Origin of the sequence: Ochrobactrum quorumnocens, from assembly GCF_002278035.1 — a bacterium.
GTDB lineage: Bacteria > Pseudomonadota > Alphaproteobacteria > Rhizobiales > Rhizobiaceae > Brucella > Brucella quorumnocens.
The window spans coordinates 1,907,501-1,964,630 of sequence record NZ_CP022604.1 but is presented as its reverse complement, the minus strand read 5'-3'; the positions used below and the strand labels follow the sequence as shown (position 1 = coordinate 1,964,630).

Below are 57,130 nucleotides of genomic sequence, written 5' to 3'. Positions count from 1 at the left end.
TGGCGAAGTTTACGCTGGTCGCAGCAACGACGCGGCTTGGTCTTCTGACCACGCCTTTGCGTGATCGTTTCGGTATTCCGGTAAGGCTCAATTTCTATACGGTTGAAGAGCTCGAATATATTGTGCGCCGTGGTGCTCGCATTATGCAGATGGGTATTTCGCCGGATGGTGCTCTGGAAGTAGCGCGCCGCTCGCGCGGGACACCGCGTATTGCGGGCCGTCTGTTGCGACGTGTGCGCGATTTTGCGCTGGTCGCGGGTGCTGATGTCATAGATCGCAAGATTGCCGACGAAGCTCTGTCACGGCTTGAAGTGGATAATCGCGGCTTTGACCAGCTTGACCGGCGTTATCTGGATATGATCGCCCGTAATTTTGGTGGTGGCCCAGTCGGGATTGAAACCATTGCGGCCGGCTTGTCTGAGCCGCGTGATGCTATCGAAGACATTATCGAACCCTATATGATCCAGCAGGGCTTTCTGCAGCGCACGCCGCGCGGACGTGTTCTGACTGCGCTCGCGTGGCAACATATGGGGCTGGCAGCACCTGCCGAGGTGGTCCAGCAGTCGCAGTTCGGCCTTTTTATGGAAGACGAATGACGGATAAAATCGATCAAGCCGCAGCGCAATCTGTTTCGGGTGAGTTGAGGGACGGTGCCCATTATCTTTATGCGCGCATCTATTATGCTGATACGGATTTTTCCGGCTTCGTCTATCACGGTCGTTATCTCGAATTTTACGAGCGTGGCCGCACCGATTTTCTGCGCTTGCAGGATGTCAACCATATCGAGCTTGCTGAAGGCGCGCTTGGCGAAGAAATGGTCTGGGTCGTTCGTCGTATGGAAATCGACTATAAATCGCCCGCAAAAATGGATGATCTCATCCTGGTCGAAACACGGGTGAGCGAGATTCGCGGCGCGCGCGTAATCATGGCGCAGAAGATCACTTGTGGGGATCGGCTGCTGTCGGAGGCCAAGGTTGAAGCGGTCATGATTACCAAACAGGGCCATCCCCGCCGTATTCCGGATGAATGGCGCGAAGCTTTCACGAAGGCCGACTGATTTTTTGAGTTGCCCTGCAATAATTAACGGGCAAGCTCGCCTTCTCAGCAAATGCTAACGCATCTTTAACCATAATATTCCATTAATGATGATGACGGAATCGGTTGAAGGGCCGGGTTGAAGCGCAGCGCCTTCCTTTCACCAAAATTAACCGTAACAAGCGCTTTGAGGATTTAAAGTTGAAATCCGGAATGGCGGTTGTGGCGTAGAGCGTCAGCATATCCGTCAGGGTGTGCAAATAGCTCCCGCATAATTCCTTGAATGAATTCAATTCAGGGAATTATGCATAAACTTGAGTTGTTAGAGCGTCCTTTGTGCATCCCAAGGGACGCACGGCGCTCTAATGATAAAGCTGCGCAGGTTGAGACGTTCGGAAGCGGATGTTTCTTGAATAATTTGCGATGCCGCCCGGTCAAGAGGCCGGGCGTTTGGATTCGAGGACGGTAGATCGATGGAAAATGTTGCGCTCGCGGCCCCTGCCGCCGATATTACCCTCTGGGGCCTGTTCATGCAGGCGGGCTGGGTCGTTAAGCTGGTTATGCTTGGTCTCGTGGTCGCCTCGGTCTGGACTTGGGCTATCATCGTGGACAAAATTGTTGCTTACGGACGCGCGCGTCGCGCGATTGATCGCTTTGAACAGGCGTTCTGGTCCGGGCAGTCACTGGAAGAACTTTACCGCAATCTCAATGATCGCCGAACGACTGGTATGGCCTCCATCTTCATGGCTGCCATGCGCGAGTGGAAAAAGTCGTTTGAGAAGGGCGCACGTTCTCCGATTGCACTTCAGATGCGTATCGACAAGGCAATGGATGTGGCTCTGGCGCGAGAAAGCGACAAGCTGGAATCGCGACTAGGCTTTCTTGCTACAATCGGTTCTGCTGCTCCGTTTATCGGCCTGTTCGGTACGGTTGTTGGTATTATGACGTCGTTCCAGGCAATTGCTGCATCGAAGAACACCAATCTCGCGGTGGTGGCACCGGGTATCGCCGAAGCGCTGCTCGCAACAGCTATTGGTCTGCTTGCCGCTATTCCAGCAGTTATCGCCTACAACAAGCTTTCGAGCGATGCGGGTAAGGTCAATGGCCGGCTCGAAGGTTTTGCGGATGAGTTCTCTGCCATACTGTCGCGCCAAATTGATGAGAAGCTGACGCCGCGCAGCTAAAGCATGTCGCGGAAAAGTGGGAACCGGTTTTCCGCGACATGCGTGAAAGCAAAAAATAGAGCGTTCCAGCATCAAAGCTAAATCGAGCCTTCGGGAATATTGAAATGGGCATGTCAGTTGGAAATCAGGGAATGCAGTCGGGTGGTCGCCGCAGGCGTGGCCGCAAGAAGGCATTGATGAGTGAAATCAACGTTACGCCATTCGTGGACGTGATGCTGGTGCTGCTTATCATCTTCATGGTTTCTGCCCCGCTTTTGACGGTCGGTGTGCCTATTGATCTGCCAGATACGCAGGCGAAAGCCATGAATGCTGACACACAGCCGATCACCGTATCGGTGAACAGCGAAGGCCAGATTTATCTGCAGGAAACTGAAATTCCGCTTGATGAAGTTGTTGCCAAACTTCAGGCGATTGCCAAGACCGGTTACGAAGAGCGCATTTTCGTGCGCGGTGACAAGTCTGCCGATTACGGCACTGTCATGAAGGTCATGGCTCGCATTTCCGCCGCCGGTTTCAAGAATATCGGCCTTGTGACACTCCAGGAGCAGGATAGCTGACGCCATCATGAAGGCTGGCCTGACATCTTCTGTAGCGCTCCATACCGTCGTTATCGCGTTGGGGCTCTTCTCCTTCTCCTCGCCGAAGGCATTCGACGTGCAGGATTCGGAGTCGTTTCCGGTCGACATCGTGCCGATCGAATCGATTACCCAGATTCAGCAGGGCGATAAGACCGCACCGATGAAGGAAAAGTCGGCTCCTGTTCCGACGAAAAAGCCGCAGACTGTTCCTGAAGCTCAGAATTTTGGCGATCAGGAAGTCGATAGCCAAACGCCACCACGGCCTGAAAATAAGGCCAAGCCGATTGAAGCGGCTGAGGAACCAAAAGCGCAGCCGGAGCCGGTGAAGAAGCCGGAACCGAAGCCCGATCCTAAGCCAGAACCTACGCCGCAGGAAAAGCCGACGCCGGTGCCCGCGACGGAAGTTCAGACCAAACCGGAAGAAAAACAGGAAGTGAAACCTGATCCGGTTGCTGAAGCGATCGAAAAACAGGCCGAAACGCCAGATCAGACCGCGCCGAAACTGCCGGACAATGTTCCTGCACCACAGGCAAAGCCAAAACCGCCGCAGGCGCAAACGGCTAAGACACCAGACCGCAAGCCAACGGAAGATCAGAAGAAGTCCCAAACTGCTTCTCAGACATCGCAGTCGAAGAATGACGCCATTGCTGATGAGGTCGCCGCCCTGCTTAACAAGCAGAAGGCATCCGGTGGTGGTGCAAAGCGTTCGACCGATCAGGCATCGCTGGGCGGCAAGAAGAATACGGGCGGCTCGAAGCTGAGCCAGAATGAAATGGATGCCCTTCGTGGCGCGATTTCCAAGTGCTGGAACGTTCCTGCCGGTGTGGCAGATGCACCAGGACTTGTCGTGACGGTGAAGATGCGTCTCAATCAGGATGGTTCTATCCAGGGTTCCCCCGAGGTGACATCTGGTGGTGGTGGAGATGGTGTGGGTCGTGCCGCAGCTGAAAGCGCCAAGCGCGCTGTGGCTCGTTGCGCACCATACAATCTGCCTGCAGACAAATATGACAACTGGTCGGAAGTGATCGTCAACTTCGACCCGAGCGAAATGTTCTGATCAGCTTGGCTGGTCACTCCTAACGAATGCCTGAATGAGGCCCGCCACTAAGGCCCCTCAATAAGGTCTCTGCATAGTTCCCTAGGAATTGTGCAGCAAATCTAAACTGTTAGAGCGACCTTTGTGCGCCCAAGAGGGCGCACGGCACTCTAAGGACAAAAGAGGTCCCTGAAGACATGAAGATCGGCATCATGAAAACAAAGATCCGGACAGTTTTTTCGGCTTTCGCCTGTATGATTGCTGCAAGCCTTGTTGCTACCATGCCTGCTCGTGCGGTGGTGGAAATCAACATCAACAAGGGTGTGGTAGAGCCATTACCGGTAGCGATCACCGATTTCCTTTCGGGCGATCAGCTCGGAGCGAATATCACCTCGGTCATTGCGGCAGATCTTGAGCGTTCGGGCCTTTTCGCACCGATCAACAAGAATGCATTCATTGAAAAGATTTCCAACCCGGACGCAACACCGCGTTTTGAAGATTGGAAAGTCATCAATGCGCAGGCACTGGTCACGGGCCGTATTACAAAGCAGCCGGATGGCAGGCTCAAGGCTGAATTTCGTCTCTGGGATACGTTTGGTGGCCAGCAGCTGATCGGTCAGCAGTTCTTCACAACACCGGATAACTGGCGTCGTGTTGCTCACATCATCGCAGATGCGATCTATGAACGCTTGACCGGTGAAAAAGGCTATTTTGACACCCGCGTTGTTTTCGTCGATGAATCGGGTCCGGCACAGAAGCGTGTGAAGCGCTTGGCTATTATGGATCAGGACGGCGCGAATGTTCGGTACCTTTCAGATGGTCGCGCCATTTCACTGACGCCGCGTTTCTCGCCAAATCGTCAGGAAGTAACCTATATGTCGTTCGAAGGCGGTTCGCCCAAGGTGTACCTGCTGCAGCTCGAAACCGGCCAGCGTGAGCTTGTTGGCAATTTCCCAGGCATGACGATTGCGCCACGCTTCTCGCCAGACGGCCAGAAGGTTGTGATGAGCCTTCTTCAGGATGACGGCAGCGCGAACGTCTACACGATGGACTTGCGTAATCGCACCACAACGCGCCTCACCAATAGTCAGGCGATTGATACCAGTGCATCCTATTCGCCAGACGGTTCGCAGATCGTATTTTCATCTGACCGTGGTGGACGCCCACAGCTCTATGTGATGGGTGCCGATGGTTCCAACCCGCGTCGTATATCTGCCGGTGACGGTAGCTACTCCACTCCAGTATGGTCGCCACGCGGTGATTTGATCGCCTTCACAAAACAGTCGCAGGGACAGTTCTCCATTGGCGTCATGAAGACCGATGGTACGGGCGAGCGTCTGTTGACCTCAGGCTTTCACAATGAAGGCCCGACCTGGGCTCCGAATGGTCGCGTCCTGATGTTCTTCCGCAAGGCAGCAGGTGCCGGTGGCCCAAGGCTGTTTACGATTGATCTGACAGGCCGCAACGAACGCCAGATACAGACGCCGAATTTCGGTTCCGACCCGGCCTGGTCGCCGCTGCTCGACTAAAGCATGTCGCGCTCAAATGGATTCCCTTGAGCTCCCGCAAACATGCGACAGTTAAAAGAATCTAGAGCGAGCGCCATGGATGCGATTAACCGCGACACGCTCTACAGCATAATTCCTTAAACTTGAATCAGTTTAAGGTAAAATTATGCTGTAAATATAGAGTGTTAGAGCGACCTTTGTGCGCCCAAGAGGGCGCACGGCGCTCTAGTCTGTTCGATGATGTTAAGAAGTTCGAAGGCGCGGAACGCAGGTTTCGCGCCTTTTTTATGGCAATTTGCCATAATCCAGGTCGTCGAGCCGTGTTTCTGCCGCATTTAGCCATCACTGGCTAAAAACAGAATTGCTGCCGGAAAAAACCGGTTTGCATTTGGCCGAAAGAAATTGTTAACCATACTTCTTGAGCCTGCCTTAACCTAAATATGATTATTGGTCGGTTACGCAGGAACATCAAATCTTAAGGAGCTCCGGCCCATGCGCCGTTTCCAGTCGATTGCACGTAGCCCTATCGCTATTGCCCTTTTCATGACGCTTGCCGTTGCCGGTTGTGCGTCCAAGAAGAACCTTCCGAACAATGCCGGTGATCTTGGCTTGGCTGGTGGCGCTGCAACGCCCGGCTCGTCGCAGGACTTCACCGTGAATGTCGGCGACCGTATTCTGTTCGATCTCGATTCCTCGCTGATCCGCGCCGATGCACAGCAGACGCTGTCGAAGCAGGCTCAGTGGCTGCAGCGCTATCCGCAGTACTCGATCACCGTCGAAGGCCATGCTGACGAACGCGGTACACGTGAGTACAACCTTGCGCTCGGCCAGCGTCGTGCAGCTGCAACCCGCGACTTCCTCTCAGCTCGTGGTGTTCCAACCAGCCGCATGCGCACCGTTTCCTACGGTAACGAGCGTCCAATCGCTGTTTGTGATAATAATTCGTGCTGGTCTCAGAACCGCCGTGCCGTTACCGTTCTCAACGGTGCTGGCAGCTAAGTTTCAGCAAGTAGCATGAACCTAATCCGGAAAAAGCGGCCTTTGGGCCGCTTTTTTTGCTTTAGAGCCCGACTATTGGTGCTTTTGACAAATTTTGGCCGAAGTCACCAGTGTCATAGGGAAAGCATCTTTGCTTTTTATGGATTTTCTCTAAAAGCTGAGAAGAGCCGTGAGAAATTGGGTGTTCAGATAATATTCAGGCACGATGCCTGATCATCCTGTACATGGCCATGATTATTGCGGTTCAAGATTTTAGGGCACATGAGCGATAGGGGCAAAAGGGAATGAGGAAACCAATGAGAAAAGTGACACTGGCAATTGCCATGCTGCCGCTTTTGGCAAGTGCTCCGGTTCTGGCAGCATCTGTTTCTTCGCAGCAAGGGGTTATCCAGCTGGCGCAGGCGGGTGATGCCGGCGGCGGTCAGTTTTCGCAGCAGGTCTGTAATCTCGCGCATCAGAATGCGCAGTCCTATGCCCGTATCCTGCAGCTTCGCGATAAGATGCTGAAAATCCAGCGCGACAACGAAACCCGTTTTCAGGCATTGGAAAAGGGTCGGGGTGGCGCGCAGAACCATGTCAGTATCGGTTCCACTGCGATACTTGACGATGCCATGCGCGATAGCGGCGGCGCGGGCGGGCAGGGCGGATATCAGAGTCCGGGCTTGCAACAGGAGTTGATCCGCAATCTCACCGGTAAGGTGGAGGATGTCGACGCACAGATAGCGTTCACGAACGAGCAGTTGCAGAAGACGCAGGACGACAATGAATTCCGCTTCGAAGAGCTGGAAAAGAAAAAGGGTGGCGGAGCCGCAGCACAAGCAAGTGCGGGCCAGAATGCGCCTGTAACACCTCCACCCGGTAGCGATCTTTGCACGCAGGGCATGGCGAACCCAGCAGCAATTGCAGACACACTCGGTGCCCGTGCTGAAGCCATGAATTTCCAGGTCCTTGAACTGCAGGATCAGATGCAGAAAATGCAGGAAGAAAACGAACGCCGCTTCCAGGTATTGGAAAATGGTGATCGTGCGGATGCTGGTGGCACGCCAAATGACGGCAATAATACATCGCTGGCAAATGCTGCTCCTACTGGAACCCCCGATAACGGGGGGTCTGGAAGCATTGCGCAAGACGGTAATTATGGTTCTTCTTCTCAAACGGCGGCCAACAATTCAGCGGGCGCCGATTCCATGGCTATTGGTTCAGGTGCTGCCCCACAGGGTGGGCCCCAGCGTGGGGAGCCGCCGAGAGAGCTCGGCTCCATTCGCTTTGACAACAATGGCAATGTAATCGGCGAAACCATGAATGTGGAGCCACGCCCGGCAGAACAGGGTGCAGCGCTTCCTGCTGGTGAAGCTGTCGCTTCTCTTCCAACCGACGACAATCCGAATTCGCTTTATCAGGCTGCTTATCAGTATCTGATGTCAGGTGATTACAAAGCCGCGGAGACAGGATTCCGTGAGCATATCAAGCGTTATCCCGCCGATCCGACGACTGCAGAGGCACGCTATTGGCTTGGTGAATCGCTTTATGGTCAGTCACGTTTTCCAGAAGCTGCAACGGTTTTCATCGACACGCAGCGCGATTACCCTGATTCAAAGCGAGCAGCAGAAAACATGTTCAAGCTCGGTATGACGCTTGAAAAAATGGACAATCATGACGTTGCTTGTGCGACTTTCAAACAAGTTCCTGACCGTTATCCAAATGCGGCGCCCGCAATTTTGAAGCGGGTAACGGATGAGCGCACGCGTATTAAATGCTGATTGCGGAGATCATTTGTGGGGCTTTCCCCGATCGAAATTTTTAAACCTTTCGGACTTGAGAATGCCAAAGGAATTGTGGCTGCCGTTTCAGGCGGAAGCGATTCACTGGCACTTTTGTTCCTTTTGAAAGAGTATCTTACGACGCTGGATAATCCTCCGTCGCTGACTGCAGTTACCATTGATCATCGTTTGCGCGACGAATCGGCCAAAGAGGCCGAAGATGTGGGACGTCTTTGCAAGGCGCATGGCGTTATTCATCGAGTGCTGGCTTGGGAAGACGTGAAGCCAAAAAGCGGTGTTGCTGCTGCTGCCCGTTCTGCACGCTACCGACTTCTGGTGCAGGCCGCTCAAGAGGCAGGTGCAGATTATATTGCTACCGGACACACACGCGACGACCAGATCGAAACATTCCTGATGCGGAAAGAACGCAGTTCTCATTCGGAAGCGCGTGGGCTTGCAGCGATGGCTTCGCGGTCCTGGCTGGAAAGTTCTGTCGAGTTGATCAGGCCACTGCTCGGCAAGTCGCGTAGCGAGTTGCGCCAGGAACTGACCAAAAGAAATGTCGTCTGGATCGATGACCCAAGCAATGTGAACACCAATTACGAACGCCCGCGTGTGCGACTGACCTCCGCAGCTGAGGCTGATCCAGATATGATTCTCGCGCAGATTGCGCTCGCGAGTGCTGCGCGCAAACGTGATAACGCGATTCTGATTGCGGCTCTGGCTAATCCTGATTGCGTAAATATGAGCCCGCTTGGCGCGATTACGGTCAACGCCAATATCTATGCGGCGTTACCGGAAAATGTGCGGCGCCTGTTTTCCGGCCTGTTGGCCTCGATTGCAGGCGGTCGGCGCTTTCTGCCCGGTGATGCCGAGCGGTCTCGCATCGAGAGAGTTTTATCGGGGCAAGAAAAAAGCGGGCGCATGACGGTTTTCGGGGCGCTCATCGAACTAGGCAAGAAGGGACAGCCACATCGCTTCCGACGTGAACGGCGCAATCTTCCCGTTATGCGACTTGAACCCGGCCAGCGGATCATTTGGGACGGGCGTTATCGGTTCACCAATGAGGGTGTTCTTTCATTTGATATCTGCGCTCCTGAACGGCAGGAGCTGATTGATTTTATAAAAAACACCGGGTTGGAGGTTGATTCGACGCAACGGGAAGCGCTGATGATGCTCCCCGCCGTATATGAAGACGGCAAACTTTCGCAGCTTCCGGCCATGGTTGGACAAAAATTGCCTACAGGAATCAGTATCGAAAGACACTTCGCAATCTTCGATCATGTGCTGCCGGGCTATGATTTTGAGCTGGCAAATGCCGTTGAAAAGCGGTTTGGCCGTGAATGTCCTAATTTTTATAAACCAGATTGACAAGAATCGAAGACGAGGCGGCTCTCGCGCCTTGGCAAGGCCTTCCTTCGATCCTATGTTAAGTCGAAACATCGTCCCGTTCTCGCGGGATGGCCGTGGTATCGATTGGACCCGTTATGAATCCGAACTATCGCAACTTCGCCCTTTGGGCGATCATTGCTCTGCTCTTGATCGCGCTGTTCAACCTGTTCCAGAGTCCTGGCCAGCGCACCAATTCCCGTGAAGTTTCCTATTCCCAGTTTATCGACGACGTTTCCAACGGGCGCGTGAAGTCGGTAACGATCACTGGTGAGCGGATTAGCGGTACGTTTGCCGATAACGGCTCGACCTTCCAAACCTATTCGCCGGGTGATACCGGACTGGTTTCCCGTCTTGAAGAAAAGGGTGTGGCTATCACAGCCCGTCCTGAAAGCGACGGTTCCAGCTCGCTTTTGGGTATTCTCCTTTCCTGGCTTCCAATGATCCTTATTCTGGGTGTGTGGATTTTCTTCATGCGCCAGATGCAGGGTGGCTCGCGCGGCGCGATGGGCTTTGGCAAGTCTAAGGCCAAACTTCTGACCGAAGCGCACGGACGCGTGACTTTTCAGGATGTTGCAGGCGTTGAAGAAGCCAAGCAGGATCTGGAGGAAATCGTTGAATTCCTGCGTGATCCGCAGAAATTCCAGCGTCTGGGGGGTAAAATTCCACGCGGCGTTCTGCTCGTAGGCCCTCCCGGAACCGGTAAGACGCTTCTTGCGCGCTCCGTTGCTGGCGAAGCCAATGTGCCGTTCTTCACGATTTCCGGTTCTGACTTTGTTGAAATGTTCGTTGGTGTTGGTGCAAGCCGCGTCCGTGACATGTTCGAACAGGCCAAGAAGAATGCACCTTGCATCATCTTCATCGACGAAATCGATGCCGTCGGTCGTCATCGTGGCGCCGGTCTTGGTGGCGGCAACGACGAACGCGAACAGACGCTGAACCAGCTTCTGGTTGAAATGGATGGTTTTGAAGCAAACGAATCAATCATTCTGATTGCTGCAACAAACCGTCCCGACGTTCTTGATCCAGCGCTTCTTCGTCCAGGTCGTTTCGACCGTCAGGTCGTGGTTCCGAACCCGGATATCGTTGGTCGCGAACAGATCCTGAAAGTGCATGTGCGCAATGTTCCGCTTGCACCGAATGTCGATCTCAAGATCATTGCACGCGGCACACCGGGCTTCTCTGGTGCAGACCTTGCCAACCTCGTGAACGAATCTGCTTTGATGGCAGCGCGTCGTAACAAGCGCCTTGTGACCATGCAGGAGTTTGAGGACGCTAAGGACAAGATCATGATGGGTGCGGAACGCCGCTCTGCCATGACGCCGGAAGAAAAGGCCAACACGGCTTATCACGAAGCCGGACATGCCATCGTAGCGATGAATGTGCCGAGTTCTGACCCAGTCCATAAGGCAACCATCATTCCGCGTGGTCGTGCGCTGGGTATGGTGATGCAGTTGCCAGAGGGTGATCGTTATTCGGCGACCTATACGTGGATGATTTCGCGTCTGGCGATCATGATGGGTGGCCGCGTGGCTGAAGAGCTGAAGTTCGGCAAGGAAAACATCACTTCTGGTGCTTCCTCTGATATTCAGCAGGCCACCAAGCTCGCTCGTTCGATGGTGACTCAGTGGGGTTATTCCGACAAGCTCGGTCGCGTGGCTTATGGCGATAATCAGGAAGAAGTCTTCCTTGGCCATTCGGTTTCGCGCACGCAGAATGTTTCGGAAGAAACCGCGCAGATCATTGATGCCGAAGTGCGTCGCCTGATCGACGAAGCCTATGCCGATGCAACCCGCATTCTGACTGAAAAGCGTGAGGATTGGATTGCTCTGGCTGAAGGTCTGCTTGAATATGAAACGCTGAGCGGCGATGAAATCAAGCAACTGATCGCTGGCAATAAGCCATCGCGCGATCAGGGTAGCGATACGCCGTCGCGTGGTTCGGGTGTGCCGAAAGCTGGCAGTGCGCGCAAGCGCAAGGGTGAAGAACCAGGCAGCGAGCCTGGCATCGAACCAAATCCGCAGCCGCAGTAACCGTTGTTAAACCTAGGAAAAGCCGGGCAGTCAGCCCGGCTTTTCTGCTTTGGCAGCTGATTTATCAGAAAGGCTCGGTTAAGGATTTCGGCGCATCATAAGCACAATGGTGAGGCACGCGGCTTTGATGCGATTTATTTCCCCGAAAGGTGAAATTGCAATGACTGGTGGTTTTGCGCTAATAACGCAGACAATCTATTGTCGGCTATTGCCGGGCTAATAAAATCCGGATGCCATTGCCGTCTCACTGGTTTAACAGCGACTGATATTTGATTGCTTCGAGATAGCTCTATGGCGCAACGCAAGGCTAAAAATATGACACGTAAGTATTTTGGAACCGACGGCATTCGCGGCAAGGCCAACAGCTTTCCGATGACGCCTGATATTGCCATGAAAGTTGGTATGGCAGTTGGGCACATCTTCCGCCGTAGGGGCCAAGCCTCGCGCGTTGTGATCGGCAAGGATACACGTCGTTCCGGCTATATGCTGGAAAATGCTCTTGTGGCCGGTTTCACCGCAGCTGGCATGGATGTGTTTCTGCTTGGACCAATTCCGACACCGGCTGTTGCCATGTTGTGCCGTTCATTGCGTGCCGATATCGGCGTGATGATTTCTGCCTCGCACAATCCGTTCTTTGACAATGGCATCAAGCTTTTTGGTCCCGACGGCTTCAAGCTTTCTGACGAGATCGAATTGCAGATTGAAAGCCTGATCGATAGTGATCTCTCGGCTCATCTTGCGACCCATGGCGAAGTGGGTAAGGCAAAGCGCGTCGATGGCGATATTTATCGCTATATCGAGTTTGCGAAGCGCACGTTGCCTCGCAATATATCGCTCAACGGTCTGCGCGTCGTTGTCGATTGCGCCAATGGTGCCGGCTATAAGGTAGCGCCTGCTGCCCTTTGGGAGCTTGGTGCAGAAGTCATCACGATCAATGATGAGCCGAACGGTATCAACATCAATGAGGATTGTGGTTCAACCCATCCGATTGGTTTGATGAAGAAGGTGCATGAAGTGCGTGCCGATGTCGGCATAGCACTTGATGGCGATGCGGATCGCGTTCTGCTCGTCGATGAGAATGGAACCGTGATTGATGGCGACCAGCTTCTAGCGGTGATTGCCGAATCGTGGGCTCGGTCTGACCGTCTGCAAGGCGGCGGTATTGTCGCGACCATCATGTCCAACCTAGGCCTCGAACGCTTCCTCCATGACCACAATATGACGCTTGCCCGCACCAAAGTCGGTGACCGTTACGTCGTTGAACATATGCGTGAGCATGGGTTCAATGTGGGCGGCGAGCAGTCAGGGCATATCGTCCTGTCGGATTTCGCGACAACCGGCGATGGCCTGGTCTCGGCTCTGCAGATTCTTGCGGTCGCGCAGGAAGAAAACAAGCCGCTGAGCGAGTTATGCCGCAAGTTCGAACCGGTGCCACAGCTTCTCAAAAACGTCCGCACCACTGGCGGCAAGCCGCTTGAGAACAAGAAGGTCAAGAGCGCGATTGACGAAGCCACTGAGCGTCTTGGCGCTCAGGGTCGTCTTGTCATTCGTCCATCGGGAACCGAACCGCTTATCCGCGTGATGGCCGAAGGAGATGATCGCGTTCTCGTCGAAAAGGTTGTTAATGATATTATCAGCGTCATTTCTTCGGAAAGTGCCGCTGCCTGATTAGCACGATTGCATGAGAACAAAAAAGCGCGGCAATTCCGCGCTTTTTTGTTGCGGATACGCCCTGCCGCATACTTTAGGGAAGCTTAATAAACGTAGTTAAAAAACAAGGTTAAGTTGTATTTAACTTTTCCTGAATAGTCTGCCCCTGAATACTCGGTTCCGACGCGGTTGCGGCGTGACAAATCGATGGGGCAGATAAATGAACAATCTTATTAGAAATTTGTGTGCTGGTTTGGCCGCATCGGCAGCTTTGTTGGCTTCAGGTTCTCTCGGTGTAGCAGCCGACTACATTGAACCCGTACCAGAAGTGGTTGTCGCTCCCCCAGCTGTTGGTGGCTGGTATCTGCGTGGCGATGTGGGCTACTCGGCTGCAAAGTTCCGTGGTGCGAGTTATACGCTGCCGGGTGGAGGCGGGTGCAATACCTGCGGTGAAGGCGATCCACAGATCCATGGCGGCAAGCTGAAAGGCTCATTCCTGCTTGGCGGTGGCGTTGGCTATCAGGTGACCGACTACTTCCGTACGGATTTGACGCTCGACTACATGACGCGTGCGAAGTTCACCAGCGACCGCGACGAAAGCCAAATGTCTGCTTTGTCACTCCTGGCCAACGCATATGTTGATCTCGGCAATTTCGGTGGCGTGACGCCTTATGTCGGTGCTGGTATTGGTGGCACCCGCGTGAAGTGGAACGACCTTGTTGATACCACGAATGACGGCGTATTGCCCGGCGATGCAAACTGGCGTTTCACCTATGCTCTCATGGCCGGTGCATCGGTTGATCTGACCCAGAACCTCAAGCTCGATGCTGGTTATCGTTATCGCCATATCAATGGTGGCAAGATGTTTAATGGTGCATACGGTGTGGGCGATGGATACGACAAAGGCATGAATGTCCACGATGTACGTGTCGGCCTTCGCTATATGTTCGGCGGCTAATCGTAACGCGTTGATTGAAATAAAGGCTCGGGCAACCGGGCCTTTTTCTTTTTGTTTCCGAAAATCCTGTCCAAACGGCACATAAGTTAGTTTTGTTACGATTTTCCGTTTTAAAATTTCGGTTTGCGCATACAAGGCCGCATGAAATTAAAGCATGTCGCAGTTAAATGGGTTCGTTTAACGTTCGCGAACATGCGGCAATTAAAAGAATCTAGAGCGAGCACCATGGGTGCGATCAAACGCGACACGCTCTAGTGTCGCCTCAAAAATAAAAGTTAGACTGCGCGCAGTCTGAAGGGAGAGAAATGAAAGCCCTCGTCGCGTTGTCCGATTTTGTCGGACGTTCCTTTGCCGTCTGGATTATCGTCTTTGCCGTACTTGGTTTCCTGCTACCATCGACGTTCAGCGTGTTTGCGCCGTGGATCGTCGTGTTGCTCGGCATCATCATGTTTGGCATGGGCCTTACGATTTCGACCAAGGATTTCGCGGAAGTTGCCAAACGGCCGTTTGACGTGCTTATCGGTGTTATTGCCCAGTTCCTGATTATGCCGCTCCTTGCCGTTTTGCTGACGCGCATTATCCCGATGTCACCGGAAGTTGCTGCAGGCGTAATTCTTGTTGGCTGTTGTCCGGGTGGCACTGCAAGCAATGTGATGACCTATCTCAGCAAAGGCGATGTTGCGCTCAGTGTTGCTTGCACCAGCGTCACAACCTTGCTTGCACCGATTGTCACGCCGTTTCTCGTCTGGTTTTTTGCCAGCCAGTACCTTCCCGTCGATGCGATGAGCATGTTTGTCAGCATCCTCAAGGTTATCCTCGTGCCGCTTGCGCTTGGCTTCATTCTGCAAAAGCTGATGCCAGGTCTTGTGAAGGCAGCAGTTCCGATGCTGCCGCTGGTGTCTGTCATCGGCATTGTTTTGATTGTCGCTGCTGTGGTTGCGGTCAACAAGGTCGCGATTGCCCAGTCCGGTGCATTGATCTTCGCGGTTGTCGTGCTGCATAACGGATTTGGTTTGGTGTTGGGCTATTTCGCGGCACGAGCTGCTGGTCTTTCGCTTGCTAAACGCAAGGCGATCAGCATCGAGGTCGGCATGCAGAACAGTGGTTTGGGTGCGGCACTCGCGAACGCGCATTTTTCGCCTCTGGCGGCTGTTCCGAGTGCCGTTTTCAGTGTGTGGCACAATGTTTCTGGTGCGCTCATCGCAAGCTATTATGCGCGCATGCAAGATGAGCCATCCAAGAAGTAATCCCAGAGCATGTCTCCCAAAATTGGGAACAGGTTTTCGGAATCTAAATGACTACTAGAGCGTGTCGCGTTTGATCGCACCCATGGCGCTCGCTCTAGATTCTTTCAATTGTCGCATGTTCGCGGGAGCTCAAATGAATCCATTTGAGCTCGACATGCTTTTTAGGCATCCAAACTCGCCGGGACCAATCTCGGCAGGTTCTGCAAAAATAACTTTCACGCCATATTGTGAAAATTTTGCTTTCCGGTATTTTCATCAGCGGGCCACGCCTCCCCAACGAGGCGCGTGCTATCTGTGAGGATAGGAAACAAAATGACGACGATTGCGAAGCCGGCAGTTCGCCCGGCTAACCCTAATTTTTCATCTGGTCCCTGTGCAAAACGCCCTGGTTGGTCGCTTCAAGCGCTTGCCGATGCGCCGCTTGGCCGTTCGCACCGCGCGAAAATCGGCAAGAACAAGCTGAAAGAAGCCATCGACCTTACCCGTGAAATTCTCGGCGTTCCCGCTGATTACCGCATCGGCATTGTGCCTGCATCCGATACGGGTGCTGTTGAAATGGCGCTGTGGTCGCTGCTCGGTGAGCGCGGCGTGGATATGGTTGCATGGGAGAGCTTCGGTTCGGGCTGGGTCACCGATGTGATCAAGCAGCTCAAGCTCGAAGACACGCGCACCTTTGTTGCGCCTTATGGCGCGCTGGTCGATTTCGCTGAAGTCGATTTCGACCGCGATGTGGTTTTCACTTGGAATGGCACGACTTCTGGCGTTCGCGTACCAAATGCTGATTTCATTCCAGCAAATCGTAAGGGTCTGACCATTTGCGATGCAACATCGGCTGCTTTCGCGCAGCGTCTTGATTTTGCAAAGCTCGATGTCGTCACTTTCTCATGGCAGAAAGTGCTGGGCGGCGAGGGCGCACACGGCATTCTCATTCTTTCCCCACGCGCTGTTGCACGTCTGGAAAGCTATAAGCCAGCATGGCCGCTGCCAAAGATATTCCGCCTCACTTCAGGCGGCAAGCTGATCGATGGCATTTTTGTTGGCGAAACGATCAACACGCCTTCCATGCTTTGCGTTGAAGATTATCTCGACGCACTGAGCTGGGCGCGCTCTGTTGGCGGTCTTGACGGTCTGGTTGGGCGCGCCGATGCGAACTTCGCAGTTCTCGATGCTTTTGTTGAAAAGACGCCATGGATTGCGAATCTGGCGCAAAAGCCTGAAACGCGATCCAATACCTCTGTCTGCCTGACGATCGTTGACCCGGAAGTGACTGCACTTTCGGCGGATCAGCAGGCGGCTTTTGCTAAGGGCATTGTTTCGGCGTTGGAAAAAGAGGGCGTTGCCTTCGATATCGGTGCCTATCGCGATGCACCGTCGGGCTTGCGCATCTGGACCGGTGCTACGGTTGAAACTTCCGATCTCAAAGCACTGACAGCATGGCTTGATTGGGCTTTCGGCTTACAGAAAGCCGCGCTGAAAGCTGCTGCTTAATCCGGGGAAGTGCATGAATTCGTGGTCGCGTTGGGGCGATCACGATCAGCATTCCATTCGTTTCGACGCATGGTCCAAACCCAAGCCGGTTCATAGCTTTTGCTGGACATGCTCGATTAAAGATTACTTGAAGGAGGCCTTCCATGGCACCTCGCGTTCTCGTATCCGATAAATTGTCGCCGACCGCCGTCCAGATTTTCAAAGATCGCGGCGTTGAAGTTGATTATCTGCCCGATCTTGGCAAGGACAAGGAAAAGCTCCTTGAAGTCATTGGCCAATATGATGGTCTGGCGATTCGTTCGGCCACCAAAGTCACCGAAAAGCTGATTGCAGCCGCCACCAACCTCAAGGTTGTCGGACGTGCTGGTATCGGCGTCGACAATGTTGATATTCCGGCCGCGTCGCGTCGCGGTATCATTGTGATGAACACGCCTTTCGGCAATTCGATCACCACTGCAGAACATGCAATTGCACTGATGTTTGCTGTTGCTCGTCAGCTTCCTGAAGCTGACGTTTCAACCCGCGCCGGCAAGTGGGAAAAGAACCGCTTCATGGGCGTCGAAATCACTGGCAAAACGCTTGGTGTTATCGGCTGCGGCAATATCGGCGCGGTTGTTGCCACACGCGGCATCGGTCTCAAGATGCATGTCGTGGCGTTTGATCCATTTCTCTCCGAATCGCGCGCACAGGAACTCGGCGTGGAAAAGGTGGAGCTGGATGAACTTCTGGCACGCGCCGATTTCATCACGCTGCATACACCACTGACCGACAAGACACGTGGCATCATCAATGCAGACGCACTTGCAAAGACTAAGTCAGGGGTTCGTATCGTCAATTGCGCACGCGGCGGCCTGATCGTGGAAAAAGATCTGGTCGAAGCGCTTAAATCGGGGCATGTGGCAGGCGCTGGTATCGACGTTTTTGAAACCGAACCTGCAACTGAAAACGAGCTGTTCAATCTGCCAAACGTCGTTTGCACCCCGCATCTTGGCGCTTCGACTTCAGAAGCACAGGAAAATGTGGCTTTGCAGGTAGCCGAGCAGATGTCGGATTACCTCGTCAAGGGGGCGGTATCAAATGCCATCAACATGCCCTCGATCACGGCAGAAGAAGCACCGCGTCTCAAGCCGTTCGTCAAGCTTGCAGAAGTTCTGGGCGCTTTCGTTGGTCAGGTAACAGACGAGCCTATTCAGGAAGTCGAAGTGCTTTTTGACGGCTCGACCGCTGGCATGAATACCCGCGCTCTGGTGAGTGCGGCTCTCGCAGGTCTGATCCGACCGCAGGTGGCTGATGTGAATATGGTTTCGGCACCGATCATGGTGAAGGAACGTGGAATCATCGTTTCCGAGATCAAACGCGACAAGTCAGGTATCTTCGACGGCTATATCAAGCTGACCGTGAAGACGACCGAACGTGAACGCTCGATTGCCGGAACCTGCTTCTCTGATGGCAAGGCGCGCTTCATTCAGATCAAGGGAATCAACCTTGATGCCGAAGTCGGTCCACACATGCTTTATGTGACAAATGTCGACATTCCGGGCATGATTGGTCTGCTTGGTACGATCTGCGGCAAGCACAATATCAACATCGCAAACTTCGCTCTCGGACGTAATCATCCGGGCGGCGATGCGATCGCGATGCTCTATGTCGATGACAGGATTCCACAGGCAGCACTTGACGAACTCATTGCACAAGAGGCAATCAAGGCGGCAAGACCTTTGGAATTCAACATCGAGGAAGCTTGAGCAACATGACGGACGGGATTGAACAGGCAGAATGGCGACGCATGCAAGCGCCAGATATGGCGCGTGTGACGGCTGTGGCCAATGTCGTTCATCCCGACTTCTTCGAGGATGAGGCGGTCTTCCGGGACCGCTTCAGCATTTATCCGGCTGGTTGCTTTGTACTGGCACGCGGCACTGAAATTCTCGGTTATGGTATCAGCCATCCGTGGAAACTTGATTCGGTCCCCGCCCTTAATTCGGTGCTGGGTGAACTGCCCAATGACATCAGCACGTATTACATTCACGATATTGCACTTCTGCCTGAAGTCCGTTCTGGCGGGCAGGCATCGCGTGTTGTCGAGCTGATGGCAGCGCAGGCCGAACGTGATGGTTTCGTTACCATGGCACTTGTTGCCGTTAATGGGTCTCAGGGCTTCTGGGAGAAAAAGGGCTTTGTCATTCGTGATGTGCCTGCACTCGAGGAAAAGCTGCAAGGCTATTCTGATGAGGCGCTCTACATGGTTCGCGCTGGCTAGAAGAGCGTTTTACCACAGAATAGCCATATTCTCGACACCGGCTCGCCATGTTTTTCCCCGTTTTGAAAGCTGTTTTTCCAAGTTGTCGTGAAAATATTCGCATTTCCTGCATGAAAGAGTCGCGTAAGCAGGATTCAGTCGGTATAGAGACGAGGGATCAGCACCTCGCGTTTCATTGACGGGGCTTGCTTGCGATCCTTGGGCTATACATTACGGCTGAAATGCCGGACCGAGGAGTTTTCTCAATGGCGAATGTAGTTGTCGTCGGGTCGCAATGGGGCGATGAGGGCAAGGGAAAGATCGTGGACTGGTTGTCCGAGCGCGCCGATGTGATTGTGCGCTATCAGGGCGGTCATAACGCGGGTCATACGCTTGTCATCGATGGCGTCAGCTACAAGCTTTCGCTTCTGCCATCCGGCCTTGTGCGCGGCAAGCTGAGCGTGATCGGCAATGGTGTTGTGGTTGATCCGCATCATTTTGTCATGGAAGTTGAGAAACTGCGCGGTCAGGGCATCGAAATCACGCCGGACGTGCTGCGCATTGCGGAAAACGCTCCGCTGATTCTCTCCATTCATCGCGAACTTGACGCTATGCGCGAAGGCGCTACTGAAGGCCTCAAGATCGGCACGACCAAGCGAGGTATTGGCCCTGCTTACGAAGACAAGGTTGGCCGTCGTGCAATCCGCGTTATCGACCTGACTGAGCCGGAAACACTGGAGCCAAAGGTTGAGCGTCTGCTCACCCATCACAACCTGCTGCGTCGCGGCATGGGTCTTGAAGAAATCTCGGTTAAGACCATTCTTGAAGAGCTGACTTCGGTTGCCGACAAGATCCTGCCTTACATTGATCAGGTCTGGCGCGTTCTCGATGAACGCCGTAAGGCTGGCGCTCGCATTCTTTTCGAAGGTGCGCAGGGTGCATTGCTCGATAACGACCACGGCACCTATCCGTTCGTCACCTCGTCCAATACGGTTGCCGGTCAGGCAGCTGCCGGTTCGGGTCTTGGTCCGACAGCAATCGGTTATGTTCTCGGCATTACCAAGGCGTACACCACCCGTGTTGGCGAAGGTCCGTTCCCGACCGAACTCAACGATGAAATCGGCGAATTCCTTGGCACCAAGGGCCATGAATTTGGTGTGGTGACGGGTCGTAAGCGTCGTTGCGGCTGGTTCGATGCGGTTATCGTTCGCCAGACGGTTCGCACGTCCGGCATTACCGGCATTGCACTGACCAAGCTCGACGTTCTCGACGGTCTTGAAGAAATCAAGATTTGCGTGGCCTATGAGCTTGATGGCAAGCGCATCGACTATCTCCCATCCTCAATGGGTGCGCAGGCTCGCGTGAAGCCGATCTATGAAACGCTGCCGGGCTGGTCGGAAACGACAGCTGGTGCGCGTTCGTGGAATGATCTTCCGGCACAGGCTGTCAAATATGTTCGCCACATCGAAGAGCTGATCGGTGCTCCGGTTGCAATGCTTTCGACGAGCCCTGAACGTGAAGACACGATCCTCGTAACCGATCCATTCCAGGATTGATTGATCTGAACTTCGGTTCTGCAAAAATAATACACCCGGTTTGCCATCATGGCGGACCGGGTATTTTTTTAAGGTTTTTTCGCGATCATTTTGAAAGCGTTCACTTAATCGTTGCCGCAACCTTTGCTTTCCATCGATTATTGTGATTATTGAGACATTTACTGCATTTCGAACTCGCGGAAACTGGGTAAAACGGCATGGCGGATTTTGTAGCGGTTCTGAAAAAGACAATCGATGCGCAGGCAGACAAATCGCCTGAACTGCGCCAGCGTGTCTATGCAAAGGCGCGTGCGACGATTGAACAGAAGCTTGTGACTGCGAATGCCTCGCAAGTTGTGGCTGTCCGCCAGCGCAAGATTCTCGAAGACGCTATTGAAGAAGTTGAAGCTTTTTACGCCCCGCCGGCATCGACGCCTGTGGTTGAAGAACCGCAGACGGATCCGCTGGAAGACTTTCTGCACGAATCAACCCGTTCGACACGAATGTCGTCCTATGATGATGAAGCTCCGGTTTCGACCGAGCGTCGTTATTCCGACGGCGATGTCGATAGTGATGCTGCTGCCGCGCCGGTTCATTCTCGTAGCAATGATGACTGGGCCGTTGAGCGCGATAGGGACGGTTCTGATGACAAGGCGTATGCCCGCCGCGGGGAATATGCAGATCAGGACGTTCGGAAAGAAAAGCGCTCGTTCAAGGGTTTGATCATCGGCCTTATTGCCGTCCTCGCTCTTGGTGGCGTGGGTTATGGCGTTTGGGCAAACAAGGACAAGCTGCAGGAACTGGCATCAAGCCTTGGCCGCAGCGATGCGCCTGCCAGCGGTGATACGGGTACAACGCAACCACCTGCAGAAGAGACGCCGCCAGCCGGACAGACCGCCGGTAATGAGCAGCCGCCGAGCGAACAGACGCCAGCAACACCTGAAGAACAGAAGATGACGCAGCGTCTCATGCCAGATGGCAGTGAGACCGATGAAGGCCCGGCGGGTGGTCAGGCTGGCGTTGGCGAAGGCAAATCAACAGCCGCTTCGACACCAACGCCTGAGCAGACCAACACCCAGAATCAGCCGCAGTCTCAGCAGGCCGTAGCCGTTGGCCAGCAGGCGCTTCTCTATGAAGAGCGCGGCGGTACGGAAACCGGATCGGTTGAGCGTGGCAACGTCGTCTGGTCCGAGATTGAAGAAAGCCCAAGCGAGGGCGAACCGGCAGCGCCAGCTATTCGTGCAAGCGTGACGATGCCTGACAGCAAGGTTGAGCTGAAGATGACGATCCGCAAGAATACGGATCAATCGATTCCTGCCAGCCATCTGATTGAAATGGTCTTCACCGTGCCTGATAATTTCGTTGGCGGTGTCGTCGATAATGTTCAGCGTATTACGTTCAAGGATACCGAGCAGGCAGCGGGCAACCCGTTGATCGCTGTACCATCCAAGATCGCGGATAATTTCTTCATCATCTGGCTTAATGATGCAAAGACCGCGCAAGATACCAATCTTTCGCTGATGCGTCGTCTGCAGTGGATCGATATTCCGGTTTCCTACCGCAATGGTCGCCGTGCGCTGATCAGTCTTGAAAAAGGAGTTCCCGGCGAGAAGGTCTTTAATGACGTTCTCGGCGTGAACTAAAACGCAGAACAGAGAATCATAAAAGGCCGCTGTAAAGCGGCCTTTTTTATTGAAACCAATACGATTATTTCTTTTCTGCGAAAGCCTTGATTGCCTTGGCTACTTCGTTTGCTGCAGTTTCAGCACTGTCAAAGCCACCCAGTTCTACAACCTTACGGCCTTCTGGAAGCTGCTTGTAAACGCGGAAGAATGCTTCAAGGCGCTGTTGCTCAATCTTTGGCAGATCCGAGAGCTCCTTGATGTTGTCGTAGGTTGGATCGATTTTGGAGGTTGGAACAGCCACGATCTTATCGTCGGTTTCGCCACCGTCGATCATCTTCAGAACGCCGATTGGGCGGACCTTGATAATTGCGCCTGGAACGATAGGTTCACGGGTGTAGACGAGGGCATCAAGCGGATCACCATCGCCAGCGAGCGTGCTGGTGATCGAACCGTAATTGGCCGGATAAATCACAGGCATCGACTGATAACGATCAACAACGATGTGACCGGTCTTGTCGTCAATTTCATATTTGGTGAAGCTGCCCTGAGGAATTTCGATGGCAGTGAAGAACTCTTTCCCGTCCTGTTCTTTCTGAGGATAGTCGAGATAAGAGACATATTCAGACGCAGATACGGCGGTCGCAGCGGTGAGAGCGAGAGCTGCAGCGAGCAGGAGCTTTTTCATGGGATGACCTTTAGGCTTCGGTGAAATACACCTGTTGCCTAAAGCCATTGCGTCACAGTTATTTGACGGATTTTTATCGGTTGCGTGACAGTGCGTCACCACTCGACGAGTAGCGAACAGCGCATTTCGATTTTACCCGAAAATCCGCTTGTCAATTTGGTCAAGCATTTCAAAAACAAACTGCCGCAAAATGGAGGGATCCATTTGCGGCAGACATTGGTTTCAAAGACAGAAGAATTTTAGGCGTGAGCTTCCTCGACATGGTTCAACGCCTTCTGCTGTTTGAAAGCTGCGGCCTTGACGGCGGCCTGTACTTTTTCAAAGGCGCGCACTTCAATCTGACGCACGCGTTCGCGGCTGATGCCAAACTCACCGGAAAGGTCTTCCAGGGTCATTGGGTCTTCTGAAAGGCGACGAGCCTGAAAAATGCGACGTTCGCGATCATTAAGCGTGTCCATGGCCTGTTCGAGCAGTGAACGGCGGCTTTCCAGCTCGTCCTGTTCAATCAGAACCTGTTCCTGGCTGCTGCTGTCATCGACCAGCCAATCCTGCCATTCGCCCGATTCCCCTTCACTCGCGCGCAGAGGCGCATTGAGCGAAGCATCGCCGGACAGACGACGGTTCATGGAAACGACTTCTTCTTCGCTGACTTGCAACTTGGTTGCAATCTGCTTGACCTGATCCGGGTTGAGATCGCCGTCATCAAGCGCCTGAATTTTGCTCTTCATCTTGCGCAGATTGAAGAACAGACGCTTTTGATTGGCAGTCGTGCCCATCTTCACAAGGCTCCACGAGCGCAGGATATATTCCTGGATCGACGCCTTGATCCACCACATTGCATAAGTAGCAAGACGGAAGCCGCGTTCTGGTTCAAAGCGCTTGACTGCCTGCATCAGGCCGACATTGCCTTCGGAGATAACTTCACCGATCGGCAGGCCATAGCCGCGATAGCCCATTGCAATCTTCGCAACCAGGCGAAGATGGCTGGTCACCAGCTTATGAGCTGCTTTCGCATCAGTATGTTCATGATAACGCTTAGCCAGCATGTATTCTTCCTGCGGCTGAAGCATTGGGAAACGACGAATTTCTTCAAGATAGCGGGTAAGACCACCGTCACCGGATGTAATGCTGGGGAGATTAACCTGGGCCATAGAGCACCCTCCTTTATAGTTTCAGGCTCCCATTTGGCGAACCTGTCGCGGGGGCTGCCTCCTGCACTTCCCACACGCGAGCCTCCATATATAGGCACGATTTTGGCGAAAACACGATCTTTAAACTCATGAAACAATCTGTCACTAGAATGTGAACAGCAAGGGAGCACATGCTCATCCATGATGCTGCGATAAGCACCCTTGCTATTTGTGTTCACGCACATCCCATCCGAAAACCGTTTCACACTTTTCGGGATGAGCTTAAACATAGTCATGAGTGGCCCAAAAACGAGCCCGATATTCTTTACAGGCTTTATATAGAGTGGCTGCGGAAACTTTCCAAAAGGTGTTTCATATCTTCCGGCATCGCTGCTTCAAAGCGCATTAGCTCTTCTGTTGCGGGATGCGTGAAAGCGAGAAGCCATGCATGCAGCGCTTGGCGGTGGAAGCCGTGTACGGCATTCTTGAGCGGTTCTGGCAGCTTGTTGGCTTTGGTTTTATAGGCACTGCCATAGTCCATGTCGCCGACAAGCGGATGGCCGATATGGGCCATGTGAACACGGATCTGATGCGTGCGACCCGTTTCGAGACGGCACTCGACCAACGAAGCAAGCGAGGTTGCATCTTCCTGTGGTGCAAACTTCTCAATCGTCGAATAATGGGTGACCGCGTGGCGCGCATCTTCGCGCTCTTCTTTCACGACGGCCTGTTTGGTGCGATCGCGATGCGAGCGGCCAAGATGGGCATCAATCACACCTTGCGGGCGCTCAGTCATGCCCCAGACGAGTGCAAGATAAGCGCGTTCCAGATCGCCGGTGCGACCGTGATCGGCAAACTGTTCGCTCAAATGGCGATGGGAACGGTCATTCTTGGCAACAACCATAACGCCACTTGTATCCTTGTCCAGACGATGAACGATGCCGGGACGGCGGATTCCACCGATACCGGACAAGCTATCGCCACAATGATATATGAGGGCATTAACAAGCGTTCCCGTCCAATTGCCGTTCCCCGGATGGACAACAAGGCCTGCGGGCTTGTTGATGACGATGAGATCATCGTCTTCATAGAGAATATCCAGCGGGATGTTCTCGCCTTGCGGATCGGCAGGTTCAGGCTCAGGCAGCACGATGGCAATCTTCATGCCTTCGCGCAGCTTTTGCTTGGCACCGCTGGCGGGAATACCATCGAGGGTCACATGACCCTCAGCAATCAGGGACTGGACGCGACTGCGGGAGAGTTCCGGCCCCAATGCTGCGGCCAGCCACTGGTCTAATCTTTTGCCTGCAGCATCTAGGTCGGCAATTAGTTCTTTCAATTGTCTCTTCCCTTCGTTATCACGCGCCCACGCGGGTGCATGAACCGGAGTCATTTAATGCAGGATCCACACTATCCCAGATATCAGAATCAGCAGGATTCAGGATATCAGGACTATCAGCAGGGCTATTATCCGGAACAACAACAGCCGGAACCCCCGCTTGATCCAGCGATGGAGAAAGTCCGTCGCAAGATGATCCGTCTGCTTGCAGTTTCCATCGGTGTTATGTTGATAGGTCTTATGGCTGTGCTTGTCGCAGTTGTCTACAAGATCAATCGCGCGCCGGACGCAAGCGAAACAGAAGCTGCGCGCACAGACATTCCGGGACAGGCTGCAATTGCACCCTCGCTGCCTGAGCCAATCAAGCTGATTGAATCGCAGATTGAACTTGCGCCGGGTACGCGCCTGCTGTCGCAAAGCCTGTCTGGCCAGCAGCTTTCGCTGGAAACTTTGCTGCCAGACGGCGGCACTGAGATTATCGTTTACGATTATCGCGAGTCCCGTATCATTGGCCGCATCAAGCTCGGTAATGTCGAGTAATTCATGAGTTACAGGGCGGCAGTTTTGTCGCCCTTTTCAATATCAGCTGGCATTGCGCTTTGGGCTTGTCAGGTCTATATCAGCGGAAGCTACTTGGCTCTGCGCCCATCGTCTAGCGGTTAGGACGGCGCCCTCTCACGGCGCAAACAGGGGTTCGATTCCCCTTGGGCGTACCAAGATTTCAACACCTTCAATTAAAATGGCTCTTGCTCGCGAATTGACGTCTGTTCAATTTGGAGAGACGTTCGCGCGCTGACTGGTTGAAGCGGTAGCCTCTAGCATTGGACGCAAACGTTGCTTAAAGAGTTTGATGCACGGCATAAAGCCATTACAAGTCTACTCCTGATCACAGATATATCGACGACAGTTGAAGAGCTAAATACTGAGGGTGAAAATGCGTCATACGAAATACTCCGCTGTCTTCTGCGCCGCTTTAGGAATGTACGCATTCCCCCTTGTTCCAGCATTGGCCCAAGCAGGGTTTGACTGCGGAAAAGCTTCGACTGCAACGGAAAAGGCGATTTGTTCTAAGGAAGAGATTGCCGAGGCAGACCGTGCTATGTCGATTGCGTATTCTGCACTGATTGAAAGAGCCGATCCTGCATTGAAGGAAGCACTTCGTGTGGATCAGGGCGACTTCATTCGGTTGCGCACTCAGGCGTTTGAAAGCAATTTATCTAATCAAGAAAGCAAACTGCAAGGTTTGCTGGACCGGACAGAAATGCGCGCAGAGTTCCTCAACTGGATATCGGTCACCAGCAACTCATCCTTTGAAGGCAACTGGCGCAACGAATGGGGCCTCGTAGAGCTGGAAAAAAATACATCAGGCCAGCTGTCGGTGAAAATCAACGTTGCCGATCAGGCGAATGGGAGCTGGGTGTGCAACTTCGAGGGTGTGCTTGAGCAGAAAACACCGGGTGAGGCAGAGTTTAAGGGCGGGTCCGGACCCCTTGTGCTTCAGTTGGAAGGAGCAACCTTGAAAATTCCTACACAATTTTGCGATGAGTCTACTTCCGGTGGCTTTGGCACTGCGGCCGGCACCTATTTTCGCGTTGGTGCACCATAATCGGTGCACACCGCGCTGGTAATGGGGCCGACATCCTTGGTTGTATCAGAACCTTCGGCCAAGGTGCCTATTCTGCTCAGGGACTAATCGGAGAATCGGCTCTGTATGAACCAAGCGAAATCTATCAGGAAGCAGAACTGGTGCTTCTCGGCGATTATATCCCTGATCTTTGGCGCAATAACCGCATTCATTTTCTACTATCTTGTTTTCTTCGGCGTGGGTAACGACGGATATCTGGTGATATTCTGTGTCTACACGGCACCCGTGGGGATCATATCCGGTCTCTGGGGCCTATTTTACTGGCGCAGCTTTGTTGCCTTTATAGGCTTCATTCTGAGCCTCTCACCGCTTGCCTATTTGTGATCGCACGATGAAGAGCCCTCATTAGCAAGGGTGATCAGAAAATGGTCTGGGGAGATGTTTGCCATTCCAGTTGCAAAAATTTGCAACTGGAGCATTGCCGGTGCATAATCTCAGCATGAGTGAATCGTATAAGAAACCCGATTATGAGCAGGAGTTGAGGCAGGCTGGTGTCCGCATTACGCGGCCGCGCCGCATCATCCTGAACATATTGACTGAGACGGAAGATCACCCGGACGCGCTGGAGATTTTCCGGCGTGCGGTCGAGATCGACAATAGCATTTCGCTATCCACCGTTTACCGGACTATGAAACTGCTCGAAGAGCTAGGTGCGATCCACCGCCACGCCTTTGCTGGTGGACCGTCCCGGTTCGAACAGGCGAGTGGCGCACATCATGACCATATTATTGATATGGATAGTGGCGATGTGGTCGAATTCCGCTCTGACAAAATCGAAAAATTGCAGGAAGAGATTGCGCGTTCGCTCGGATATGAGATCGTTCATCACCGTCTCGAACTTTATTGCAAAAAAATAAAATCCTGAGGGAACCAAATCCCTCAACTGGCGTTTTTGCTATGAGGACTGCAACCCGCCCCGCAAGCAGTCTTCATCGTTCACTTCAATCTCCCCGTATGAAGTGGACAGCGAGAATGCCGCGCAGACGCCCCCGTTTATGCAGCTGGCGTTCCGCATATTCAGAGTAAAGCCGTTGTGGTGAGGACCATAACGGCTTTTCTTTTGTCGTGTGACTTGGATTGATGGGCCAATTGAGCGTGTCGCGCTATAGCGGTTCCAGTTAAGACTGAAACGTTAGAACCGCTGTAACTGTTTGTTTTTACGCATTATCCAACGCAAAATCACTTCGCACTTTTTGCTGGAAATGCTTTAATCGCACCCGTGGCACGTGCTCTAGGTTCATTTAATTGTTGCATGTTCGCGGGAGCTCAAATGAATCCATTTGAGCGCGGCATTCTTCAGAGCCCATGCAGCCTTTCGGCGGCCCAAAGCAGGTTCTAACTTACTGGCTCTACGCATCGTGCTTTCCCAAAATCGATTCCGATTTTAGGGCCGATGCGCTGGTCTTTCTAAGAATCGAATTGTTCTGCCGGAACCGTAAGAGAATAGACAGCGCCTGCGCCATCCACGCGGTATTCAGCATGTCCACCCACAGCTGAGGGAACAATGCGTTGTAGAACGGCGCTGCCAAAGCGCGGATCGTGTTGATAGACTTCGGGCATAGACGGGTTGGTTTCTTCCCAATGAAAAACCAGCTCCTCGTCACCTTTTTCCGTACGGTGGATTTTTGCGGAGATGATAACGCGTCCATAAGGGATCGAAAGCCCGCCAAAAGATGTCGCGTTGATAATCAGCTCATGCAGAGCAAGGCCGACATGCAATGCAGCACCTGGGAAAAGATAAGGATTGTCGCTTTCGATGATCAGGCGCTCATCGTTAATGTCGATATATTTTTCAATCTGTGAGCGGACGAGATCGAGAAACAATGCGCCGTGCCAATTGGAATCGGTCACCAGATCCTGAGAATAGGAGAGGGACTGGATACGACCGCGAAATTTTAGAAGAAAGTCATCGACAGAATCAGTGAAGCGAGCCGTTTGGCTGGCAATGCTCTGAACAATGGCGAGCAAATTCTTTGAGCGGTGGCTGACCTCGCGCAACAATGTTTTCAACACTTGTTCGCGGCGTTTCAGCTCGCTGATTTCAAGAGCCGTGGTGACCAGCCCCAATACGGTTCCATCGGAATCGCGATCGCAATCAATGTGAAACTCTATCCAGCGAAGTTTATCGCCGTCGTTGATAGCCAACTCGACATTCTGTGCCGTGCCAGTTTCGAGTGCTGTCTGTTTTGCATGATCAAGCCGCGACATGGATGTGGAGAAGATAAAATCGCAATCCTTGCCGCCCGCTTTCCATTTTTCCTGCCAGTAAGTGGGGATGTTTTCGCCCCATGAGTAAAGGAGGTCGGGTGTTTGATAGAGAACGCAAACATTGCTGTTCCGCACGGCTCGCAACAATGCGCGCAAACGTGAAGCATCCGGCTCTGTTTCTTTGAGAGTTGGGTTTGATGCTGTCATGAATGCCTCAACTGCCGTCCGTTGTAGAATGAAAATAGCTTGGTGATCGATAAAATTGTGTTTTGAAATAGAGAGTTTAAGAACGTCTGATTGTTTCGAAGACGAATGATCGCGCCGTTGGCTGGAGCCTTATCACGACGCGATCTATTTGTGGGCTGGGGGAGGGCTGAAATATGCCCTCTACCAGCAATATTCCTTCTATCGTTTAAGCCTTGCGGATAGCAGAAGCGATCAGCGATACGACGAGCAGCGCCAGGAATACGAAGAACAGAATCTGTGCGATACCGGCTGATGCGCCAGCGATACCACCAAAGCCCAAAGCACCTGCGACCAGAGCTACCACGAGAAAAACGAGAGCGTAATAAAGCATTTTGGTTCTCCTTTTCATTGATTGAAAGGGAAACGTTCTGTCTATGCTTTTGGTTCCTTGGAATAGACAATTTGCAGGTCCAGACCCAAAAAAATCACGCGTTTTCAAGCGGATGATTGTTTGCTGAAAGCTAATGCCCCTGAAAAGATTTTCTTTACAGGGGGCACTAACTTATGGGCTCTATCGTGTGTTTTTAGGCTGCGACTTGAGCGGCTTCCTCAAAAAACAGGGCTTGGCTGATAAGCGCCTTGACCATGTCGGGATTAAACGGCTTGGTCACAAGGAAGGTCGGCTCAGGCCGTTCGCCTGTGAGGAGGCGTTCCGGGAAAGCCGTGATGAAGATCACAGGAACAGTATCATCCTGCAGAATTTCATTGACCGCATCGATACCCGAGCTTCCATCCGCAAGCTGAATATCCGCAAGCACCATGCGTGGCTTTTCGCGCTTATACAGCGCAAGCGCTTCATCCTTAGTGCGCGCAATACCAACCACTTCATGACCCAGACTTTCGACCATCTGTTCGATGTCCATGGCAATCAGCGGTTCGTCTTCGATGATCATGATGCGGGTCGCGACCTGCTTCGAGATTTCGGTGGAAGCGGCTGCCAGAATCCGACCAAATTCACTTTCTTCCAGTTCGAGAATTTCGGCTGCCTCACGATCATTGAAGCCCTCGACTGCAACGAGCAAAAATGCCTGTCGCGGCAAGGGAGCGATATGAGACAGGTTCCTTGCTGCCTGCTTTTCCCATGCAAATTCAGACGCAGGTTCCGGTATCTGGACGGACGCCGTCTTGTAGAGACTGCAGAACAGTCGATAAAGAGCAATTCGATCAGCAGATGAAGGCGGGAAGATACTGATATCTGCGATCAAAGCTTCCAATGTTGCTGCAACATAGGCATCACCCGATGCCTGCGAGCCTGTCAGGGCGCGCGAAAAACGACGAAGATAAGGAAGGTGCGGCGCAATACGCGTCGATAACGTCATGGTTCATAGACTCCTCAGTGCCGCTATTCTTGTTTTTTAACACTCACGGTCAGGCCTGAAAGCCTTTGGAGAATGTTATAGAGCGCGGCATTATGATACGAAAACGTCACGGCTTGAAAATAGTTCCACGAGAAAGTGACAATTCCGGGAACTTTTTGAGAGTGGGTGCATTTAGCCTGTGAATGCTGGGGCTTGGTAATATCGAAACAGGGCTTAATGCCTAGAATGAACAAGAGATGACGAACAAGAAAAACTTTCATGCGAACGGGGTCGGGGTACGGCTAAACGGGCGCGTCCGGAAGGACATTTTGGGGCCAAACTGCGAAGTAGGCCTCAAACTAAAAGCGCTTTATACTTCGATACAGGATGAGACAATTCCGGATCGTTTTCTCGATCTTTTGGAAAAACTCGATCAGGCTGAACAGGAGAGTACGCGTGAGCAGAGCACTGGTTCCGTCGGCTGAGGAGATGGCGCAATTCAAGCGTGAACTCCTGGCATCGTTGCCGAGTCTGCGTGCGTTTGCCATATCGTTGATCGGTCAGCATGACCGCGCTGACGATCTCGTTCAGGACACAATAATGAAAGCCTGGGCCAAGCAGGAATCCTTTGAGTTGGGTACCAACATGAAGGCTTGGCTCTTTACGATCCTTCGTAATGAATTTTACACGCAAATGCGCAAGCGCGGTCGTGAAGTGCAGGACACTGATGGCGTGTTCAGCGAGCAGCTTGCAGTGCATCCTTCGCAGTATGGAATGCTGGATTTGCAGGACTTCAAAGCAGCTCTCGACCAATTGCCTGATGATCAGCGTGAAGCAATCATTCTGATCGGTGCATCAGGCTTTGCCTATGAGGAAGCTGCCGAAATCTGTGGGTGTGCTGTGGGCACGATCAAAAGTCGTGTCAGCCGGGCTCGTACGCGTCTGCAGGAGATATTGCAGATTGAAGGCGATGCAGACTATGGACCTGATGCGAACTCCTCCCGCGTGACTTTGAGAAGCTTTGCCTAGAACACGACCCGAAAAACGGGAACCGGTGTTCTGACCAAGATATGCGTAAAAACAAAAAGATAGAGCGTCGTGCGCCCTCTCGGGCGCTATACAACGATGCTCTAAACTTTCGTATCAACGCAGTGTGCCTTCCAAAAATCGATACCGATTTCTGGGCCGATGCCGTTGTGGTTTTTAAGCATTAGCTACTTGAAGATTTCGCTCTACTAATATTTGCTTGCGAAACCAGCGCCGGTGACCCGTAATGGTCATCGGCGCTGGTTGCGGCTTCAAAACGTTGCAGCGCCGTCTATTTCAGGCGCTTTCGCGCGTGAGGCTTAAGCTTAATAATTCTATCGTGGATTGACCTTTGGTATCAGCCTTTTCAACTCGTCTTTTAAAACCTTCCGTTCGGCCGATAGCATTCATCGTGTCGCTTAGCTTAGTTCTGTTGTCGGCGCTGATAACACTGTTCCTTTCCTATGGTGTTAACAGCCAGGTCGTTGATATCTCCAAGAATTTCGAACTGCGTGAGCAGGTCGGCCGGGTCACGCGCATTGCCTATAATATCGAGATGAGCCGTCGCGGCTATCTTCTGACTTTGGATGACGCCTATCTCGAGCTTTACCAGCGCTCAATCGTCAATATCGATCAGACGCTCTCCGATCTTGCTTTGTTGACGGAAGGCAATCCGCAACAGGATGCCCGGGTCAAAAAGATCAAGGCGCTGGTCGAGCGTGCACATGATGATGTGCGAACCACAGTCAATCTCGCCAAGGCGGGCAAGGTTCAGGAAGCCATTGAAAAAGTGCGCGGTGATGAGGGCAGGCTCCTGATGGATCAGCTCTCCGAAACTGTCTCTCAGTTTATTGCCACCGAAGAACAGGAACTTGCCGAGCGTAACGCCCATATTCATCAGATGCGTTACTGGCTGACAGCGACTTCGATTGTTGCGCTTGCCTCCGCTTTCGTGCTGGGCTTTTTGCTCTTCTCGCGTGTTCAACGCGCGGCACGCGTTCTTTTTGAAGGTCAGTCGGCCTTGCTGTCGGAAAAAGAGCTTCTTGAAAAGCGTGTGGGTGAACGGACAGCTGAATTGGAGAAAGAACGCGCCATCGCTGAACGGGAGCGTCAGCGCGTCGAGATTCTTTTGCAGGATTCCAACCATCGTATCGGTAATTCTCTTGCGACTGTTTCGTCGTTGCTTGGGCTGCAGCTGCGACAGACGCGCAGTGAAGAAGCGCGCGCCGCCCTTTCTGCCGCCCGCGATCGTGTGCAGACCGTTTCCACTGCCCACCGCAGGCTTCGCCTGGGTGAAGATATGGAATCGACGCGTATCGACGAGTTTCTGGAAACCGTTATCGAGGATATTCGCAACGCTATCGGCGAAGACCGCAAGATCAGCTTTCAGACCGATTTTGCGCCGCTTGATCTCAAAGCACGCGATGTCACCACCGTCGGGATCATTTTGGGCGAACTCATCACCAACGCCGTCAAGCACGCCTTTAAGGGGCGGCAAGAGGGGCAGATCGCAGTGAGTTTCAAATTTGATGATGAAACCGGAATACCTGCTCTGATCGTTGAAGATAACGGTGTTGGTTGGCAGAGGGACGAGACTGAGAACGCCAAGGAACAGACCGGGCTTGGAACGCTGGTCGTCGAGCAGCTTTGTATGCAGTTCGGTGAAAAGCCCGTCTACGAAACGGCTGAGAGCGGTTCCGGCACACGTGTCATTGTGCGTCTTTCATCCCTTGCGAGCACAAAAGAAGATCCGGAAACTGAAGCCGCCGGATAAAAGGCACTGATAACAAAAGGCATCTCCCCGTGATCAGAGCCATTTCCAACTTTTTCTGGAAATGCGCGGATCACGGGGAGATGCTTTTTTGACTACAGCATAATTCCTTAAAGTTGAATCAGTTTAAGGAATTATGCTGTAAATATAAAGTATTAGAGCGACCTTTGTGCGCCCAAGAGGGCGCACGGCGCTCTAGGCTCCAAACCCAATTAAACATTTGATCAAATTACTTCTTCATGATTCACTCTCCTGATAACGGGAGTTTTGGAGCATGGCAGGAGAATTCTGGCTTGATGATCGGCAATGGGCAGTGATCGCTCCTTTGCTTCCAACGAACCAACCCGGCGCGCATCGAACTGACGACCGCCGGGTGATTAGCGGCATCATCCATGTGCTGCGCACTGGCTGTCGGTGGCAGGATTGCCCCGCTGTCTACGGTCCCTCGACAACCATCTACAATCGTTTCCATCGTTGGTCTGCCAAAGGCATATGGCGGCAACTATTCGAAGCACTGGTGCAGACGACCAATCGCGACATTCACATGATCGACAGCACCACCGCAAAGGCGCACCGATCTGCTGCTGGCGGAAAAGGGGGGCGGAAGCTCAAGCCATCGGTCGATCGCGAGGCGGCAGATCGACAAAAATACATGCTGTTGTCGATGGTTGTGGCCGCCCAGTCGCACTGAGAATAACCCCTGGGCAGCGCGGTGACGCTCCCATTGCCATCCCACTGCTTGAGCCACTGCCGCCAAGCAACCTGTGCGCTGCCGATACGGCTTACGATAGCAACGCGTTACGCGATTTTCTCAAAGCTCGCGGCACTGAACCGGTCATTCCAAATAATCCGACCCGTAAGCGGATCAAACCTTTCAACCCAATTGCCTACCGCCGCCGAAACATCATCGAACGCACCTTTTGCCGCCTCAAGGACTGGAGGAGGGTCGCGACACGATATGACAAGCTCATGCTGAACTTTACAGCCACATGCTATATCGCTGCCATCGTCACATGGTGGCTCAATTGAGTCTGGACCCTAGCGCTTCTTCTTGTCTGAAAGCATGCTGACAAGTGCAATGCCGACCAGCGGCAACGCGACGGCCAGTATCGGACGTTTCAGTATAGATGGCACCGTGGCAATTGCAGCCGTGGCCATCAGGGCCGATTTGTCCGCCTCAATGCGCTGCTTGCGTTTTTTCTCTTCTGCAGCCGCCTGAATTTTCAGAACAGCGAGAATCAGCAGAGCGAGGATCAGCGACAGACCCGCAAGAATCAGCGCTGCAATCGGTCCGCCGTAGTTTTCCGCTAGAGCCAAAAAGGCCGCGACGCAAAGAAACACAACAGCGATAAGGCCGAAGACAGCAATTGCCGCCCCAAAAATGGCGGCACGCTTGGCTCGTCCAGTGAGGAGCTTCAGCTCTTCACCGGCAAGGGATGCCACGACTGGCGCCAAAAGTTTCAGCATGGCGCGGATCAGCGACGCGAGAGGAGGGCGAGCAGATAACCGACGCCGACAGCTGTCGCGAGCGACGCAATCGGCCGGGCGCGGATCGTCTCGGTCAGCTGAGCTTCGACGTCTTGCGCCTTGTTCTTGAGGTCGCCAACCACGTCTTCGCTTTGCACATAGGCACTTTTATAGGTTTCTTTGGCAGTGCGCTTCGCATCGCGGACGGTCTGCAAGCCGAGATTAGCCAAGGTAGCAGCAATGGCTGCAATATCTTCCTTGAGTTGTTCGACCTGTGACTGAAGGTCTTCGGTTGTCGAATCCGTCAGTGCTTCTTCGAGCTTTTCCTCGATTTTCCGCGTATTTGTTGTTCCGCGCGCCATGTCAGGCCTCCTGTTCGATCTCTGGTCTGCAACACATGTTGTTCAGCCAAGATAACGCTATTCAGGCCCAATGGTTGCATGCAAAGCCGCAGGTCAGCAACTCAATGCATGACCTACTGCAAGTCATGGTAAACATCGGCGGGAGCCGCAGATGGGCTGTTGTTCTTCTCGCCTCAGGCGAAAAGCAAATATGCGGCACCAAGCAGGGTTATGAAAGCCAGACCGTAATGGGATGGCTTCAACAGCGGCTGCTGCACAGGCAATGGGTCTTCATTGCCGGCCATGGCCGTGCGTGCCGCATTTTCGAGGGTCTGAATGTCCTTGAACATCATTGGCATGTCCTCCACAGGCCTCAACCAGGTCCGTGCACTTATGAGAAATGTCGGTCCTGACTGTCTTGTCTATATCACGTCTGATTTGAAGTTTTTATGCAATAGGTATTTCTTCCGCGGTTCAGTTCATTTTGCGGACCTCTAACGTGGGAAAATATAACTAAATTCAAAACATGACTTGCATCATCAGGTTAATGGGAGTTAAGAAAAGGCCGACAAGCGGCGCGACGGTCTGCATGAACGATCAGTCATAAGCGCTCGGACCTGAACAATCAAAAGGCGATCAAGATGACTGGTTTCTGGCGAAAAGGCTTCACGGCTGCGGCGATGGGCGTGGGGCTGCTGGCATTTGCGGGTTCTGCACTTGCGCAAGGCGCGTCCGAGCCTGCCACCAATAATCCGGCCGCAACAAGTCCAGCGCCGACAACGCCAGCGCCAAGCACACCTGCTGCAAGCGAGCCGACAGCTCCGGCACCTGCAAGCCCAGCACCTGCAAACTCGGCGCCAACTGCTGAACAGCCAGCGACCGCACCTTCAGCGACGCCATCAAACGAGCCTGCTGCAACCCAACAGACCGCGCCTGAAGTATCACAGCCTGTGACAACCGCAGAGGCGGCACCCACATTCGTATTACCACATGATCTTTCGCCTTGGGGCATGTTCATGGCCGCCGACTGGGTGGTCAAGTCGGTCATGATCGGCCTTGCCCTGGCATCGCTTGCAACCTGGACCGTTTGGGTTGCCAAATCCCTTGAACTTGCTGGTGCACGCAGCCGCGCCAAGCGTGCCATGAAGGTGATCGGCCATTCGGCGACGCTTTCTGAGGCTGTACGGTCTCTGGACGGTGCGAAAGGCCCTGCTGCAATTCTGGTACGTGCTGCCGAAGATGAAGTTCGCCTCTCTGGTCCGGCACTGGCCCGTGCAGGCGGTGAAGGTCTTAAAGAACGCGTTTCTTCGCGCCTGTCGCGTATCGAAGCGAAGGCTGGTCGTCGTCTTTCCAAAGGTACGGGCATTCTCGCAACCATTGGTTCAGTTGCACCTTTTGTGGGTCTGTTCGGTACTGTCTGGGGCATCATGAACTCGTTCATCGGCATCAGTCAGGCACAGACGACCAACCTCGCTGTCGTCGCCCCCGGTATTGCAGAAGCATTGCTTGCAACGGCTATCGGCCTTGTGGCGGCTATCCCGGCGGTTGTGATCTACAACGTCTTTGCTCGTGCGATCACAGGTTATCGTCAGCTTCTGGCAGATGCGTCTGCCGGTGTTGAGCGTCTGGTGAGCCGCGATCTCGACTTCAAGACTGCAGGTGTGCCTGAGGGCAAGCTGCACGCTGCGGAGTAACGTTTATGGCTGGCAAAATTCGCGAAAGCGACGGCGACGATCTGGAGCTGAACCACGAGATTAACGTGACGCCGTTCATCGACGTTATGCTTGTTCTTCTGATCATCTTCATGGTTGCGGCGCCGTTGGCAACGGTCGACATCAATGTCGACCTTCCCGCATCAAGCGCAACACCTGCGCCACGCCCGGACAAGCCGATTTATGTGACACTGAAGGAAGATCTGACGGTCAGCGTTGGCAATGACACGGTGGTTCGTGAAGGTCTCGGGCCCAAGCTCGACATCGTGTCGGAAAAGAACAAGGAAGCCCGTGTCTTCCTGCGTGCTGACAAGAATGTTGGCTATGGCGAGCTGATGCGTGTGATGAACCTGCTGCGTGAAGCAGGCTATCTCAAGATTGCACTCGTTGGACTTGAGACCATTGGTGCTGCTACGCCTGATGGCTCTGCAGCAGCAGCCCCAGATCAAGCTCCGACCCAAGCTCCAGCTATTCAGGGAGCTCAGTAAATGGACAGACTCCCGCCCGAACATCCCCCTATAAAGAATGTGGCGTCGACCGATAGCCATCATCATTCCTTCTGGCATGATGCAGGGCGCTGGATCGGTGCGGGTATTATCGTTCTTAGTGTTCATGCCGCCGGTGCTTATGCTGTGCATCTGACGAAAGAGGAAGATCAACCGGATGGCGCGCAGGTCGCAGCCATGGTGATCGAACTTGCGCCTGAACCTGAAGCTCCGATGGAAGAGGTGGCCTCTGAGGCTCCACAGCAGGAAACAGCTGCAGAGCCTGAAGAACAGGTTGAGCCTGAACCGGTGCCGGAAGAAATCAAGGAACCAGAGCCAGAGCCTGAACCGGAACCTGTAAAGGAACCGGAAGAAGTGATTCCGGATGTGGTTGAAGCGCCGAAGCCGGAAGTGGCTGTGCCGCTGCCGATTGAAAAGCCTGAGCCAAAGCCGGAAAAGAAGGTTGAAAAGCCGAAGCCTGAGAAGCCGAAACCGGTGCAGAAGGTCGAAAAGCCAAAGCCCAAGAAGGCGGAGCCTGCCAAGGAAACACGTCAGGCCAGTGCACCGCGCATGGATGTTGATGCAGGTGCAAAAGCTGTAGCCAATCGCCGGGGCGACAACAATGCTTCTGCCGGTGTCAGTTCCAACAAGTGGCAGGCCAAGCTCTATTCGCATTTGTTGCGCCGTACACGTTCTTTGCAACGTAAGGCCGGAAGCGGCGTAAAGGGTACGGCCCAGGTCGCTTTCGTTGTTGATCCATCCGGAAATATTCTTTCCGTAAGGTTGGTTGGATCATCAGGCAATCCAACTGTCGATCAGCTGGCAGTTGAAGCAACGCGTAATTCGTCGCCTGTGCCTGCTCCTCCAGCGGCAATTGCTAAGCCGAGAATGCCGATTACGGTGCCAATTCAGTTCAAATAAGCTTTTGGAATTTCTTCATTAGAGCGCGTTTCGATCTGATTGACTCGGATCGGCGCTCTAACTCATTTTACTTTAAGCATAGTCTTATCGATCCTCGTTTCACTCCGATAGGACTATGCTCTAAACAAAAAGCCCGGCTTTCATGCCGGGCTTTTTGCTTCTGTTCTGGCAGTTGCGTAACTTATTCCGATGAGAGCGCTACCGCTGGCAAAAGCCGCGAGGCTTTACGTGCGGGCAGAAAGCCAAACACAAGACCTGTTGCAAAGGCGCAGGCAAAGGCGAGAAGCACAGGACCTGCGCTGAAACCAACAGGCACACCTGCCCAGGATAGGGCCGCTGCCGTGCCGACGCCGAGAATAACACCAACAGCACCACCAATTGCCGAGACTGTCAGCGCTTCGGTGATGAACTGAAGAAGAATGTCGCGTCGTCGTGCGCCTGTTGCCATGCGAACACCGATTTCACGCGTTCGCTCAGTGACGCTGACCAACATAATGTTCATGACGCCGATGCCGCCGACCAGAAGCGAGATTGCGGCAACAGATCCCAGAAACAGCGTCAGGGTCGATCCCATCGCTGCCGCGTCATCGCGAATCGAGGACATGTTTGTGATCATGGTGTCACGCTGCTTGTGGCGGTGGTCCAGCAATTCCTGAATTTGATCCTGTGTCGTATCGATCAGATCCGAGTCTTTCACCTGAACCGTAATTGTGCGGACAAATTTCTGGCCAAACAGTCGGAGATTTCCGGTCGAAAGCGGTACGATCACCACGTCGTCCTGATCCGACCCACCAAAGCCAGCTCCTTTGGGTTCCAAAGTACCTATCACCTGAAAAGGTATTTTCTGGATCAGGATGTATTGACCAATGGGATTTGAGCCATCCGGGAAAAGTGTTTTGACCACCGTAGCGCCCAGCACTGCAACGGGCGCATAGGTTTCCATATCATGATCGGCGATGAAATCGCCTGTTGCGACCTTCCAGGATTTCGCTTCCGTGAATGCCGCAACGGTGCCGTTAGCCTGCGATTGATAATCGACATTGCCGCGCCGGAGCGTAACGCTGCCAGTCACTTCTGGAACAGCCGTTTTTATGTTGGGCAGCTGCAGGATAGCGTCGGCATCTTCCGGCACCAGCGTTGCCACTGAGCCAGAGCCACGAAAACCCGGCATGGATGGTCGAATGAGCACCAGATCGGTGCCCATTGCGTTGATACGGTCAAGAATAGAATTCTGCGCGCCTGTGCCGATGGCAAGCATGGTGACGACCGAACTCACACCGATGACGATGCCGAGCAAGGTGAGGATTGTGCGGAAAATATTGGCGCGCAGCGCACGCATTGCCATTTTCACCGCTTCCGAAATATCGGCAATATGTGCGGCGCCACTTGCTGTCATTTGCTGCAAGGTTTGTGGTGCATCGCTAATCGGCATTTCACGATTGGTTGTGTCGGACAGGATCTGTCCATCGCGGATTTCGATCAGCCGGTCTGCCCGTTCCGCAACTTCACGGGCGTGGGTGATCACGATAATCGTATGACCCTGTTCATGCATGGAGCGAAGCAGCGCCATGACATCTTCGCCACTCTGACTGTCGAGCGCGCCTGTCGGTTCATCCGCAAGAATAATGCGTCCGCCATTCATAAGCGCACGCGCGATGGAAACGCGCTGCTGCTGACCACCGGAAAGCTGATTGGGGCGATGGTCCAAGCGGTCGCCGAGTTTCAGTGAGTTGAGAAGTTCGGCCGCGCGTTCATGGCGTTCGGTGGCCGGCATGCCTGCATAGATCGCCGGAACCTCGACGTTTTCTTGCGCGGTCGATGTTGCAATGAGGTTGTAGCTCTGGAACACAAAGCCGAAGGTGCGGCGGCGCAATGCGGCCAATTCGTCTGCATCAAGGGTTGATACATCTTCGCCATCGAGCAGATATTCACCGCCGCTGGGACTGTCGAGACAGCCCAGAATATTCATAAGCGTCGATTTACCCGAGCCTGATGCGCCCATGATAGCCACGAACTCACCGGCGCGTATATCAAGCTTAATGCCATGCAGAACCTCAACGGCGAGATCGCCATTGTGATAGGTCTTGCTGATATTGTTCAGTCTGATGAGGGGCGCGTCGTTCATGGATGCTCCCATCAGAAGAACATGCCGCCGGGCCTGCGACCGCGCTGGGTTGAGCCTGCCGTTGCCGAGGCGGAGGTGACAACCACCTTGTCGCCTTCTTCAAGCCCGCTCTTGATTTCCGCCTGTACGCGGTTACGAACGCCCACCTCTACGGTGCGCTCCGTGGTGGAGCCGCTTTTATCGACGACCTGAACCGTTGCTTGTGGTTTGCCTTGGCCTTCGCGCTTGGAATTGAGCGCTGCGGTCGGAACGATCAGCACATTGTCGGCGTGATCGAGAACGAAATAGACCTGTGCGCTCATATTGATCATGAGTTCGCCAGTTGGGTTGGGAACGTCGAACAATGCATAATAGAGAACGACATTGTTGTCGGTCTGTGGCGTTGGCTTGATCTGACGCAGTGTGCCGGTAAACCGTTTGTCAGGCTGGCCGAGCAAGGTGAAATAAACCGGCATATTGGGCTTAAGTTTGCTGATATCGGCTTCAGAGACCTGTGCCTCGACCGTCATCACCTTGAGATCCGCAACCGTGACGACCGTCGGCGCACTTTGCACGGCGTTCAGTGTTTCGCCTTCCTTGGCGGCTTGGTCGACGACGGTGCCAGCCATCGGGCTGTAAATCTTGGTGTAGCCGAGATCGACCTTATCGCTGGCAAGCTGCGCTTCCTGCTGGCGGATTTGCGCGCTTAAAGCTTTCACGTCAGCGTCAGCCATGGCGAGATCAGCATCAGCCTGATCGATAGTCGACTGGGAAGCATTGCGGCTTGCGAGCAAGGAGCGCTGACGGGCAGCATTCGACTTTTTCAGCGTTAGTTGCGCTTGCTTGCTTAAAAGCTGGGCTTTGAGATTGTCGAGCTGCGCACTGGCGATTTCAACTTTTTTCTCAAACGGCGAGGGGTCAATCTCGGCAATCAGGTCCCCCTGTTTGACCTCGTTGCCAACTTCGACCTTGACGCTTTTAAGCTGTCCGGAAACCTGAGCGCCGACATTGATACTGCGCAGGGCGCTGAGCGTGCCGACGGCGGTGATCGAATTTTCGATATTTCCGCGTTCCACTGTTTCGGCCAGATAGGTGCTTTTCTGGCTACCGCTTTCGCGTGCGCTCAGGAAATACCAACCCGCGCCCAAAGCGATAGCGGCGATTGGTAACCAGACCCACAAACGGCGTCGATTACGCGGTGCACGCTTGGCTGATGCGGTCTTTTTCTGACCTGCCGGAAGTGAATCGGTGGATCTAAGCACCCTGTACCCTCTGAGAATTCAATATAAAGTAGCTGTATTAATCAGATATCTATGCTCACCCACTCAAGAATTCATCTTAATTATTTGTCATGCGCGGAATGGTCCTAGAGCTTAGATTCGCGAAAAATCTGCTGAGAAAAGTGATCTAAAGAGTGCAAATAAAAAAGCCGGAACGAGGTTCCGGCTTTTCATAATGCTTGCTTGGTAATTTATTCAGGCCGTTCCGGTCGAACCAAAACCGCCCGCACCACGGGCGGTTTCGCTGATTTCGGAACGTTCTTCGATCTTTGGCTGAACGACAGGTGAGAAGACAGCTTGAGCAATGCGCATGCCGCGTTCGATGCGGAAGTCGTCGTCGCTCAGATTGATCAGAAGGACCTTCACTTCGCCCCGATAGTCCGAATCGATTGTGCCCGGTGTGTTGAGGCAGGTGATGCCGTTCTTGAATGCGAGGCCCGAGCGAGGGCGGATCTGAACTTCGTAGCCTTCCGGGATTTCAAAGATGAGGCCAGTTGGCACCAAGGTCCGGCGGCCCGGCAGAAGTACGATCTGGCGGTCTTCGGCAACAGCCGCACGGAGATCCATGCCAGCAGAGCCGGAAGTTTCGTAAGCGGGGAGTTCAAGGCCGTCCGCATGTTCGAGGCGGATGATGCCGAGCGTTGGTGCTAGAGCGGATGCTGCGGTCATGAGGGAGCCTTTCCTGCGAAAATTCAAATTGGCGACGCTCATACGTGAAATTGCACCAAAGGTGTACAGTCTATTTGACGTTTTGCAATGATACTGCGGCACAGGATCATGCTTTTACACCATGAGCTGCGATGTCTGAGCCAATTCAATCCCGTTCCAGCGGTACGGACGTGGTTTCCTTGATCTCTTCCATCACGAAAGAGGCTGACACATCTGACAGGGGGACGCTGGCAATCAGGCGCTGATAGAGCCGGTCGTAGGCTTTGACGTCGGAAACACGCGCTTTCAGCACATAGTCGAGATCGCCCGTCATGCGATAGACGCCAACGATTTCAGGAAAGCGCGCCATGGCCGAGCGAAACTTGCCCAGCCAATCAGGATCGTGGCTCGATGTGCGAACCAGAATGAAGACCGAAAGGCCGCAACCAGCCATCTCGGCATCGACAAGAGCGACACGCGCCTTGATGAAGCCTTCATCTTCCATGCGCTTGACGCGCCGCCAGCAGGCATTGCGCGAAAGATGCACACGCTCTGAGAGAGAATCAACGGACAAGGTTCCGTCAATTTGCAGTTCACCCAATATTTTGCGATCAATTTCATCCAATGAAGGTTTCATATTGGGATATTTGTCTCAAAGAATCGTATTTATCAAGGACAAATTGAGATTTCATCTCGTTTGCTTTTGCTAAAATGATTTTCTAGACAAGGTGCAATCTGTGCCGCGTAACGGGAACAAATTACTCATTGACGGGAGTATTTCCAATGACAACACGTATTACCCGCCTCTTTACCGAGCATCCGGAATCTGTTGACGAAACCTATTTTCAGCATATGGCCTTTGCCGGTCGTTTTTCATTCAAGCTTTTTTGCGCAGCGTTCGCAGCGCTTATCCATGCAATTTTGCCATTTTTATTCGAGAAGACGGCAAGCACGATCGTCCGCCAACTTTATGAGCGGACACACAACCGGGGCCGGTAATTTCCGGATCAAACATGTGCCGTTGGGCCGCCTATCTCGGACCTGAGACTTATCTGGAAGACATTATTTCGTCTCCCTGCCATTCGCTCGTGGCCCAAAGCCACGATGCGCATGAAGCCAAAACACGTACAAATGGCGACGGTTTCGGGGTTGCCTGGTACGGAAATCGCGATGAACCGGGGCTTTATCGGGATATTCTGCCCGCTTGGTCTGATCAAAACTTGCGGAGCCTGGCGCGGCAAATTCAGTCGCGCCTTTTTCTTGCGCATGTCCGAGCATCAACGGGCGGACTAACCAGCCGCTCCAATTGCCATCCATTTGTGTCGGGCCGCTGGAGCTTCATGCATAACGGCCAGATTGGCGACTTCGACCGGTTGCGGCGCAGGCTTGAAGGCCACTTGAGCGACGACGTCTATCGTCAGAAACACGGTGCAACTGATTCAGAGCTGATCTTTCTGCTGATGCTGGAGTTTGGGCTTGATGGCGATCCTGCACTGGCCATGAAACGTATGGTCGCAACGATTGTTGAAGAGGCTGTGCGCGCCGGAGTTCCACCTTTTTTGCGGCTGACTGCGGCTTTTTCCGATGGGAACCAGCTTTATGCGATCCGCTATGCCACCGATGCTTTTGCGCCAACACTTTATACGGCGACACTGGGCAGTGCGTCTGGTATTTGCGTGGTTTCTGAGCCGCTTGATGGCGATAAGGCAAACTGGATGGCGGTGCCGGCAAACAGCTTTGTCACTGTTTCCCGGCAGGGGCGTATTGCGATTGATGTCTTTGAAGGACCGATCTCTCAGCCCCGCGACGCAGTTAAGGCTTAGGCGCTGCCGATCAAAATGCCTGCGGCCAGAACCAAAGCGCCGCCGAACACCACTTGCAACGCCGCGCGGAAGAACGGCGTTTCCATATAGCGGTTCTGGATAAAGGCGATTGCCCAGAGCTCGAAGAACACCAGAATCGCTGCAATCGTTGTTGCGGTCCAGAAATCGCTGATCAGGTACGGCAGAGTATGGCCAAGGCCACCCAGTGTCGTCATGATACCGCAGGAGAGCCCGCGTTTGATGGGTGAGCCTCGACCAGACAACTTGCCATCATCATGTACGGCTTCGGTGAAGCCCATGGAAATCCCCGCACCGACCGATGCCGAAAGGCCAATCAGAAATGTCTGCCATGTATCCTGCGTAGCAAAGGCTGCAGCGAAAATCGGCGCAAGGGTCGAGACTGATCCATCCATGAGACCCGCCAGACCCGGCTGCACATAGGTCAGGATGAACCGTTTGCGCTCGAGCGCGCGCTCCTCATCTTGCACCGTATGTGGTGTCAGTTCGTGCTCCAGCGCCTCGGCTGTCACCTCATGCTTTTTTTCCTGCTGGGCCAGATCCCCAAGAAGCTTACGCGTGCCAGCATCAGTTACACGCTTCGCGGCCTCGATATAAAAGCGGTAAGCTTGTTCTTCCATCTGAGTTGCGGCGTCGCGCACCTTGTCGATGCCAAGTGGGCGCACCAGCCAGTCGGGCTTGCGCTCAAAATAGCCGCTGACATGTTCGCGACGGATCAACGGGATGCGTTCACCGAAGCGCGCGCGATGCCGTTCAATCAGCGCATCACGGTGCTCATGTTCTTCTGCCGCCATTTGTTCGAATATTTTTGCCGACTGCGGAAACTCGTCACGCAGACCATCGGCATAAGAGAGGTAAATACGTGCATCATCCTCTTCAGAGGATATGGCCAGCGCCAATATTTCCTGTTCGGAGAGCGAATCAAAAGGTCGGCGACCATTGCGAAAGAATCGGCTGAGCATTTCAAAATTCCACAGTTTAGAATAATTCTAAAATATGTTTTATCGTGTAGAAGTCAAGCTTTGCAGCGCCCGCAACTGGAGCATTAGAGCGCCGATCTGATAAAATCATATCAGCGCATCTCAAAGTTTGCTTTCACGTACATCTTGTCCGAAAACCGTTTCACACTTTTCGGGATGCGCGTTAAAACCCACTCCAAAATACAACGACCAGAAAAGAATTGGATCGATGGCACCGACAAACTCTCATGCAAGCAACAATCCCCGACCATTAAACCGGCAGGATTTTCGTACCCTAGGCCTCTCGGCTCTTGGCGGCGCGCTGGAGTTTTATGATTTCATCATCTTCGTCTTTTTTGCGAGCGTGGTCGGCCATTTGTTTTTCCCGCCCGACATGCCCGATTGGCTGGTGCTGATCCAGACTTTTGGTATTTTCGCGGCAGGTTACCTGGTGCGCCCGATTGGTGGCATCGTGCTGGCGCATTTTGGCGACAAGTTCGGCCGTAAGCGCGTATTTGCTTTCTCGGTTTTCCTGATGTCGATTTCGACATTGGCCATGGCCTGTTTGCCAACCTATGCAACGCTGGGTGTTGGTGCGCCAATCCTGTTGATTATCTTCCGCATGTTGCAGGGTGCTGCCATTGGCGGTGAAGTGCCTGGCGCATGGACCTTCGTGGCCGAGCATGTACCGGCCAATCGTGTTGGCATGGCGTGTGGTTTCCTTTGCTCGGGTCTGACGCTTGGCATTATGATCGGCTCGCTGATTGCAACCGCCATCAATTGGATTTTCACCCCGGAAGAGCTTGCTGCCTATGCTTGGCGCATTCCGTTCTTCATCGGTGGTATTTTCGGTCTGTTTGCCGTTTATCTGCGCCGCTGGCTGGCTGAAACGCCGATCTTCACCGAGATGAAGAACAGCCATTTGCTCAAGGACAAGCTGCCGCTTGGCACGGTTCTGCGCAACCACATGCATGGTGTTGTCATTTCCGTGTTGCTGACATGGATTCTGTCGGCAGGCATTGTCGTCACGACGCTGATGACCGCCACATTCCTGCAGAAGCTTTACGGCTATACGCCGCTGGAATCGCTGGCTGCGACGAGCTTTGGTACGCTGTTTCTGATGTTTGGGACCGTGACTGCTGGCGCGATTGTCGATCGTATCGGCAGCGGAAGATTCTTCGCGGTCGCTGGTGTCTTTTTCGGTGTTGCAACCTTCGCGTTCTACACCTATGCGGCGGTTTCCCTGCCTGTTCTGTTCGCGCTGTATGCGGTGATGGGACTTTCTGTCGGTATGGTTGGCGCTGTTCCTTATGTGATGGTGCGCGCTTTCCCAGCGCCTGTCCGCTTCTCTGGCCTGTCGTTTTCCTACAATATTTCCTATGCGATTTTTGGTGGTCTGACGCCAGTTGTTGTAACATCGTTGCTCGCGGTCAATCCGATGGCACATGCGTGGTATCTGGTGTTCATCGCCGTTCTGACTTCCGTGCTCGGCCTTTACCTGATGGCGCGCAGCGATCAGGTTGAAGGCGAGATTGGTCTTGACGAGCTGCCAGTTGGGGACGTTGTTACACAGACGAACTAAACAAAAAGGCCGCGAAAGCGGCCTTTTTGTTGCTGATCAGAGAATCTTTTGCATGAAAGTCAGATCGAGCCAGCGTCCGAATTTCTGGCCGACTTGTTTCAGCGTTCCGCAATCTTCAAAGCCTTGCGATTTATGGAGCGCAATGGAGGCTGCATTTCCTGATTCAATGCCCGCCACGAGTACATGGACCTTGCGTTCACGGGCTTCTTCGACAAGCTCGGCGAGAAGGGTGCGCCCAATACCGCCGCCGCGGGCGTCGCTTGCAACATAGACAGAGAGTTCGGATGAGTGGCGGAAACCCTCGAAAGGGCGGAAAGGGCCATAACTCGCATAGCCGACAACTTGCCCTTCACGTTCGGCAACAAGCACCGGAAAGCCGTCGCGATTGCGGGCTTTGAGCCATTCACGGCGGTTTTCCAGATCGACAAGTGTGTCGTTCCAGATGGCGAGGGTGTTCTCCACCGCGTCATTGTAGATTGCGAGCAGGGCAGGGAGGTCAGCTTCGTTGGCAAAGCGGATAGTCAGGGTCATTTCAGAGGCCTTTATAGAAAAGTGTGGTCGCACAGGGGCTTCCGTCAGGATAAAGCGCATAGTTCGGGATCACGCCGACCCGTTCCCAGCCAAGATGGGTATAGATTGCTTCCGCATGACTGCCGGTCGCGGTGTCAAGGCAGATGAGTGTCTTGCGATGGTTGCGAGCACTTTCTTCGGCTGCTTCCATCAGTTTGCGCGCAATGCCAAGGCCGCGCGCTTTTGTATGGATGAGCAGCTTTTTGAGGTCGGCGCGATGCGGCTGATTTGGCATTTGCGACAGGCCAAGCTGTACCGTGCCGACGATCTCGCCCTGATGTTCGGCAATCAGAAGCGCGGTCTCGCCAGCATCGACTTCATTGGCGACACGGTTCCAGTAGGGGATGAAATCATGCGTTTCGCATGGTGCCATGAAGCCGACCGATGCGCCGCCATTCACGCAATCCGTAATGATTTCGGCAAGTGCCGGGATGGCGGCTCTGGCTTCTTCGAAATTGAGAACGCGAATCATGCTTATTGCTTTCAAAGACTGCTGCGGCGTTCAAGTACGATTGTATAGCGTGCGGTCGACATGCCGGGATTATGAAAGGTGATGCCCTCGACGAGTGGCATGTAAAGACAGTCGCCGGCTTGGAGCCGATATGCGGTTTCACCAACCGTGATTTCCATTTCGCCCTTCAGGAGCCACAAATGCTGTGTGATGCCTGCATTGGCTGTTTGTGGAGCGAAGGCGACCTTTGCCCCTGCGGGAAACTCGACCTCGATCATGTCGATGCTCGATCCCGTTCCTGGTGGCGAAACAGACCGCCGGATATAGCCTGTATCCGGATCACGCCAGACTGGCTGGCGATCATGCGTGAGCAAGGGAGAAGCAGGGGCTTCCGCATCAGCAAAGAAGGCTGAGAGCGATGTGCCGAGAGCTGCACAAATGCGCGCCAGAAGCTGTGCGGTCGGGCTGGTTTCGCCACGCTCGATCCGCGAGATCATGGCGCGGCTGACACCTGACGCATCCCCAAGCGCATCCAGCGTCATGCCTTGCGCAAGGCGCAGGCGGCGCAGATTGTCGCCGATGGCGTTATCGAGCCGATCTATTACGTTTTCCATTATGATAGAATTAATATCTATTATAATGGAGTCAAGCGTTATTCAGGATAGCAGACAAAAGAATGCGGCGGGATTTCTCCCGCCGCAGCCAAACTATTTCTACAATATTGGTATCAGCCCTGCGCCTTCAGTTCCAAACGGCGGCGATGCAGAACAGGCTCAGTATAGCCATTCGGCTGTTCGCGGCCCTTGAAAACCAGATCGCAGGCAGCCTGGAAGGCAATTGACTTGTCGAAGTTTGCGGCCATCGGGCGATAAAGCGCGTCGCCTTCATTCTGCTTGTCAACGACCGCGGCCATCCGCTTCATGGTTTCCATGACCTGCGCTTCTGAAACCACACCGTGATAGAGCCAGTTTGCGATGTGCTGAGCGGAAATGCGCAGCGTTGCGCGGTCTTCCATCAGGCCGACATTGTTGATGTCCGGCACTTTCGAGCAGCCGACGCCCTGATCAACCCAGCGCACGACATAGCCGAGAATGCCCTGCGCGTTGTTGTCGATTTCCTTCTGAATATCTTCCGGCGTCCAGTTTGGACGGCTGGCAACAGGCACTAACAGGATATCATCGAGCTTGGCGCGTGGGCGGCTCTTGAGTTTGTCCTGAACGGCAGCCACATCAACCTGATGATAGTGTGTTGCGTGCAATGTTGCAGCGGTTGGCGATGGCACCCAGGCGGTGTTCGCACCAGCCTTCGGATGAGCGATTTTCTGTTCCAGCATCGCAGCCATCAGGTCCGGCATGGCCCACATGCCCTTGCCGATCTGCGCATGGCCGGACAGGCCACACTCAAGACCGATATCGACATTCCACTGCTCATAAGCGCCAATCCATGCGGCCTGCTTCATGTCGCCCTTGCGGATCATCGGGCCAGCTTCCATCGACGTATGGATTTCGTCGCCGGTGCGGTCGAGGAAGCCAGTATTGATGAAGACCACACGTTCTTTTGCTGCGCGGATTGCTTCCTTGAGGTTGACCGTGGTGCGGCGCTCCTCATCCATGATGCCGATCTTCAGCGTATTCGGCTTCATGCCGAGTAACTCTTCGGTGCGGGTGAAGATTTCATTGGCGAATGCCACTTCTTCCGGGCCGTGCATCTTCGGCTTGACGATATAGACCGAGCCTTCCCGTGAATTCAGGTGGCGACCATTCGGGCCGATGTCGTGCAGTGCAATCAGGCTGGTGAAGGCCGCATCCATAATGCCTTCCGGCACTTCATGGCCTTCTGCATCGATGATCGCCGGGTTGGTCATCAGGTGACCAACGTTACGAACCAGCATCAGCGAACGACCCTTGAGGGTAAGTTCGGAACCATCGGCAGCCTTATAGCTACGGTCGCCATTGAGGCGACGCGTCATCTGCTTGCCGTTCTTCTCGAAGGTGTCTTCGAGCTTGCCGCTCATGAGACCGAGCCAGTTACGATAAACGGCAACCTTGTCTTCGGCGTCAACAGCAGCGATCGAATCTTCGCAATCCTGAATCGTACTGATGGCCGATTCCAGAACCATGTCTGCGATATGTGCCGGGTCGGTCTTGCCGATCGGGCTGTCCGCATTGATTACGATATCAACATGCATGTCGTTTTTGGCCAGCAGCACATTGGTCGGTGCCGCTGCATCGCCATTATATCCCTTGAACTGGCTGCCGTCCTTCAAGGCGGTGCTCGAACCGTCGGCAAGCGATACAGCGAGTTTGCCGTCCGTGACGGAAAGGCCTGAGACGTCGGCCCACTTGCCCGCATTGAGCGGTGCGCTTTCGTCGAGGAAATTCTTGGCCCATGCGATGACTTTTTCACCGCGCTTCGGGTTGTAGCCTTTGCCCTTTTCTGCGCCATCATCTTCAGAGATAGCATCGGTGCCGTAAAGCGCGTCATAGAGCGATCCCCAGCGTGCATTGGCAGCGTTGAGCGCGTAGCGTGCATTCATGACCGGAACGACAAGCTGCGGACCGGCGATATGCATGATTTCCGGATCGACATTGGCGGTTGAAACCTTGAACTCTCCGCCTTCCGGCAGGAGATAGCCGATGTCCTTCAAGAACTGCTGATAATCAGCTTGCGAATAATCCTTGTCGCGATTTTCTTTGTACCAGGCATCGATCTTGGCTTGCAGATCGTCGCGTTTTTTGAGGAGTGCGCGGTTCTTCGGCGCGAGGTCGCGGATGATGGCTGCGAAGCCCTTCCAGAATGTTTCTGGTTCCACGCCCGTTCCCGGTGCGGCTTCCTTGGCCAGAAATTCCACCAGTTCGGGGGCAACACGCAAGCCTTCAATCTCAACGTAATTATTTGTTGTTACGTTACCCATGGCTCCGCCTCCTTCAATATAAAACAATACCGCCAGTGTCTTTCAACGCCAGCTTCATGCATCCTTGAACCGCTTTAGCGCGCTTACGTCAATCGGCCCGCGGGCACATCATCTGTGACGCTGCGGCGAAAATGGTCTTTAAAGTGATAGTCTTGCGCGTATATCGTCAGGCGTAAAGCCCTGTTCGCGCAAAGATGCAAGTGCGGTGTCCTTGCGGCTTTTGGAGAGTTTCAACCCATCATCGCCCAGCACCAGATCGTGATGATGATAATGCGGTTCCGGCAGACTGAGTAGGGTCTGCAACAGCCGGTGTACGGATGTTGCATGAAAAAGATCGCGTCCGCGGACAATATGAGTGATGCCTTGAAGGGCATCGTCCACCACGACTGACAGATGATAGCTGGTGGGTGTATCTTTGCGCGCAATCACCACGTCGCCCCATTGTGTGGGGTCCGCGGGTAGGCGACCAGTCTCGCCATCTGGGCCTTTGCCGCTTTCGTTCCAGAAGAGTGTTTTGCCTGTGGTTGCAAGCGCCTTTTCCATATTGAGCCGCCATGCATAGGGTGCACCAGAAACAATGCGCTCCATTTGTTCTTTTTCACTGAGGTTACGTTCGCCCTGGGGATAGAGCGGCGTACCGTCGGGATCGGACGGCCATTCTTTGCCTTTGGCGTGCGCTTCGCCGATTTGTTCGCGCACTTCTGTGCGACTCAAAAAGGCGGGATAGACGAGACCTTTGTCGGCAAGCTTGGTCAATGCGTTGCGATATTCGCCAAAATGCTCCGACTGGCGACGCACCGGCTGTTCCCATTTTAGCCCAAGCCAATGGAGATCATCATAGATGCCCTGTTCGAGTTGAGGCGTGCAACGGGCGGTGTCGATGTCTTCCATACGCAGAAGAAAACGACCATCGCAGTCGTTCGCCATGCTTGCGTTGAGAAGGGCGGAATAGGCATGGCCAAGGTGCAGTTGGCCATTGGGGCTAGGGGCAAAGCGGAAAACAGATTTTGTCATGATCATGTCAGTTGATTGTCATTTGACGGTATTGGTACTTTGCAAGTTAATGAAATGAAAGGCCATCTTATGCTGCGGATCGATACATTGAGCGATATTGAGGCCGGGCTTGAGGCACTGGTGCTGGTCGATGCCCGACTGGTCGATATACGCAGCCGTTCTCATCAAGTGCCGCTTCGCCGATCCGAGCCGGGGTTTGAAAGCCTTGCTTCAATTATTGTCGCACAACAGGTCTCAACCGCGAGTGCGGCTGCGATCTGGGCACGGTTCAAGCAGGTGGTCGATCCTATGACGCCGGAGGGATACATTGCGGGCGGCGAAGAAGCGTGGCGATTTGCCGGGCTTTCGCGTCCGAAGCAAAGAACGCTTTTTGCGCTGAGTGCAGCTTTGGCAGAAGGTGCGATTGACCTGCATGGACTTTGCGAACTGCCTGCGGAGGAAGCGATCAAGACATTGACAGCGATCAAGGGTATCGGCCCCTGGACCGCTGAGGTTTACCTGCTTTTTGCAGCCGGTCATCCAGATGTATTTCCGGCAGGCGACGTCGCCTTGCAAACTGCGGTCGGTCACGCTTTTGCGCATGAAACACGGCCGGATGCCGCAGCTCTTCGTCTGCTTGCGGAAGATTGGGCGCCATGGCGTGGCGTGGCAGCGCGTTTGTTTTGGGCATATTACGCTGCAATCAAAGGCCGCGAGGCGGCGCCGCTTCTGTAAATCTTGCGTGTTTCCGGGGACATAAATGCGTTTCCGCTTCACAATCCTGTCACGTCGGGATTACATTATTCGCATCAGGTGATGACGGCATTTCGATTCGCAGAAGCTTGATATCCTGCCTATCGCACTTGCCGCTTTCACAAGATCGGAGCGTCGTAGGTTGCGCCCAGAATGGACGCGCGGCGCTTCGATGAAGAACGCAATTCCGCATGGAAAGCCATTCGCACTTTTCCTTTCGGAGTTGCTCTGAAGGAGGTGCGCCCTTGAATGTAGCCGTCTCTCCCCGGACCGTGTCGAGCAGTGGATTACCCGCGCTGGTCCTCAATGCGGATTATCGTCCGCTCAGCTATTACCCTTTGTCGCTCTGGTCCTGGCAAGACGCGATCAAAGCGGTGTTTCTCGAGCGCGTGCATATTGTGGCGGAATACGACCAGATCGTATCATCCCCCTCATTCTCTATGCGCGTTCCCAGCGTGATTTGCTTGAAGGATTATGTGAAGCCACCGCGCTATCCGGCGTTTACGCGCTTCAATTTGTTTCTACGTGATCGTTTCGAATGCCAGTATTGCGGCTCTCTGCACGATCTGACTTTCGACCACGTCACCCCGCGTTGCCATGGCGGCGAGACGACGTGGGAAAATGTGGTCGCCGCATGTTCTCCGTGCAATTTGCGCAAAGGCGGCTTGATGCCGGCTCAGGCGCATATGTGGCCGCGCCAGAAGCCGGTCACGCCCACTGTGCAGGATCTGCACAATAATGGGCGCCTTTTCCCACCCAACCATCTCCACGACAGCTGGCTCGACTTTCTGTATTGGGATGTTGAACTAGAGCCTTAGTGTCTGTTCCAAAAGTCGCCAAGCCGGTCTGCAAATTGCAATTTGTCTGCGTTCCGATGCTCATGTACCCAAAAGTACACTCCGCTTCGGTACTCGAAAATCACCATTTTCGCCACGGCCTGCCGCTTTTTGATTTAGACACTATTCTGAGACATGCTGTAGAAAGAACAATTCCCTCAGAAATCGCTCTTACTTCCCAGCTTTTGCAAAAGCGCCGTAGTAGCCGATCGCTGCAAAGAGCAGGCTTGCGACGACGTTCCATCCGGCAAAAGACAGGCCAAGGAAAAAGCCTGGTGCACTGTCACATGCTGGTGGGCGGGTCGCGTTGAGATCGCCGAGCAGATTGCCTGCATCTAGCGTCACTTTCATGGTCGCTGCACTGCAATCAGCCGGACCCGGCCAATATTTTAGCTCGACGCCTGTGTGATAGATGGCGAGCGCCAGACCAAAGGTCATCAGCAGCGCGCCGATCAGGATCAGGCCGCGCGTCAGGATTGGAGGCCATTTCAAGCGATAGGAAACCAAGGCCGCAACAAGAACGGGAACGCCGATATAATATGGCGTACGCTCTTCAAGGCAGAGCTTGCAGGGCATGAACCCAGCCAGATGCTCGAAGCCGAGAGCGGTTCCAACGGTTGCGGCCAATCCGACTGTCATGATGCCAGCGGACCAAGCCTGAATTTTGCCGACCGGTTTGTTGAGTGCAAATGCCATATGAAATTCCCTGAAGCGGCTCTCAGTATTTATCCTCACGCAAAAAGCTCACGCACTTTTGCTGGAAATGCTCTTTGGTCCAGATAAGCTAAATTGCTGCTTTGTCTCCAATCAGTTTATTTTGACCGACTTGAGGCAAAATCAGGCGTGGAGATATTTAACCGCCAGGAACATCGCGATCAGCACCACGGCAACCAGCCCAGCCAGAAGGCCGAGGCGCTTTTCGATAAAACCACGGATCGGTTCACCGTAGCGCTTCAACAGCCATGCAAGGAAGAAGAAGCGTGCGCCGCGAGCCACGATTGCCGATGCAATAAACAGCCAGATGTTGATGCCAGCGGCTCCCGATAGGATCGTCACCACCTTGATAGGCGGCAAATGGGCCAGTCCTGATGTGATGAGCATCAGAAGTATCATGTCAGCGCTGGTCGTGCCGCGCATTTGCTCAAATGTGTCGAGCTTGCCATACATTTCTAATACGGGTTTAGCGACCTGCTCATAGGCATGGTAGCCGAGATACCAGCCTGCGATGCCGCCAAGAACGGAAAATATGGTTGCAACCAAAGCATAGCGATAGGCCCGCTCGGGGCGGGCGAGCGCCATCGGCAGATACAGCACATCAGCTGGGACGAGAAAAACTGAGCTTTCTACAAAAGCAATGAAAGCGAGCCAATATTCGGCAGACTTTCGGGCAGCAAGCGAGATCGTCCAGTCATAAAGTCGGCGCAGCATGAAGTTTTCCGGATTTTTGCGGGCAAACACCCAAGGATTGTTTGCGTCGTCTATAAATAAAAAAAGTGGCGCGAACAATGCGCGCCACTTTTTTGAATCTGCTTTCTACGGAAGCGAGAGCAGTTCTGGTTTAAAAATAAATGTCAGAACGGCTCTCGTTTTTGTCTTTACGCACTATCCCGCGCAAAGCCGCTTCGCACTTTTGCTGGAAGTGCTCCATCGAAAGAGAGCGATTTTTAACGCTTGTAAGCGCTGCAGATGTATTTGGTTTCGAGATATTCCTCGATGCCGTATTTCGAACCTTCGCGCCCAAGACCCGACTGCTTCACGCCGCCGAAAGGTGCGACTTCATTCGAGATCAGTCCAGTGTTGTGGCCCACCATGCCATATTCCAGACCTTCGCTGACCCGGATCGCGCGGCTGAAGTTCTCTGTATAGAAGTAGGCAGCCAGACCGAAGATCGTATCATTGGCCATGGCAATGACTTCTTCTTCCGTGTCGAAGGCGAAGAGCGGTGCAAGCGGGCCGAAGGTTTCTTCCTTGGCGACAATCATGTCGGAAGTCACGCCGGTCAGAATGCCCGGTTCAAAAAACAGACCGCCCAGTTCCTTGCCGCCTGTGATGAGCTTCGCACCCTTGGAAACAGCGTCTTCGATGTGCGCTTTGACCTTGGTGATGGCTTTTTCTTCAATCATCGGTCCGATGACGACACCCGGTTCGGTGCCATTGCCGACCTTCAGCTCTTTCACTTTGGCTGCCAGCTTTTCAGCAAACTTGTCGTAGATGCCGCGTTGAACATAGATGCGGTTGGCGCAAACGCAGGTCTGGCCAGCGTTGCGGTATTTCGAAATCATTGCGCCATCAACAGCAGCATCGATATCCGCATCATCGAACACGATGAAGGGTGCGTTGCCGCCAAGCTCCAGTGAAATACGCTTGATGGTCGGTGCGCACTGCGCCATCAAAAGACGGCCGACTTCGGTCGAGCCCGTGAAGGACAGTTTGCGCACAATCTCGTTGCTGGTGAGTTCAGCACCAATTTCGCGTGCTTTGCCAGTCACGATCTGCAGAACGCCTGCTGGAATTCCGGCCTTTTCCGCCAATACACCAAGGGCGAGAGCCGTCAGCGGAGTGAGATCGGCGGGACGGACAATCATTGTGCAGCCAGCGGCTAGGGCAGGTGCTGCCTTACGAGTAATCATTGCCGCTGGAAAATTCCATGGGGTGATTGCAGCGGTCACGCCGACTGGCTGGCGGATAACAGTGAGACGTTGCCCATTTTGCGGGGCAGGGATCGTGTCACCATAGACGCGTTTGGCTTCCTCGGCGAACCACTCGATGAAGGAAGCGGCATAAATAACTTCACCGCGCGCTTCGGCGAGTGGCTTGCCCTGTTCCGATGTCATTATAAGAGCAATATCATCGGCGTTGGCGACGATCAGATCGAACCATTTGCGCAAGATACCTGCGCGTTCCTTAGCGGTCTTGCCGGCCCATGAAGGAAGCGCCTTGTTCGAAGCGTTGATTGCTTCTTTAATAGTATCGACCGACAGGGAGGGAACAGTGCCAACAAGGGAGCCGTCCGCAGGGTTGGTCACATCAATGGTTTTGCCATCGGCGGCGTCAATCCAGCGGCCGTCCACAAGGCATTGCGATTTGAGCAGCGATTTATCTTTCAAGGCAATCATATCTGATGTTCCATCCCGGTGTTGCGTCAAAGAGCGGTTCAATATATTGAACGCTATACGATATACTGAATAAATCAGCCGACAGAGCTAAAGTCAATTCATCTGTCGGTTGGCTGAAGAGGGCAAATGGACAAAACTGTACTCGATGATGAAAGTTCCTTGAAGCTGGTTCCAGCAGTGGTGAGGGCGACGCAGATTCTCGATTGTGTTGCCGGGAGCCGTGATGGGCTCAAACTTTCGGATATCGTTCGTCAAACCAAATTACCCAAAAGCAGCGTTCATGGGCTTTGCCAGACACTGACCCATCTGAAGCTGTTGAAGCTCAACAGTGATGGAAGCTATACAATGGGGCCGCAATCGGTGCGTTGGGCCAATGTCTTTCTGGCCGACAGCGATATTGTCGATGCTTTTCATGATGTGGTGGCAGAAGCCGAAGGGCTTGGCGCTTATACATTGACGCTCTCGCATCTGGAGGGTCCGGAAGTCATCTATCTGTCCTGCCGCAACTCGACGGCGCCTCTCGGCATCACATTCCGCATCGGGAT

Annotated in this window: 56 protein-coding genes, 1 tRNA gene and 1 pseudogene (2 of these 58 cut by a window edge); 36 read left to right on the top strand and 22 right to left on the bottom strand. The window is 53.6% G+C overall.

The window, feature by feature from the left end:
- The 18 genes from ruvB to CES85_RS18960 form a co-directional block, all read left to right on the top strand.
- Positions 1–596: the 3' portion of a Holliday junction branch migration DNA helicase RuvB gene (gene ruvB, locus CES85_RS19045; protein WP_095447326.1), read on the top strand. 448 nt of this gene lie to the left of the window's left edge; 596 of the gene's 1,044 nt are visible here — the last part of the coding sequence; its start codon lies off the left edge, out of view; it ends in the stop codon at positions 594–596.
- Positions 593–1,057 carry a YbgC/FadM family acyl-CoA thioesterase gene (locus CES85_RS19040; protein WP_095447325.1) on the top strand — a complete coding sequence of 155 codons (465 nt, stop codon included), beginning with the start codon at positions 593–595 and terminating at the stop codon, positions 1,055–1,057. Before ruvB ends, CES85_RS19040 begins: the two co-directional genes overlap by 4 nt.
- Positions 1,058–1,508: 451 nt before the next feature.
- A complete protein-coding gene (gene tolQ, locus CES85_RS19035; RefSeq protein WP_024895714.1) occupies positions 1,509–2,219 on the top strand; it encodes a protein TolQ in 711 nt (236 codons plus the stop codon).
- 104 nt (positions 2,220–2,323) lie between these two features.
- Entirely contained in the window at positions 2,324–2,776 is a 453-nt protein-coding gene (tolR, locus tag CES85_RS19030) for a protein TolR (RefSeq protein WP_024895713.1), read from the top strand.
- Between the two features lie 7 nt (positions 2,777–2,783).
- Positions 2,784–3,854 carry a cell envelope integrity TolA family protein gene (locus tag CES85_RS19025; protein ID WP_095447324.1) on the top strand — a complete coding sequence of 357 codons (1,071 nt, stop codon included), beginning with the start codon at positions 2,784–2,786 and terminating at the stop codon, positions 3,852–3,854.
- Positions 3,855–4,030: 176 nt separating this feature from the next.
- A complete protein-coding gene (tolB, locus tag CES85_RS19020; protein ID WP_095447323.1) occupies positions 4,031–5,362 on the top strand; it encodes a Tol-Pal system beta propeller repeat protein TolB in 1,332 nt (443 codons plus the stop codon).
- Between the two features lie 471 nt (positions 5,363–5,833).
- Positions 5,834–6,340 (top strand): peptidoglycan-associated lipoprotein Pal, encoded by a 507-nt coding sequence (gene pal, locus CES85_RS19015; RefSeq protein WP_094578174.1) that lies wholly within the window; start codon positions 5,834–5,836, stop codon positions 6,338–6,340.
- 284 nt (positions 6,341–6,624) lie between these two features.
- Positions 6,625–8,100 (top strand): tol-pal system protein YbgF, encoded by a 1,476-nt coding sequence (gene ybgF, locus CES85_RS19010; protein ID WP_095447322.1) that lies wholly within the window; start codon positions 6,625–6,627, stop codon positions 8,098–8,100.
- Positions 8,101–8,115: 15 nt separating this feature from the next.
- Complete coding sequence (gene tilS, locus CES85_RS19005; RefSeq protein WP_095447321.1) at positions 8,116–9,471, top strand: tRNA lysidine(34) synthetase TilS; 1,356 nt, start codon at positions 8,116–8,118, stop codon at positions 9,469–9,471.
- A gap of 116 nt (positions 9,472–9,587) precedes the next feature.
- Positions 9,588–11,522: an ATP-dependent zinc metalloprotease FtsH gene (gene ftsH / locus CES85_RS19000; RefSeq protein ID WP_095447320.1), complete on the top strand. Its 1,935-nt coding sequence runs from the start codon at positions 9,588–9,590 to the stop codon at positions 11,520–11,522.
- Between the two features lie 315 nt (positions 11,523–11,837).
- Positions 11,838–13,190 carry a phosphoglucosamine mutase gene (glmM, locus tag CES85_RS18995; RefSeq protein WP_191793448.1) on the top strand — a complete coding sequence of 451 codons (1,353 nt, stop codon included), beginning with the start codon at positions 11,838–11,840 and terminating at the stop codon, positions 13,188–13,190.
- Between the two features lie 202 nt (positions 13,191–13,392).
- Complete coding sequence (locus tag CES85_RS18990; protein WP_095447318.1) at positions 13,393–14,130, top strand: outer membrane protein; 738 nt, start codon at positions 13,393–13,395, stop codon at positions 14,128–14,130.
- A gap of 305 nt (positions 14,131–14,435) precedes the next feature.
- Positions 14,436–15,377 carry a bile acid:sodium symporter family protein gene (locus CES85_RS18985; RefSeq protein WP_095447317.1) on the top strand — a complete coding sequence of 314 codons (942 nt, stop codon included), beginning with the start codon at positions 14,436–14,438 and terminating at the stop codon, positions 15,375–15,377.
- Positions 15,378–15,689: 312 nt separating this feature from the next.
- A complete protein-coding gene (locus tag CES85_RS18980; protein WP_095447316.1) occupies positions 15,690–16,865 on the top strand; it encodes a phosphoserine transaminase in 1,176 nt (391 codons plus the stop codon).
- A 143-nt stretch (positions 16,866–17,008) separates the two neighbouring features.
- A complete protein-coding gene (gene serA / locus CES85_RS18975; protein WP_095447315.1) occupies positions 17,009–18,610 on the top strand; it encodes a phosphoglycerate dehydrogenase in 1,602 nt (533 codons plus the stop codon).
- Between the two features lie 5 nt (positions 18,611–18,615).
- The gene (locus CES85_RS18970; RefSeq protein ID WP_095447314.1) at positions 18,616–19,125 is read left to right on the top strand and encodes a GNAT family N-acetyltransferase; all 510 of its coding nucleotides are present in this window, start codon (positions 18,616–18,618) and stop codon (positions 19,123–19,125) included.
- 245 nt (positions 19,126–19,370) lie between these two features.
- A complete protein-coding gene (locus tag CES85_RS18965) occupies positions 19,371–20,660 on the top strand; it encodes an adenylosuccinate synthase (protein ID WP_095447313.1) in 1,290 nt (429 codons plus the stop codon).
- Positions 20,661–20,857: 197 nt separating this feature from the next.
- Positions 20,858–22,282 (top strand): transcriptional regulator, encoded by a 1,425-nt coding sequence (locus CES85_RS18960; RefSeq protein WP_095447312.1) that lies wholly within the window; start codon positions 20,858–20,860, stop codon positions 22,280–22,282.
- Positions 22,283–22,346: 64 nt separating this feature from the next.
- Here the strand turns inward: CES85_RS18960 and CES85_RS18955 are convergent, their stop codons facing one another.
- The 3 genes from CES85_RS18955 to CES85_RS18945 form a co-directional block, all read right to left on the bottom strand.
- The gene (locus CES85_RS18955) at positions 22,347–22,949 is read right to left on the bottom strand and encodes an inorganic diphosphatase (protein ID WP_095447311.1); all 603 of its coding nucleotides are present in this window, start codon (positions 22,947–22,949) and stop codon (positions 22,347–22,349) included.
- Positions 22,950–23,188: 239 nt separating this feature from the next.
- On the bottom strand, positions 23,189–24,100 hold the full coding sequence (rpoH, locus tag CES85_RS18950; protein WP_095447310.1) for an RNA polymerase sigma factor RpoH: 912 nt from the start codon (positions 24,098–24,100) through the stop codon (positions 23,189–23,191).
- A gap of 313 nt (positions 24,101–24,413) precedes the next feature.
- Positions 24,414–25,472: an RluA family pseudouridine synthase gene (locus CES85_RS18945; protein ID WP_191793450.1), complete on the bottom strand. Its 1,059-nt coding sequence runs from the start codon at positions 25,470–25,472 to the stop codon at positions 24,414–24,416.
- A gap of 3 nt (positions 25,473–25,475) precedes the next feature.
- Between CES85_RS18945 and CES85_RS18940 the strand changes: the two genes are divergently transcribed.
- The 5 genes from CES85_RS18940 to CES85_RS18920 all read left to right on the top strand — a co-directional run bounded on the left by CES85_RS18940 (position 25,476) and on the right by CES85_RS18920 (position 27,928).
- Positions 25,476–25,958 (top strand): hypothetical protein, encoded by a 483-nt coding sequence (locus CES85_RS18940; RefSeq protein WP_095447308.1) that lies wholly within the window; start codon positions 25,476–25,478, stop codon positions 25,956–25,958.
- Positions 25,959–26,059: 101 nt separating this feature from the next.
- Positions 26,060–26,134: transfer RNA gene (locus tag CES85_RS18935), tRNA-Glu, on the top strand.
- 218 nt (positions 26,135–26,352) lie between these two features.
- Positions 26,353–27,024: a lysozyme inhibitor LprI family protein gene (locus CES85_RS18930; RefSeq protein ID WP_095447307.1), complete on the top strand. Its 672-nt coding sequence runs from the start codon at positions 26,353–26,355 to the stop codon at positions 27,022–27,024.
- Positions 27,025–27,129: 105 nt separating this feature from the next.
- On the top strand, positions 27,130–27,387 hold the full coding sequence (locus tag CES85_RS18925) for a hypothetical protein (protein ID WP_210318362.1): 258 nt from the start codon (positions 27,130–27,132) through the stop codon (positions 27,385–27,387).
- Between the two features lie 115 nt (positions 27,388–27,502).
- The gene (locus CES85_RS18920; protein ID WP_024895691.1) at positions 27,503–27,928 is read left to right on the top strand and encodes a Fur family transcriptional regulator; all 426 of its coding nucleotides are present in this window, start codon (positions 27,503–27,505) and stop codon (positions 27,926–27,928) included.
- A 542-nt stretch (positions 27,929–28,470) separates the two neighbouring features.
- Here CES85_RS18920 and CES85_RS18915 read toward each other — a convergent pair.
- The 3 genes from CES85_RS18915 to CES85_RS18905 all read right to left on the bottom strand — a co-directional run bounded on the left by CES85_RS18915 (position 28,471) and on the right by CES85_RS18905 (position 30,836).
- Positions 28,471–29,478: a PAS domain-containing sensor histidine kinase gene (locus CES85_RS18915; protein WP_095447306.1), complete on the bottom strand. Its 1,008-nt coding sequence runs from the start codon at positions 29,476–29,478 to the stop codon at positions 28,471–28,473.
- Positions 29,479–29,683: 205 nt separating this feature from the next.
- Positions 29,684–29,848 carry a DUF1328 domain-containing protein gene (locus tag CES85_RS18910; RefSeq protein WP_007876538.1) on the bottom strand — a complete coding sequence of 55 codons (165 nt, stop codon included), beginning with the start codon at positions 29,846–29,848 and terminating at the stop codon, positions 29,684–29,686.
- A 193-nt stretch (positions 29,849–30,041) separates the two neighbouring features.
- Positions 30,042–30,836 carry a response regulator gene (locus tag CES85_RS18905; RefSeq protein ID WP_095447305.1) on the bottom strand — a complete coding sequence of 265 codons (795 nt, stop codon included), beginning with the start codon at positions 30,834–30,836 and terminating at the stop codon, positions 30,042–30,044.
- Positions 30,837–31,072: 236 nt separating this feature from the next.
- Between CES85_RS18905 and CES85_RS18900 the strand changes: the two genes are divergently transcribed.
- From CES85_RS18900 to CES85_RS18885, 4 genes and pseudogenes are all read left to right on the top strand, one after another.
- A complete protein-coding gene (locus CES85_RS18900; protein ID WP_095447304.1) occupies positions 31,073–31,300 on the top strand; it encodes a NepR family anti-sigma factor in 228 nt (75 codons plus the stop codon).
- 4 nt (positions 31,301–31,304) lie between these two features.
- Positions 31,305–31,844: an RNA polymerase sigma factor gene (locus CES85_RS18895; RefSeq protein ID WP_095447303.1), complete on the top strand. Its 540-nt coding sequence runs from the start codon at positions 31,305–31,307 to the stop codon at positions 31,842–31,844.
- A 349-nt stretch (positions 31,845–32,193) separates the two neighbouring features.
- Positions 32,194–33,615, top strand: coding sequence for a sensor histidine kinase (locus CES85_RS18890; protein ID WP_095447302.1), 1,422 nt, complete (start codon positions 32,194–32,196; stop codon positions 33,613–33,615).
- A 271-nt stretch (positions 33,616–33,886) separates the two neighbouring features.
- Positions 33,887–34,572, top strand: a pseudogene (locus tag CES85_RS18885) (IS5 family transposase); the annotation flags it as partial.
- Positions 34,573–34,650: 78 nt separating this feature from the next.
- Here CES85_RS18885 and CES85_RS18880 read toward each other — a convergent pair.
- The 3 genes from CES85_RS18880 to CES85_RS27455 form a co-directional block, all read right to left on the bottom strand.
- The gene (locus tag CES85_RS18880; protein ID WP_095447301.1) at positions 34,651–35,079 is read right to left on the bottom strand and encodes a phage holin family protein; all 429 of its coding nucleotides are present in this window, start codon (positions 35,077–35,079) and stop codon (positions 34,651–34,653) included.
- A gap of 8 nt (positions 35,080–35,087) precedes the next feature.
- Positions 35,088–35,441 (bottom strand): DUF883 family protein, encoded by a 354-nt coding sequence (locus CES85_RS18875; protein ID WP_095447300.1) that lies wholly within the window; start codon positions 35,439–35,441, stop codon positions 35,088–35,090.
- A gap of 173 nt (positions 35,442–35,614) precedes the next feature.
- Positions 35,615–35,773 (bottom strand): hypothetical protein, encoded by a 159-nt coding sequence (locus tag CES85_RS27455; RefSeq protein WP_167388302.1) that lies wholly within the window; start codon positions 35,771–35,773, stop codon positions 35,615–35,617.
- Positions 35,774–36,061: 288 nt separating this feature from the next.
- Here CES85_RS27455 and exbB point away from each other — a divergent pair, with 288 nt between their 5' ends.
- From exbB to CES85_RS18860, 3 genes are read left to right on the top strand one after another with little or no spacing between them, the layout of a single operon-like run.
- Positions 36,062–37,114, top strand: a complete 1,053-nt coding sequence (gene exbB / locus CES85_RS18870; RefSeq protein WP_095447299.1) for a tonB-system energizer ExbB — start codon at positions 36,062–36,064, stop codon at positions 37,112–37,114.
- Between the two features lie 5 nt (positions 37,115–37,119).
- Positions 37,120–37,620, top strand: a complete 501-nt coding sequence (exbD, locus tag CES85_RS18865) for a TonB system transport protein ExbD (RefSeq protein ID WP_095447298.1) — start codon at positions 37,120–37,122, stop codon at positions 37,618–37,620.
- A complete protein-coding gene (locus CES85_RS18860) occupies positions 37,621–38,538 on the top strand; it encodes an energy transducer TonB family protein (RefSeq protein WP_095447297.1) in 918 nt (305 codons plus the stop codon).
- Between the two features lie 181 nt (positions 38,539–38,719).
- Here CES85_RS18860 and CES85_RS18855 read toward each other — a convergent pair whose 3' ends face one another.
- From CES85_RS18855 to CES85_RS18840, 4 genes are all read right to left on the bottom strand, one after another.
- A complete protein-coding gene (locus tag CES85_RS18855) occupies positions 38,720–40,675 on the bottom strand; it encodes a MacB family efflux pump subunit (RefSeq protein ID WP_421522417.1) in 1,956 nt (651 codons plus the stop codon).
- The gene (locus CES85_RS18850) at positions 40,675–41,904 is read right to left on the bottom strand and encodes an efflux RND transporter periplasmic adaptor subunit (protein WP_095447295.1); all 1,230 of its coding nucleotides are present in this window, start codon (positions 41,902–41,904) and stop codon (positions 40,675–40,677) included. The genes CES85_RS18855 and CES85_RS18850 overlap by 1 nt, the downstream gene beginning before the upstream one ends.
- A gap of 213 nt (positions 41,905–42,117) precedes the next feature.
- A complete protein-coding gene (gene dut / locus CES85_RS18845; protein WP_095447294.1) occupies positions 42,118–42,591 on the bottom strand; it encodes a dUTP diphosphatase in 474 nt (157 codons plus the stop codon).
- A 145-nt stretch (positions 42,592–42,736) separates the two neighbouring features.
- Positions 42,737–43,207, bottom strand: a complete 471-nt coding sequence (locus CES85_RS18840; RefSeq protein WP_095447293.1) for an Lrp/AsnC family transcriptional regulator — start codon at positions 43,205–43,207, stop codon at positions 42,737–42,739.
- Between the two features lie 146 nt (positions 43,208–43,353).
- Between CES85_RS18840 and CES85_RS18835 the strand changes: the two genes are divergently transcribed.
- Together CES85_RS18835 and CES85_RS18830 are read left to right on the top strand one after the other, a co-directional pair.
- Positions 43,354–43,569 carry a DUF6356 family protein gene (locus CES85_RS18835; protein WP_064321024.1) on the top strand — a complete coding sequence of 72 codons (216 nt, stop codon included), beginning with the start codon at positions 43,354–43,356 and terminating at the stop codon, positions 43,567–43,569.
- Positions 43,570–43,583: 14 nt separating this feature from the next.
- Complete coding sequence (locus CES85_RS18830; protein ID WP_095447292.1) at positions 43,584–44,393, top strand: class II glutamine amidotransferase; 810 nt, start codon at positions 43,584–43,586, stop codon at positions 44,391–44,393.
- Here the strand turns inward: CES85_RS18830 and mbfA are convergent.
- The gene (mbfA, locus tag CES85_RS18825) at positions 44,390–45,373 is read right to left on the bottom strand and encodes an iron exporter MbfA (RefSeq protein WP_095447291.1); all 984 of its coding nucleotides are present in this window, start codon (positions 45,371–45,373) and stop codon (positions 44,390–44,392) included. The two genes, CES85_RS18830 and mbfA, sit on opposite strands and share 4 nt — an antisense overlap.
- Positions 45,374–45,599: 226 nt before the next feature.
- On the opposite strand from mbfA, the gene CES85_RS18820 reads away from it, so the two are divergent.
- Complete coding sequence (locus CES85_RS18820) at positions 45,600–46,952, top strand: MFS transporter (RefSeq protein ID WP_095447290.1); 1,353 nt, start codon at positions 45,600–45,602, stop codon at positions 46,950–46,952.
- A gap of 36 nt (positions 46,953–46,988) precedes the next feature.
- Here CES85_RS18820 and CES85_RS18815 read toward each other — a convergent pair whose 3' ends face one another.
- The 5 genes from CES85_RS18815 to gluQRS form a co-directional block, all read right to left on the bottom strand.
- The gene (locus CES85_RS18815) at positions 46,989–47,483 is read right to left on the bottom strand and encodes a GNAT family N-acetyltransferase (protein WP_095447289.1); all 495 of its coding nucleotides are present in this window, start codon (positions 47,481–47,483) and stop codon (positions 46,989–46,991) included.
- A gap of 1 nt (position 47,484) precedes the next feature.
- On the bottom strand, positions 47,485–48,000 hold the full coding sequence (locus CES85_RS18810; protein WP_095447970.1) for a GNAT family N-acetyltransferase: 516 nt from the start codon (positions 47,998–48,000) through the stop codon (positions 47,485–47,487).
- Between the two features lie 5 nt (positions 48,001–48,005).
- Positions 48,006–48,587, bottom strand: a complete 582-nt coding sequence (locus CES85_RS18805) for a helix-turn-helix domain-containing protein (RefSeq protein ID WP_095447288.1) — start codon at positions 48,585–48,587, stop codon at positions 48,006–48,008.
- Between the two features lie 113 nt (positions 48,588–48,700).
- The gene (locus CES85_RS18800; protein ID WP_095447287.1) at positions 48,701–50,887 is read right to left on the bottom strand and encodes a malate synthase G; all 2,187 of its coding nucleotides are present in this window, start codon (positions 50,885–50,887) and stop codon (positions 48,701–48,703) included.
- A gap of 138 nt (positions 50,888–51,025) precedes the next feature.
- Entirely contained in the window at positions 51,026–51,901 is an 876-nt protein-coding gene (gene gluQRS, locus CES85_RS18795; protein ID WP_095447969.1) for a tRNA glutamyl-Q(34) synthetase GluQRS, read from the bottom strand.
- 69 nt (positions 51,902–51,970) lie between these two features.
- On the opposite strand from gluQRS, the gene CES85_RS18790 reads away from it, so the two are divergent.
- Together CES85_RS18790 and CES85_RS18785 are read left to right on the top strand one after the other, a co-directional pair.
- Positions 51,971–52,615: a DNA-3-methyladenine glycosylase family protein gene (locus tag CES85_RS18790; protein ID WP_095447968.1), complete on the top strand. Its 645-nt coding sequence runs from the start codon at positions 51,971–51,973 to the stop codon at positions 52,613–52,615.
- A gap of 263 nt (positions 52,616–52,878) precedes the next feature.
- Positions 52,879–53,451 carry an HNH endonuclease gene (locus tag CES85_RS18785; RefSeq protein WP_095447286.1) on the top strand — a complete coding sequence of 191 codons (573 nt, stop codon included), beginning with the start codon at positions 52,879–52,881 and terminating at the stop codon, positions 53,449–53,451.
- Between the two features lie 189 nt (positions 53,452–53,640).
- Here the strand turns inward: CES85_RS18785 and CES85_RS18780 are convergent, their stop codons facing one another.
- From CES85_RS18780 to CES85_RS18770, 3 genes are all read right to left on the bottom strand, one after another.
- Positions 53,641–54,165, bottom strand: a complete 525-nt coding sequence (locus CES85_RS18780; protein WP_095447285.1) for a disulfide bond formation protein B — start codon at positions 54,163–54,165, stop codon at positions 53,641–53,643.
- Between the two features lie 141 nt (positions 54,166–54,306).
- A complete protein-coding gene (locus CES85_RS18775) occupies positions 54,307–54,897 on the bottom strand; it encodes a YqaA family protein (RefSeq protein ID WP_095447284.1) in 591 nt (196 codons plus the stop codon).
- A gap of 236 nt (positions 54,898–55,133) precedes the next feature.
- On the bottom strand, positions 55,134–56,585 hold the full coding sequence (locus CES85_RS18770) for an NAD-dependent succinate-semialdehyde dehydrogenase (protein ID WP_095447283.1): 1,452 nt from the start codon (positions 56,583–56,585) through the stop codon (positions 55,134–55,136).
- A 126-nt stretch (positions 56,586–56,711) separates the two neighbouring features.
- On the opposite strand from CES85_RS18770, the gene CES85_RS18765 reads away from it, so the two are divergent.
- On the top strand, positions 56,712–57,130 hold the 5' portion of the coding sequence (locus tag CES85_RS18765) for an IclR family transcriptional regulator (RefSeq protein ID WP_095447282.1). 382 nt of this gene lie beyond the right edge of the window; the window shows 419 of its 801 coding nt (coding positions 1–419); the start codon lies at positions 56,712–56,714; the stop codon falls past the right edge of the window.

Coding starts and splice junctions, on each gene's coding strand:
- CES85_RS18900 (WP_095447304.1), top strand. CDS start 31,073: ATGACGAACAAGAAAAACTTTCATGCGAACGGGGTCGGGGTACGGCTA.
- CES85_RS18905 (WP_095447305.1), bottom strand. CDS start 30,836: ATGACGTTATCGACGCGTATTGCGCCGCACCTTCCTTATCTTCGTCGT.
- CES85_RS18880 (WP_095447301.1), bottom strand. CDS start 35,079: ATGCTGAAACTTTTGGCGCCAGTCGTGGCATCCCTTGCCGGTGAAGAG.
- CES85_RS18970 (WP_095447314.1), top strand. CDS start 18,616: ATGACGGACGGGATTGAACAGGCAGAATGGCGACGCATGCAAGCGCCA.
- CES85_RS18780 (WP_095447285.1), bottom strand. CDS start 54,165: ATGGCATTTGCACTCAACAAACCGGTCGGCAAAATTCAGGCTTGGTCC.
- CES85_RS18920 (WP_024895691.1), top strand. CDS start 27,503: ATGAGTGAATCGTATAAGAAACCCGATTATGAGCAGGAGTTGAGGCAG.
- CES85_RS18940 (WP_095447308.1), top strand. CDS start 25,476: ATGCAGGATCCACACTATCCCAGATATCAGAATCAGCAGGATTCAGGA.
- dut (WP_095447294.1), bottom strand. CDS start 42,591: ATGACCGCAGCATCCGCTCTAGCACCAACGCTCGGCATCATCCGCCTC.
- CES85_RS18820 (WP_095447290.1), top strand. CDS start 45,600: ATGGCACCGACAAACTCTCATGCAAGCAACAATCCCCGACCATTAAAC.
- CES85_RS19025 (WP_095447324.1), top strand. CDS start 2,784: ATGAAGGCTGGCCTGACATCTTCTGTAGCGCTCCATACCGTCGTTATC.
- CES85_RS18960 (WP_095447312.1), top strand. CDS start 20,858: ATGGCGGATTTTGTAGCGGTTCTGAAAAAGACAATCGATGCGCAGGCA.
- ftsH (WP_095447320.1), top strand. CDS start 9,588: ATGAATCCGAACTATCGCAACTTCGCCCTTTGGGCGATCATTGCTCTG.
- CES85_RS18930 (WP_095447307.1), top strand. CDS start 26,353: ATGCGTCATACGAAATACTCCGCTGTCTTCTGCGCCGCTTTAGGAATG.
- CES85_RS18895 (WP_095447303.1), top strand. CDS start 31,305: ATGGCGCAATTCAAGCGTGAACTCCTGGCATCGTTGCCGAGTCTGCGT.
- CES85_RS18830 (WP_095447292.1), top strand. CDS start 43,584: ATGTGCCGTTGGGCCGCCTATCTCGGACCTGAGACTTATCTGGAAGAC.
- CES85_RS18800 (WP_095447287.1), bottom strand. CDS start 50,887: ATGGGTAACGTAACAACAAATAATTACGTTGAGATTGAAGGCTTGCGT.
- CES85_RS18855 (WP_421522417.1), bottom strand. CDS start 40,675: ATGGGAGCATCCATGAACGACGCGCCCCTCATCAGACTGAACAATATC.
- glmM (WP_191793448.1), top strand. CDS start 11,838: ATGACACGTAAGTATTTTGGAACCGACGGCATTCGCGGCAAGGCCAAC.
- CES85_RS18980 (WP_095447316.1), top strand. CDS start 15,690: ATGACGACGATTGCGAAGCCGGCAGTTCGCCCGGCTAACCCTAATTTT.
- tolB (WP_095447323.1), top strand. CDS start 4,031: ATGAAGATCGGCATCATGAAAACAAAGATCCGGACAGTTTTTTCGGCT.
- rpoH (WP_095447310.1), bottom strand. CDS start 24,100: ATGGCCCAGGTTAATCTCCCCAGCATTACATCCGGTGACGGTGGTCTT.
- exbB (WP_095447299.1), top strand. CDS start 36,062: ATGACTGGTTTCTGGCGAAAAGGCTTCACGGCTGCGGCGATGGGCGTG.
- CES85_RS18965 (WP_095447313.1), top strand. CDS start 19,371: ATGGCGAATGTAGTTGTCGTCGGGTCGCAATGGGGCGATGAGGGCAAG.
- tolQ (WP_024895714.1), top strand. CDS start 1,509: ATGGAAAATGTTGCGCTCGCGGCCCCTGCCGCCGATATTACCCTCTGG.
- ybgF (WP_095447322.1), top strand. CDS start 6,625: ATGAGGAAACCAATGAGAAAAGTGACACTGGCAATTGCCATGCTGCCG.
- exbD (WP_095447298.1), top strand. CDS start 37,120: ATGGCTGGCAAAATTCGCGAAAGCGACGGCGACGATCTGGAGCTGAAC.
- CES85_RS18990 (WP_095447318.1), top strand. CDS start 13,393: ATGAACAATCTTATTAGAAATTTGTGTGCTGGTTTGGCCGCATCGGCA.
- tolR (WP_024895713.1), top strand. CDS start 2,324: ATGGGCATGTCAGTTGGAAATCAGGGAATGCAGTCGGGTGGTCGCCGC.
- CES85_RS18770 (WP_095447283.1), bottom strand. CDS start 56,585: ATGATTGCCTTGAAAGATAAATCGCTGCTCAAATCGCAATGCCTTGTG.
- CES85_RS18875 (WP_095447300.1), bottom strand. CDS start 35,441: ATGGCGCGCGGAACAACAAATACGCGGAAAATCGAGGAAAAGCTCGAA.
- CES85_RS18835 (WP_064321024.1), top strand. CDS start 43,354: ATGACAACACGTATTACCCGCCTCTTTACCGAGCATCCGGAATCTGTT.
- pal (WP_094578174.1), top strand. CDS start 5,834: ATGCGCCGTTTCCAGTCGATTGCACGTAGCCCTATCGCTATTGCCCTT.
- CES85_RS18985 (WP_095447317.1), top strand. CDS start 14,436: ATGAAAGCCCTCGTCGCGTTGTCCGATTTTGTCGGACGTTCCTTTGCC.
- serA (WP_095447315.1), top strand. CDS start 17,009: ATGGCACCTCGCGTTCTCGTATCCGATAAATTGTCGCCGACCGCCGTC.
- gluQRS (WP_095447969.1), bottom strand. CDS start 51,901: ATGACAAAATCTGTTTTCCGCTTTGCCCCTAGCCCCAATGGCCAACTG.
- CES85_RS19040 (WP_095447325.1), top strand. CDS start 593: ATGACGGATAAAATCGATCAAGCCGCAGCGCAATCTGTTTCGGGTGAG.
- CES85_RS18860 (WP_095447297.1), top strand. CDS start 37,621: ATGGACAGACTCCCGCCCGAACATCCCCCTATAAAGAATGTGGCGTCG.
- CES85_RS18805 (WP_095447288.1), bottom strand. CDS start 48,587: ATGGAAAACGTAATAGATCGGCTCGATAACGCCATCGGCGACAATCTG.
- CES85_RS18915 (WP_095447306.1), bottom strand. CDS start 29,478: ATGACAGCATCAAACCCAACTCTCAAAGAAACAGAGCCGGATGCTTCA.
- mbfA (WP_095447291.1), bottom strand. CDS start 45,373: ATGCTCAGCCGATTCTTTCGCAATGGTCGCCGACCTTTTGATTCGCTC.
- CES85_RS18815 (WP_095447289.1), bottom strand. CDS start 47,483: ATGACCCTGACTATCCGCTTTGCCAACGAAGCTGACCTCCCTGCCCTG.
- CES85_RS18925 (WP_210318362.1), top strand. CDS start 27,130: ATGAACCAAGCGAAATCTATCAGGAAGCAGAACTGGTGCTTCTCGGCG.
- CES85_RS18790 (WP_095447968.1), top strand. CDS start 51,971: ATGCTGCGGATCGATACATTGAGCGATATTGAGGCCGGGCTTGAGGCA.
- CES85_RS18955 (WP_095447311.1), bottom strand. CDS start 22,949: ATGAAAAAGCTCCTGCTCGCTGCAGCTCTCGCTCTCACCGCTGCGACC.
- CES85_RS18840 (WP_095447293.1), bottom strand. CDS start 43,207: ATGAAACCTTCATTGGATGAAATTGATCGCAAAATATTGGGTGAACTG.
- CES85_RS18945 (WP_191793450.1), bottom strand. CDS start 25,472: ATGACTCCGGTTCATGCACCCGCGTGGGCGCGTGATAACGAAGGGAAG.
- CES85_RS18775 (WP_095447284.1), bottom strand. CDS start 54,897: ATGCTGCGCCGACTTTATGACTGGACGATCTCGCTTGCTGCCCGAAAG.
- CES85_RS18910 (WP_007876538.1), bottom strand. CDS start 29,848: ATGCTTTATTACGCTCTCGTTTTTCTCGTGGTAGCTCTGGTCGCAGGT.
- CES85_RS27455 (WP_167388302.1), bottom strand. CDS start 35,773: ATGATGTTCAAGGACATTCAGACCCTCGAAAATGCGGCACGCACGGCC.